Annotated in this window: 48 protein-coding genes and 2 pseudogenes (1 of these 50 cut by a window edge); 22 read left to right on the forward strand and 28 right to left on the reverse strand. The window is 69.6% G+C overall.

Annotated features, from left to right (window positions below):
* Window positions 1-146: 146 nt before the first annotated feature.
* On the reverse strand, window positions 147-743 hold the full coding sequence (locus ACZ3I4_RS40360; protein ID WP_465387392.1) for a TetR family transcriptional regulator: 597 nt from the start codon (window positions 741-743) through the stop codon (window positions 147-149).
* Window positions 744-885: 142 nt separating this feature from the next.
* Between ACZ3I4_RS40360 and ACZ3I4_RS40365 the strand changes: the two genes are divergently transcribed.
* The 3 genes from ACZ3I4_RS40365 to ACZ3I4_RS40375 all read left to right on the forward strand — a co-directional run bounded on the left by ACZ3I4_RS40365 (window position 886) and on the right by ACZ3I4_RS40375 (window position 5,225).
* Entirely contained in the window at window positions 886-2,472 is a 1,587-nt protein-coding gene (locus tag ACZ3I4_RS40365) for an MDR family MFS transporter (RefSeq protein ID WP_465387393.1), read from the forward strand.
* Window positions 2,473-2,682: 210 nt separating this feature from the next.
* Window positions 2,683-4,293 carry a tetratricopeptide repeat-containing diguanylate cyclase gene (locus ACZ3I4_RS40370; protein WP_465387394.1) on the forward strand — a complete coding sequence of 537 codons (1,611 nt, stop codon included), beginning with the start codon at window positions 2,683-2,685 and terminating at the stop codon, window positions 4,291-4,293.
* A 113-nt stretch (window positions 4,294-4,406) separates the two neighbouring features.
* Window positions 4,407-5,225, forward strand: a complete 819-nt coding sequence (locus tag ACZ3I4_RS40375; RefSeq protein ID WP_465387395.1) for an SAM-dependent methyltransferase — start codon at window positions 4,407-4,409, stop codon at window positions 5,223-5,225.
* A gap of 829 nt (window positions 5,226-6,054) precedes the next feature.
* On the opposite strand, the gene ACZ3I4_RS40380 is transcribed toward ACZ3I4_RS40375, so the two are convergent.
* Entirely contained in the window at window positions 6,055-6,306 is a 252-nt protein-coding gene (locus tag ACZ3I4_RS40380; protein WP_465387396.1) for a hypothetical protein, read from the reverse strand.
* 266 nt (window positions 6,307-6,572) lie between these two features.
* On the opposite strand from ACZ3I4_RS40380, the gene ACZ3I4_RS40385 reads away from it, so the two are divergent.
* On the forward strand, window positions 6,573-6,809 hold the full coding sequence (locus ACZ3I4_RS40385; RefSeq protein WP_465387487.1) for a DUF397 domain-containing protein: 237 nt from the start codon (window positions 6,573-6,575) through the stop codon (window positions 6,807-6,809).
* A 370-nt stretch (window positions 6,810-7,179) separates the two neighbouring features.
* Here the strand turns inward: ACZ3I4_RS40385 and ACZ3I4_RS40390 are convergent, their stop codons facing one another.
* Entirely contained in the window at window positions 7,180-8,073 is an 894-nt protein-coding gene (locus ACZ3I4_RS40390) for a helix-turn-helix domain-containing protein (RefSeq protein ID WP_465387397.1), read from the reverse strand.
* 1,215 nt (window positions 8,074-9,288) lie between these two features.
* Here ACZ3I4_RS40390 and ACZ3I4_RS40395 point away from each other — a divergent pair.
* Window positions 9,289-9,579 (forward strand): DUF3040 domain-containing protein, encoded by a 291-nt coding sequence (locus tag ACZ3I4_RS40395; RefSeq protein WP_465387398.1) that lies wholly within the window; start codon window positions 9,289-9,291, stop codon window positions 9,577-9,579.
* 6 nt (window positions 9,580-9,585) lie between these two features.
* On the opposite strand, the gene ACZ3I4_RS40400 is transcribed toward ACZ3I4_RS40395, so the two are convergent.
* A complete protein-coding gene (locus ACZ3I4_RS40400) occupies window positions 9,586-10,425 on the reverse strand; it encodes a phosphoribosylaminoimidazolesuccinocarboxamide synthase (RefSeq protein WP_465387399.1) in 840 nt (279 codons plus the stop codon).
* A gap of 206 nt (window positions 10,426-10,631) precedes the next feature.
* Between ACZ3I4_RS40400 and ACZ3I4_RS40405 the strand changes: the two genes are divergently transcribed.
* Complete coding sequence (locus ACZ3I4_RS40405; RefSeq protein WP_465387400.1) at window positions 10,632-11,714, forward strand: DNA cytosine methyltransferase; 1,083 nt, start codon at window positions 10,632-10,634, stop codon at window positions 11,712-11,714.
* A 4-nt stretch (window positions 11,715-11,718) separates the two neighbouring features.
* Here the strand turns inward: ACZ3I4_RS40405 and ACZ3I4_RS40410 are convergent, their stop codons facing one another.
* The 11 genes from ACZ3I4_RS40410 to ACZ3I4_RS40460 form a co-directional block, all read right to left on the reverse strand.
* A complete protein-coding gene (locus tag ACZ3I4_RS40410) occupies window positions 11,719-12,165 on the reverse strand; it encodes a very short patch repair endonuclease (RefSeq protein WP_465387401.1) in 447 nt (148 codons plus the stop codon).
* Entirely contained in the window at window positions 12,162-12,893 is a 732-nt protein-coding gene (locus ACZ3I4_RS40415) for a DUF6339 family protein (protein ID WP_465387402.1), read from the reverse strand. Before ACZ3I4_RS40415 ends, ACZ3I4_RS40410 begins: the two co-directional genes overlap by 4 nt.
* Entirely contained in the window at window positions 12,890-13,780 is an 891-nt protein-coding gene (locus tag ACZ3I4_RS40420; RefSeq protein ID WP_465387403.1) for a hypothetical protein, read from the reverse strand. The genes ACZ3I4_RS40415 and ACZ3I4_RS40420 overlap by 4 nt, the downstream gene beginning before the upstream one ends.
* Window positions 13,770-15,647 (reverse strand): hypothetical protein, encoded by a 1,878-nt coding sequence (locus ACZ3I4_RS40425; protein WP_465387404.1) that lies wholly within the window; start codon window positions 15,645-15,647, stop codon window positions 13,770-13,772. Before ACZ3I4_RS40425 ends, ACZ3I4_RS40420 begins: the two co-directional genes overlap by 11 nt.
* The gene (locus ACZ3I4_RS40430; RefSeq protein WP_465387405.1) at window positions 15,644-16,630 is read right to left on the reverse strand and encodes a PD-(D/E)XK motif protein; all 987 of its coding nucleotides are present in this window, start codon (window positions 16,628-16,630) and stop codon (window positions 15,644-15,646) included. The genes ACZ3I4_RS40425 and ACZ3I4_RS40430 overlap by 4 nt, the downstream gene beginning before the upstream one ends.
* Window positions 16,627-19,191, reverse strand: a complete 2,565-nt coding sequence (locus ACZ3I4_RS40435; protein ID WP_465387406.1) for a Z1 domain-containing protein — start codon at window positions 19,189-19,191, stop codon at window positions 16,627-16,629. The genes ACZ3I4_RS40430 and ACZ3I4_RS40435 overlap by 4 nt, the downstream gene beginning before the upstream one ends.
* A 270-nt stretch (window positions 19,192-19,461) precedes the next feature.
* Window positions 19,462-20,532, reverse strand: a complete 1,071-nt coding sequence (locus ACZ3I4_RS40440) for an outer membrane protein assembly factor BamB family protein (RefSeq protein WP_465387407.1) — start codon at window positions 20,530-20,532, stop codon at window positions 19,462-19,464.
* A 158-nt stretch (window positions 20,533-20,690) separates the two neighbouring features.
* On the reverse strand, window positions 20,691-21,311 hold the full coding sequence (locus ACZ3I4_RS40445) for a DUF305 domain-containing protein (RefSeq protein WP_465387408.1): 621 nt from the start codon (window positions 21,309-21,311) through the stop codon (window positions 20,691-20,693).
* Window positions 21,296-22,111 (reverse strand): lytic polysaccharide monooxygenase, encoded by an 816-nt coding sequence (locus ACZ3I4_RS40450; RefSeq protein WP_465387409.1) that lies wholly within the window; start codon window positions 22,109-22,111, stop codon window positions 21,296-21,298. The genes ACZ3I4_RS40445 and ACZ3I4_RS40450 overlap by 16 nt, the downstream gene beginning before the upstream one ends.
* Before the next feature lie 92 nt (window positions 22,112-22,203).
* The gene (locus ACZ3I4_RS40455; protein WP_465387410.1) at window positions 22,204-23,505 is read right to left on the reverse strand and encodes a HAMP domain-containing protein; all 1,302 of its coding nucleotides are present in this window, start codon (window positions 23,503-23,505) and stop codon (window positions 22,204-22,206) included.
* On the reverse strand, window positions 23,502-24,188 hold the full coding sequence (locus ACZ3I4_RS40460) for a response regulator transcription factor (protein WP_465387411.1): 687 nt from the start codon (window positions 24,186-24,188) through the stop codon (window positions 23,502-23,504). The genes ACZ3I4_RS40455 and ACZ3I4_RS40460 overlap by 4 nt, the downstream gene beginning before the upstream one ends.
* Window positions 24,189-24,224: 36 nt before the next feature.
* Here ACZ3I4_RS40460 and ACZ3I4_RS40465 point away from each other — a divergent pair, with 36 nt between their 5' ends.
* From ACZ3I4_RS40465 to ACZ3I4_RS40475, 3 genes are all read left to right on the forward strand, one after another.
* A complete protein-coding gene (locus tag ACZ3I4_RS40465; protein WP_465387412.1) occupies window positions 24,225-24,839 on the forward strand; it encodes a DNA mismatch repair protein MutL in 615 nt (204 codons plus the stop codon).
* A gap of 65 nt (window positions 24,840-24,904) precedes the next feature.
* Complete coding sequence (locus ACZ3I4_RS40470; RefSeq protein WP_465387413.1) at window positions 24,905-25,312, forward strand: phage holin family protein; 408 nt, start codon at window positions 24,905-24,907, stop codon at window positions 25,310-25,312.
* Complete coding sequence (locus ACZ3I4_RS40475) at window positions 25,312-25,785, forward strand: DUF3618 domain-containing protein (RefSeq protein ID WP_465387414.1); 474 nt, start codon at window positions 25,312-25,314, stop codon at window positions 25,783-25,785. Before ACZ3I4_RS40470 ends, ACZ3I4_RS40475 begins: the two co-directional genes overlap by 1 nt.
* Before the next feature lie 7 nt (window positions 25,786-25,792).
* Here ACZ3I4_RS40475 and ACZ3I4_RS40480 read toward each other — a convergent pair whose 3' ends face one another.
* The 4 genes from ACZ3I4_RS40480 to ACZ3I4_RS40495 all read right to left on the reverse strand — a co-directional run bounded on the left by ACZ3I4_RS40480 (window position 25,793) and on the right by ACZ3I4_RS40495 (window position 30,432).
* Complete coding sequence (locus ACZ3I4_RS40480; protein ID WP_465387415.1) at window positions 25,793-26,785, reverse strand: SGNH hydrolase domain-containing protein; 993 nt, start codon at window positions 26,783-26,785, stop codon at window positions 25,793-25,795.
* A complete protein-coding gene (locus ACZ3I4_RS40485; RefSeq protein WP_465387416.1) occupies window positions 26,772-27,998 on the reverse strand; it encodes an acyltransferase family protein in 1,227 nt (408 codons plus the stop codon). The genes ACZ3I4_RS40480 and ACZ3I4_RS40485 overlap by 14 nt, the downstream gene beginning before the upstream one ends.
* Before the next feature lie 74 nt (window positions 27,999-28,072).
* Window positions 28,073-28,489 (reverse strand): MerR family transcriptional regulator, encoded by a 417-nt coding sequence (locus ACZ3I4_RS40490; RefSeq protein WP_465387417.1) that lies wholly within the window; start codon window positions 28,487-28,489, stop codon window positions 28,073-28,075.
* 71 nt (window positions 28,490-28,560) lie between these two features.
* Complete coding sequence (locus ACZ3I4_RS40495; protein ID WP_465387418.1) at window positions 28,561-30,432, reverse strand: discoidin domain-containing protein; 1,872 nt, start codon at window positions 30,430-30,432, stop codon at window positions 28,561-28,563.
* Between the two features lie 101 nt (window positions 30,433-30,533).
* Between ACZ3I4_RS40495 and ACZ3I4_RS40500 the strand changes: the two genes are divergently transcribed.
* Complete coding sequence (locus ACZ3I4_RS40500) at window positions 30,534-31,535, forward strand: LacI family DNA-binding transcriptional regulator (RefSeq protein WP_465387419.1); 1,002 nt, start codon at window positions 30,534-30,536, stop codon at window positions 31,533-31,535.
* On the opposite strand, the gene ACZ3I4_RS40505 is transcribed toward ACZ3I4_RS40500, so the two are convergent.
* Window positions 31,489-33,351, reverse strand: a complete 1,863-nt coding sequence (locus ACZ3I4_RS40505; RefSeq protein WP_465387420.1) for a DUF389 domain-containing protein — start codon at window positions 33,349-33,351, stop codon at window positions 31,489-31,491. The genes ACZ3I4_RS40500 and ACZ3I4_RS40505 overlap by 47 nt on opposite strands.
* Before the next feature lie 104 nt (window positions 33,352-33,455).
* Window positions 33,456-34,703, reverse strand: a complete 1,248-nt coding sequence (locus tag ACZ3I4_RS40510) for a hypothetical protein (protein ID WP_465387421.1) — start codon at window positions 34,701-34,703, stop codon at window positions 33,456-33,458.
* A gap of 132 nt (window positions 34,704-34,835) precedes the next feature.
* On the opposite strand from ACZ3I4_RS40510, the gene ACZ3I4_RS40515 reads away from it, so the two are divergent.
* The 4 genes and pseudogenes from ACZ3I4_RS40515 to ACZ3I4_RS40530 all read left to right on the forward strand — a co-directional run.
* Window positions 34,836-35,966 (forward strand): sensor histidine kinase, encoded by a 1,131-nt coding sequence (locus tag ACZ3I4_RS40515; RefSeq protein WP_465387422.1) that lies wholly within the window; start codon window positions 34,836-34,838, stop codon window positions 35,964-35,966.
* 32 nt (window positions 35,967-35,998) lie between these two features.
* On the forward strand, window positions 35,999-36,646 hold the full coding sequence (locus ACZ3I4_RS40520) for a response regulator (protein ID WP_465387488.1): 648 nt from the start codon (window positions 35,999-36,001) through the stop codon (window positions 36,644-36,646).
* 171 nt (window positions 36,647-36,817) lie between these two features.
* A pseudogene (locus ACZ3I4_RS40525) lies at window positions 36,818-38,268 on the forward strand (PAS domain-containing protein); the annotation flags it as partial.
* 411 nt (window positions 38,269-38,679) lie between these two features.
* Window positions 38,680-39,876: pseudogene (locus tag ACZ3I4_RS40530) on the forward strand (putative bifunctional diguanylate cyclase/phosphodiesterase); the annotation flags it as partial.
* A gap of 69 nt (window positions 39,877-39,945) precedes the next feature.
* Here ACZ3I4_RS40530 and ACZ3I4_RS40535 read toward each other — a convergent pair.
* Window positions 39,946-40,413, reverse strand: a complete 468-nt coding sequence (locus tag ACZ3I4_RS40535) for an STAS domain-containing protein (protein WP_465387489.1) — start codon at window positions 40,411-40,413, stop codon at window positions 39,946-39,948.
* A gap of 65 nt (window positions 40,414-40,478) precedes the next feature.
* Here ACZ3I4_RS40535 and ACZ3I4_RS40540 point away from each other — a divergent pair, with 65 nt between their 5' ends.
* Together ACZ3I4_RS40540 and ACZ3I4_RS40545 are read left to right on the forward strand one after the other, a co-directional pair.
* On the forward strand, window positions 40,479-42,584 hold the full coding sequence (locus tag ACZ3I4_RS40540) for a PhoX family protein (RefSeq protein WP_465387423.1): 2,106 nt from the start codon (window positions 40,479-40,481) through the stop codon (window positions 42,582-42,584).
* A 157-nt stretch (window positions 42,585-42,741) separates the two neighbouring features.
* The gene (locus ACZ3I4_RS40545) at window positions 42,742-44,832 is read left to right on the forward strand and encodes a PhoX family protein (RefSeq protein WP_465387424.1); all 2,091 of its coding nucleotides are present in this window, start codon (window positions 42,742-42,744) and stop codon (window positions 44,830-44,832) included.
* Window positions 44,833-44,836: 4 nt separating this feature from the next.
* Here ACZ3I4_RS40545 and ACZ3I4_RS40550 read toward each other — a convergent pair whose 3' ends face one another.
* A complete protein-coding gene (locus ACZ3I4_RS40550; RefSeq protein WP_465387425.1) occupies window positions 44,837-45,043 on the reverse strand; it encodes a tautomerase family protein in 207 nt (68 codons plus the stop codon).
* 112 nt (window positions 45,044-45,155) lie between these two features.
* Between ACZ3I4_RS40550 and ACZ3I4_RS40555 the strand changes: the two genes are divergently transcribed.
* The gene (locus ACZ3I4_RS40555; protein WP_465387426.1) at window positions 45,156-45,998 is read left to right on the forward strand and encodes a helix-turn-helix transcriptional regulator; all 843 of its coding nucleotides are present in this window, start codon (window positions 45,156-45,158) and stop codon (window positions 45,996-45,998) included.
* Between the two features lie 202 nt (window positions 45,999-46,200).
* On the opposite strand, the gene ACZ3I4_RS40560 is transcribed toward ACZ3I4_RS40555, so the two are convergent.
* From ACZ3I4_RS40560 to ACZ3I4_RS40575, 4 genes are all read right to left on the reverse strand, one after another.
* Window positions 46,201-47,040 carry a class I SAM-dependent methyltransferase gene (locus tag ACZ3I4_RS40560; protein WP_465387427.1) on the reverse strand — a complete coding sequence of 280 codons (840 nt, stop codon included), beginning with the start codon at window positions 47,038-47,040 and terminating at the stop codon, window positions 46,201-46,203.
* Between the two features lie 82 nt (window positions 47,041-47,122).
* Complete coding sequence (locus ACZ3I4_RS40565; protein ID WP_465387428.1) at window positions 47,123-48,292, reverse strand: aminotransferase class V-fold PLP-dependent enzyme; 1,170 nt, start codon at window positions 48,290-48,292, stop codon at window positions 47,123-47,125.
* Window positions 48,292-49,599 carry a pyridoxal-phosphate dependent enzyme gene (locus ACZ3I4_RS40570; RefSeq protein WP_465387429.1) on the reverse strand — a complete coding sequence of 436 codons (1,308 nt, stop codon included), beginning with the start codon at window positions 49,597-49,599 and terminating at the stop codon, window positions 48,292-48,294. The genes ACZ3I4_RS40565 and ACZ3I4_RS40570 overlap by 1 nt, the downstream gene beginning before the upstream one ends.
* The gene (locus tag ACZ3I4_RS40575; RefSeq protein WP_465387430.1) at window positions 49,596-51,047 is read right to left on the reverse strand and encodes a type III PLP-dependent enzyme domain-containing protein; all 1,452 of its coding nucleotides are present in this window, start codon (window positions 51,045-51,047) and stop codon (window positions 49,596-49,598) included. The genes ACZ3I4_RS40570 and ACZ3I4_RS40575 overlap by 4 nt, the downstream gene beginning before the upstream one ends.
* Before the next feature lie 418 nt (window positions 51,048-51,465).
* On the opposite strand from ACZ3I4_RS40575, the gene ACZ3I4_RS40580 reads away from it, so the two are divergent.
* A complete protein-coding gene (locus tag ACZ3I4_RS40580; protein ID WP_465387490.1) occupies window positions 51,466-51,789 on the forward strand; it encodes a helix-turn-helix transcriptional regulator in 324 nt (107 codons plus the stop codon).
* A gap of 5 nt (window positions 51,790-51,794) precedes the next feature.
* Entirely contained in the window at window positions 51,795-52,211 is a 417-nt protein-coding gene (locus ACZ3I4_RS40585; RefSeq protein WP_465387431.1) for a VOC family protein, read from the forward strand.
* A 27-nt stretch (window positions 52,212-52,238) separates the two neighbouring features.
* On the opposite strand, the gene ACZ3I4_RS40590 is transcribed toward ACZ3I4_RS40585, so the two are convergent.
* Entirely contained in the window at window positions 52,239-53,843 is a 1,605-nt protein-coding gene (locus ACZ3I4_RS40590; RefSeq protein ID WP_465387491.1) for a glucuronyl esterase domain-containing protein, read from the reverse strand.
* A gap of 288 nt (window positions 53,844-54,131) precedes the next feature.
* On the opposite strand from ACZ3I4_RS40590, the gene ACZ3I4_RS40595 reads away from it, so the two are divergent.
* The 3 genes from ACZ3I4_RS40595 to efeU form a co-directional block, all read left to right on the forward strand.
* On the forward strand, window positions 54,132-54,815 hold the full coding sequence (locus ACZ3I4_RS40595) for a metalloregulator ArsR/SmtB family transcription factor (RefSeq protein WP_465387432.1): 684 nt from the start codon (window positions 54,132-54,134) through the stop codon (window positions 54,813-54,815).
* Window positions 54,812-55,936: a chromate efflux transporter gene (gene chrA, locus ACZ3I4_RS40600; RefSeq protein WP_465387433.1), complete on the forward strand. Its 1,125-nt coding sequence runs from the start codon at window positions 54,812-54,814 to the stop codon at window positions 55,934-55,936. The genes ACZ3I4_RS40595 and chrA overlap by 4 nt, the downstream gene beginning before the upstream one ends.
* Before the next feature lie 170 nt (window positions 55,937-56,106).
* Window positions 56,107-56,792, forward strand: partial view of an iron uptake transporter permease EfeU gene (efeU, locus tag ACZ3I4_RS40605; protein ID WP_465387434.1) — the 5' portion only. The gene runs 154 nt beyond the window's last position; only the first 686 of its 840 coding nucleotides appear in the window; the start codon lies at window positions 56,107-56,109; its stop codon lies off the right edge, out of view.

The following is a 56,792-nucleotide window of genomic DNA, read 5'->3' on the forward strand; positions in this document are numbered from 1 at the left end:
CCCCTAAACTCGCCCGGGCGCCGTGCGACTCCGCCAATTTGTTGGCGGGATACCCGGGGTGCTTCCTTCCCCCACCCCATAATCGCAACCGCCGCGACTCCGGGCCCCCACCCGGAGTCGCGCCGTTTCCGTGTCCAGGACAAAACCTAGGCGAACCCGCGGCCGGCCTCGGCCAGGGTCTCGCTGACCAGGTCCCACAGATTCGTGCCCGGCGGCTTGTCGAGCCAGATGTGCAGCGCGACCCGCAGCGACGCGAGAAACGCGGCCGAGGTCATCTTTACCCGTACGCTGCCCGGGTCGTCCCCGGAGCGGGCGGCGATCTCGGCCGAGAGGTCGCGCTCGAGCGCCGCGAACGTCTGCACCTGCGCCGACACGAGCGCGGGCTGGGCGCGTACGAGACGGCTCTGCGCGACCCAGTGCGGGTCGAGATCGCCCAGTTTGAGATAGAACTGCCGAGCCGCGGCGGTGAGCGCCGCCCACGTCGTCTCGTCCGCCGGACGCGCCCGCACCTGCTCGATCAGCATGCTGATGCGCTGGTGCTCGCCGTACAGCAGCGCCTCTTCCTTGCTGCCGAAGTAGTTCGAGAACGTACGCCGCGAGACGCCGGCCTCGTCGGCGACCGCCTCGACCGTGACCCGGTCGAAGCCGTGCTCGATGGCCAGCCGCATCGCCGCGGCGTGCAGGGCCTGCCGGGTCGCGGCCTTCTTACGCTCGCGCAGCCCGGGCTCGGCGGTCGTGCTCATGAGTCTTCGGCGACTGTCGTGCTCATGACATGAGGGTACCGAGGTGTGATTCCCTTCTCAATGAGAAAACTTGCGCAATAGGCAAGCTTTCTAGATAGTTGTATGAAGCAATCACTTCCTCTGTCAGAGAGGCGGCTGCGCGATGAGCGCCACCACCGTCGGCACCCGCCCGGGCGCCATGTCCCACCGCCAGATCATGGAGGCGCTTTCCGGCCTCCTGCTGGTGCTGTTCGTCGCGATGGCCAGCTCGACCATCGTCTCCACCGCACTGCCCAAGATCATCGGCGCTCTCGAGGGCAGCCAGACCCAGTACACCTGGGTCGTCACCGCGACCCTGCTGACCGCCACCGCCTCCACCCCCATCTGGGGCAAGCTGGCCGACCTCTACAGCAAGAAGCTGCTGGTCCAGATCGCGATCGTGGTGTTCGTCCTCGGCTCCGTCGTGGCCGGCTTCGCGCAGACGGCCGGCCAGCTGATCGCCGCCCGCGCGTTCCAGGGCCTCGGCATGGGCGGCGTGCAGGCGCTGGTGCAGGTGGCGATCGCCGCGATGATCCCGCCCCGCGAGCGCGGGCGCTACAACGGCTACCTCGGCGGCGTCATGGCCCTGGCCACGGTCGGCGGCCCGCTGCTGGGCGGTCTGATCGTCGACACCGACTGGCTCGGCTGGCGCTGGTGCTTCTTCATCGGCGCGCCGATCGCCGCCGTCGCCCTGGTCGTCCTGCAGAAGACGCTCAACCTCGAGGTCATCCGCCGGGCCAACGTGAAGATCGACTACCTCGGCGCCGGACTGATCGCCGCGGGCGTCAGCATCCTGCTCGTCTGGGTCTCGTTCGTCGACAGCAACTTCGGCTGGATCTCGTGGCAGACCGGCGCCATGGTCGGCGCGGGCCTGGTGCTGCTGGCCGCGGCCATCTGGGTCGAGACCCGGGTCGCCGAGCCGGTCGTTCCGCTCGAGATCGTGAAGCAGCGCGGCACCGCCCTCTCGATCATCGCGAGCCTCTCGGTCGGCATGGCGATGTTCGGCGGCGCGGTCTTCCTCGGGCAGTACTTCCAGATCGGGCGTGGCTACAGCCCGACCGAGGCCGGCCTGCTCACGATCCCGATGATGGCCGGCATCCTGGTCTCGTCGACGGTCTCCGGCCGCATGATCACCAAGAGCGGCCGCATCAAGCCGTACATCGTCACCGGAACGATCGTGCTGGTCGTCGGTTTCGCCATGCTCTCCTTCCTCGACCACGAGACCCCGCTCTGGTACGTCGGTGTGGCGATGGCCCTGGTCGGTGCGGGCGTGGGCATGTCGATGCAGAACCTGGTGCTCTCGGTGCAGAACACGGTCTCGCTCAAGGACATCGGCGCCGCCAGCTCGACGGTGGCCTTCTTCCGGTCGCTCGGCGGCACGATCGGCGTCTCGGTGCTCGGCGCGGTGCTGGCCCGCCGGGTCAGCGGCCAGATCACCCACGACCTGGCCAGCGCCGGTGTGCCGGCCGGCAGCACGAGCGGCGGCAGCACGCTCAACCTGGCCGCCCTGCCCGACTCGATCCAGCACATCGTGCGGGCCGCCTACGGCGACGCGACCGGGCACATCTTCCTGATCAGCGCGGCGGTCGCGGTGGTCGGCGTGGTGGCCGCGCTGCTCATGCGGCCGACCACGCTCCGCTCGACCGTCGACGTGACGCCGGCCGGCCAGCCGATTAACGAAGAGGCGCAGGTGCCCGCACTTTCCCGCTGACAACGATTCTCCGGCCCCGCTCGCCTTTGGCGGGCGCCGCCGTGTTACGCCCGTAACCTTCTGTGGCGACATTGCTCACGTCTGTTACCATAGGATCCCTGGTTCACCGAGCGCTAACCTCTGGAAGCAGAGCGCTGATCATGGCGGAATTCCTCAACCGCCGGGCCGCGCTGTCGATCAGTGGCCCAGAAGCGAAAGGGGGTTGGCCACGTGGATCACGACCGGGAAGTGCTCGACGCTGAGAGGTTGCACGCTGCCCTCCTCGAGCTGGAAGACGAGATCCACTGGGATGCCGACCCCACCTTCGAACTGGCCCAGCGCTACGAGCGTCAGGCTCGCCTGCTCGGTGACGAGCTGCTCGTGGCCCGGGCCCGGCTCTGCCAGATCAACATGCGGATGCGCGCCGGCGATGTCGCCGACGCCGCGCAGCGCATGTGGCAGATCCACCAGTGGGCCGTCGACCACGGCGCCCAGCAGCTGACCGCCCGCATCCACCTGATCTGGGCCGCCGTCCACCGCCACCTGGGCGATGCCGCGCAGAGCCTCGACCACGCGGTCCGCAGCGTCGAGCTGCTCGACGACACCGCCACCGGGTTCATGCAGATCTGGCACCGCGCCAAGCTGGCCGACTCGCTGGCCTTCGCCGGCTCGATGGAACCCGCCCGCGAGCGGTTCGCCCAGGCCGAGCGTCTCACGGTCGAGCTCAACCGGCCCTTCCTGCTGCTCTACGTGCTCAACAACTACGCCTACTCGGAGCACGCGGCCGGCAACTTCGCCCTGGCCGCCCAGGTCGCCATCCGGCTGCGGGCGCTCGCCGAGAAGCACGGCTTCGAGCTCGACGCCACGGTGCTCGACACCATCGGCGCGATCGAGATGAGCAACGGGCACTACGCCGAGGCCGAGCGGACCATGCAGGCCTCCATCGAGAAATACCGGTCGATGCGCCGGCACGACGCCGACGCGATGCCCGAATATCTGCTCAACCTGGCCCGGGCGCAGCGCGCGCTCGGGGCGTACGAGCGGGCCCAGGCCAGCCTGGACGAGTCGCGCCGGCTCTGCGCCGACCGCGAGCTCGGCCACTTCCTCGTGCAGACCCACCAGGAGCAGGCCGAGTTGCACGCCGCCCGGGGCGAGTTCGCCGAGGCGTACGAGGCTCACAAGGTCTTCTTCGCGGCCTTCAACCGTCTGCAGTCCAGCCAGCGTGAGGCGCAGGCCCGCACCCGGCAGGCGCTGTTCGAGACGGCCGAGGCCCGGCAGGAGGCGGAGCGTTTCCGCGAGCAGGCCCGGCGCGACCCGCTGACCGGCCTGCGCAACCGTCGCTACCTCGACGAACAGCTCCCTCGACTGATCGACACCGACTCCGACCTCACCGTCGCCATCGTCGACCTCGACCACTTCAAGCGGATCAACGACCAGCTCTCGCACGACGTCGGCGACCAGGTGCTGGTGCAGGTGGCCAAGCTCCTCGAGACGGAACTGGCGGTCGTCTCCCCCGAGGGGTTCGTCGCCCGGATGGGTGGCGAGGAGTTCCTGATGGTGCTGCCCGGCTGCCCCTCGTCGCGGGCCGGCCACGAGGTCGACGGCATCCGTCAGGCCGTGCGCGGCTACGACTGGGACGGCCTCACCCGCGGGCTGCCGGTCACCATCAGCATCGGTGTGGCCGGAACGAGCGAGGCCGAATCCCGTACGCAGGCCGCCCTGCTGTCCACAGCCGACCGCAACCTGTACGCCGCGAAGCACGGCGGCCGCGACCGGGTGATCTGCGGAGTGCCCGGTCCGGATCGGGCACGTTCGTACCGAGATCGGGCCTCCGCGGCCTGAGCTGCGCCTTTACCCCGGCCGAGGTCACTCGCGAATTTCGTCGTCCGCGACCGCTACGCTTTATCGACTGACGGACAGTCGGCCTGTGCGGGGTCGGGCGAGGAGGCGGACGCGTGGACGAGTTCCCCCGGGCAGCCGAGGTCGCGCCGCCCGGCGTCAACATCAACGTGCCGCACTCGGCCCGCATCTACGACTACTGGCTCGGCGGCAAGGACAACTTCGCCGTCGACCGGGCCGTCGGCGAGGCAATGATCAAGGCGATTCCGAGCATGCGCTACATGGCCGCCGAGAACCGGAAGTTCGTCCACCGGGCGGCCCACGACCTGGTGCAAAAGGAAGGGATCCGGCAGTTCCTCGACATCGGCACCGGCATCCCCACCCGGCCCAACCTGCACGAGATCGCGCAGCGGATAGCGCCCGAGGCCCGCGTGGTCTATGTGGACAACGACCCGATCGTGCTGGTCCACGCGCGCGCCCTCATGATCAGCACGGAACAGGGCCGCAGCGAGTACATCTCGGCCGACATCCGCGACCCCGAGTCGATCCTGCAGGACAAGGCCCTCCGCAGCACCCTCAACTTCGACGAGCCGGTCGGCCTGACGATGATCGCCATCCTGATGCTGATCGCCGACGACCAGGACCCGTGGTCCAAGGTCGCCGCCCTGCGCGACGCCATGCCGTCGGGCAGCCTGCTCGCGATCACGCACCCGACGGCGGACTTCGCCCCCGACCAGGTCGACGAGGCGGTCGCGGCGGCCACCGACGCCGGCATGACCTTGGTGGCCCGTCCCCGGTCCGACGTGGAACGCTTCTTCGGCGACTGGGAGATGCTGGAGCCCGGTCTGGTGCCGGTCTCGAGCTGGCGTCCCGACAAGCCGGTGGAAAATCCCGAGGCGACCTATTACTGGGCGGGCGTCGCCCGAAAGCCCTGACCTGTTTCACCCCAGCTTCTGCACGCCTTCACACCGCGACGCGGCACGGTCCGACTTCACGCCGCGACGCCCTGGCGGTCCAACTCACGGCGTGACGCGTGCGACCTGGCTCCACGAAACGCTGCGGCTCGCGGTCTGACTCCACGACGCGACGCCTTGTTGTCCGACATCACCGCGCGACGCCCGACGGCCCGGCATCTGCACGTTCAGCTCGTCCAACCGACTTCCCGGCACCGCGCGACGCCCGACGGCCCGGCTTACCGCGCGACGCCCGACGGCCTGGCTTTACCGGGAGGTCTGGCGGTCGGTCTTCATGGGCAGCCCTGCTTGGTTCCGGTCCTGGTCAGGCCCATCCCGGCGCGGGCCTTGCCGGGCCTTACGTCGCTGGTCGCGCGCGTCGTGCCGGGGGACGCGGGAACATCCCGGCGGGCGCGCTATGGCCCGGTGTCGAGACTGGGTCGCGCTGCTGGCCGCGATCGGCCATTACTGCGGTTGTTCGCGGCCACGCCCCGTACGGGATGAATCTGATCCGAAGTATCCGACGATGATCCGAAAGCGACAAATGCCAAACCGGTCGGGCCGCCCAACACGGGGGAATCGGACGACCCGACCGGAGCCTAGGCACTACCAGGGTTTAGAACCCACCCGGCGTGGAATGCACGGCCATACCAGTGACCGTCCACCTGCCGTGCCGGTGACCGTCCACATTGCGGCGACGGTCAGTAATTGCTGCGCGCTCGCGAACAATCACGGTGGGCAACCCGCAATACCGCCGCACATCTTTACTCAAAGTGATCATCGCTGATGTCCCGTCAGCGCTCGGCCGCGATCAATTTCGGGCATCGGGGCCCTCCTCGTCGGGCATCGGCCGGTCGTTGACCGAACGGGCGTTCGGGCGGGACAGCGCGTGCCGGGCACTCCCGAATCGGTGCGAAACACCCTGAGCCCGGGTCGTCGCGGCGGTTACGTCGTCGGTCAACGGGTCGTCCCGGCAAAGGGGCGCCGGGTTGCCCATCCGCAACTCCACCGCGAACGTATCCCCCTGGTCGAAGTGCTCCGGACCAATGTTGGGAACGGTCATCTCGTCACCTCTCGCTCGGACGCCCCCGCCAGGGAGCCTCGCGTCGAGGCCGCGAACACCGTTTCCGCGACCGGTCAGTCACTAAAAGATGTCACCCTAAGTGACACCCACGAGTTTCGTACGTGCGTTATCATGCTCACAATCCCGTGAGTACGCAAGGCCAGATGCACGTGCATTTGCACCAGCTGTAAGCCGACAGTTGCGCACAGGGAGATCATTTGACTCCGGACGATCCCCGACCGGAGGAGAAGCAAGGGAGCATCAACATGCAGTACGCGGTCAACGGCATCCCCGCCGGCCAGTTGGAAGGTGTCACCTGGCAGAAGAGCCGGCGCAGCAACCCCAGCGGCAACTGCGTCGAGGCTGCCCTCCTGCCCAACGGCGAGGTCGCCATGCGCAACTCCCGTGACCCCGAGGGTCCGGCGCTCATCTACACGCGCGCCGAGATCGACGCGTTCCTCGGCGGCGTTCGCGACGGCGACTTCGACAACCTGCTCGGCTGAGCACCCAGCCGGCCCAACCAGAGCGGCGCTGGCCGACAGCGGCCGGCCGCCTCGGGCGCGACGTGCCCATGTCCGCGTCCAGTCCGAGGCTTTTGAGCCATCCGTCCGATCGCGACAGCCACTTGACAGGCGGCGAGACGATGAGGTGGCCGGGTAACGCGACGCTTCGGGCCGCGTACCCCGCAAAGAAATGGGCCTGCCTAGCGGTTCAAGCCAGGCAGGACCCGGGACGGTAATGCGGTTTCGTCCACGGTCGTCGGCAGCGGGCGTGGACGAGCCCTTACCAGCACCCGCCTGTTGCGCAATGCGGACAGGAGAGTGCGCCGAGCGTACCGCCCGTCGGGGCGCGGCTCCATAGAGTCGCGGAAGATCAGGCCGGTCGGCCCACTTCGTGCAGAAGTTTGCCCAAAATCTCCGGCGTGTGGTTCGGCGGCTCGGCGTCGATGCAGACCCGCTCCATCGCCATCGCGTACTGGTCGACGTCCTCGCGCTTGTCCAGATAGATCGCGCTGGTGAGCTGTTCGACGTAGACCACGTCGGGGAGCTCGGGCTCCGGGAAGCGCAGGATCGCGAACGGGCCGCCCGCGGCGGCGTGACCACCGGCGTGGAACGGGATGATCTGCAGCCGTACGTTGGGCTTCTTGGCCGCCTCGATGAGGAACTCGATCTGAGCCTTCATGATGTCGACGCCGCCGATCGGCCGGCGCAGCACCGCCTCGTCAATGACTGCCCACAGCTGCGGTCCCTCGGGACGGTCGAGAATGGCCTGCCGCTGGCGGCGCAACTCGACGCGCTTGTCCATCTCTTCGGGCGTGACGCCGGCATGGCCGAGCATGATGACCGCCCGGGCGTAGTCGGGCGTCTGCAGCAGACCGGGCACGAACTGGATCTCGTACGTCCGGATCAGCGTCGCCGCCGCCTCGAGCCCCAGATAGGACTGGAACCAGCCCGGCATCACATCGCTGAACTGCTGCCACCAGCCCGGGTTGTTGGCCTGGCGGGCCAGCACGAGCAAGGCCTCGCGCTCGTTCGGCTGATTCACGCCGTAAAGGGTCAGGAGGTCGCTGACATCGCGCTCCTTGAAACTGACCCGGCCGAGCTCCATCCGGCTGATTTTCGAGCCCGAGGCCCGAATCTCCCAGCCCGCATCCTCACGGGAAATGCCCCGAGCCTCACGCAGCCTGCGGAGCTGGGTCCCGAGCAGAATGCGCAGAACGGTGGGGCCACCGGTCGGCGCCTCCTCCTGCTGCGTACCCGCGCTCACCTGGCTCCTCGTCGTCGCTCTCTAGGGGCTGCCGGCCGCAGTCCCACAGCATCCTAAGGGGGAGATCGTCCTCAGTGAAACAGAACGAACGCCTGACCGGGCGTCTGCCCGCTGCGGATGCACGTGCATCCGGCCTTGCGAACGCCTTAGTACGCGAGCATGATAGCTGACAGACACGCACCGCCTGCTGACACAGCGTGGTGGAAAGTTCGGCTTCTCGGCCGACACGCAAGCCTCGGTGGCGTTCCCCCGCCACCCGGACGACCGAGTCCCGAGATCTTGGAGGGTCATCTCGATGTCCACGGCACCGACGTCCGCCCCGACCACTGCCCCGCCCCAACGCGACCCGGCGGACGTAGCGCCCGCCGACAGCTACCACCCGTCCGACCGCGTCTGGGTCTACCGCGACGGCTGGCGTGCCGGAGTAATCGAAGCAGCTTCCCCCCGCGCAGTCACTGTCACTTACCGCCCCGGCGCCCACCTCGGCACCGGGGTCGACACGTTTACCGCCCCCTACGTGACCGCTCGCTCGGGTGAGGACCCGGCCGTCGACCGGCGTCACCTCGGCCGCGGCGTCTACACGCCCTCAGGGCTTCCGGTTCGGGGTTCCGCGGCATGACCGGCGCGGTCACCGTCGCGGCCGTTGTGGGCCTTCTGAGCCTGTTGGCCGGCGTTGCCCTGGGGTGGCACCTGCGGCGCACGAACGATTGGTGCCCCTCCTGCGGCGACCAGATGGGTTGCGCCGCCTGCGGCGGAGAGACGACGTGGCACGAGGGCGCGGCCACCGCGCGCACTGCGCCCTGACGGTCGTCCAGCCGTCGGCCCGGGATTATCCCGGGCCTTTGTCGTTTTTTACTCCGCTTTGACGGAACCCTTCTGCAATGCCGCCGCTCCCCTAAGTGACTTCAGAGAATAGGCACCGTGGGTGCAATATTCGACGCACATTGATGCCGTTTCTCCGACCCTCTACTTTGGCCACTCTTCGTGTATGAGAGGAGGCCTTCCGCGGGTGCGACGTCGCCGAAAGAGGGACACTCGCCCGGAGGACTCTGCCTGCCTCTTGTCGAGATAAATCGGTACAAGACTTACTTGGGTAGTTTGCCGGTGGGCGCCAATAAGTTGGAGCTTGCCCTTAGGTGCCGTTGCGGGTTATCCCTCCGCAATGGTGGGTATTCAGGCTCGCGTCGAGCGGTCCGGCAGGCGGAGGTGGCTCTTGTGCTCGATCCCCAGGAGAAGGCTGCGTTCGACGGCCTGGTCACCCACCTGCGCACCGTCGACCCGAGGTTCTGCCGACGTGTCGACAGGTTGAGCAGGCCCAAGCCACACCTCTACACAGCAGCGGCGGTAGCCCTGTGGCTGCTCGCGCCGCTGTGCATCGTCTTCGGCGGCTGGACGGGCCTCCTGTTCGCGGTCATCTGTTCCGCGTACGGGTTCCGCCTCTACCGCAAGCGCAACGGCCGGACCCCTCAGCCCGAGTGGTGGGTGGCGCGCCGGCGGGTCCCCTGACTCAACTCACCGCCAGGTTTCGCCGGTCAGCCGCTCGTAGACCTCGACGTACCGGTTGCGGGTGGCCTCGACGACCTCATCCGGAATCTCGGGCCCCGGCGCCGTACGGTCCCAGTCGGTCAGCGACGACGACCAGTCCCGCAGGAACTGCTTGTCGAGATAGCGCGGCGTGCCACCCGGCTTCCATTCGTCGGCCGCCCAGAATCGCGACGAATCCGGCGTCAGCAGTTCGTCCCCGAGCTTCAACGTCCCATCCTGCGCGAACCCGAGCTCAATCTTCGTGTCCGCGATGATGATGCCCTTGGCCTTGGCCACTTCCTGCCCACGCCGATAAACCTCAAGCGTGACCCGCTTCAACTCCGCCGCGAGCTCCCCGCCCTCCTTCGCGACGACATCGGCGTAGGTCATGAACTCGTCATGCCCCTCACCCGGAGGCACCTTGGTAGTCGGCGTGAAGATGGGCTCCGGCAGCTCCGAGGCTTCGATCAGCCCCGCCGGCAGCTCAACCCCGGAAACGGCCCCGTCGCGCTCATATTCTTTGAGCCCCGACCCGGCCAGATAACCCCGGGCGATGCACTCCACCATGACCATCTCGAGCCGCTCACACCGAACCGCCCGGCCGGCCCACTCCTGCGGCACATCGGTGCTCGACACGATGTGGTTGGGGGCGACGTCGCTCAGCTGCTCGAACCACCAGAGCGAAAGCTGGGTCAGAATCTTGCCCTTGTCCGGGATGGGCGTGGGAAGCACCACGTCATAGATCGAGACCCGGTCCGACGCGACAAGCAGGATGTCCCGCCCGTCCGCGTAAACCTCACGAACCTTCCCCGAGTGCAACAGCTCCACGTGCTCCCCCAACCTCATGCCACGTCAACCGGGTTCACGCTATCCGACTGGATTGCCCGGGCGGCACGCTGCATGAGGCGCGGCACAACCGGTGCAAGGTGGGGCGGAGACGCTCGAACGCATGTTTGGGCGTGACGCTGCGTCCTTTCGGCGACATGCCGGCTACCAGGGACGACGAGCCTGCTGCGGCCGGCTAATGTATCGCCATGGCGCGGACCTTCCAAGTTGTCGATCTCTTCGCGGGATGCGGCGGCATCACGTCGGGATTCCACCGAACCGGTCGATACCAGACAGTCGGCGCCGTCGAGATCGACACGGCCGCGGCGACCACATATGCCGAGAACTTCGGCAAGGAGATCGTCCACCACGGAAGCATCACGGACTGGGCGGTCGACGAACGGGCCGCCTCAGCCGATGTCATCGTTGGTGGACCGCCGTGCCAGGGCTTCTCCAACCTCGGCGCCAAACGGGCCGACGACCCTCGCAATCAGCTATGGCGCGAATACATGCGTGTGCTCGAGACGATCCAGCCCATGGCGTTCGTCATCGAGAACGTCGACCGTTTTCTGAAAAGCGACGAGTTCGCCCAACTTCACGACGAATCGGAGGGCGGCCGGCTCAAGCAGTACGTGCTCAAGCCGGCATTGGTCAACGCCGCGCATTTCGGCGCCGCTCAGCTCCGACGCCGCGCCATCGTGATCGGCACCCATCGTGATCTCGAGAAGCCGATCGACGTTCCCCTCGGTGATCTGGACCGCGACGAGTGGACGACGGTGGAGGACCGCCTCGCCGACATCGAGCCGCATGTCGACCCGGGTCATCAAACCTTTCCGGACGGGTTCGTCTCACACCTCGGAGTGCGCGTGCCCGGCGCGTTCCGGAGCAGCGAACTGCACGTGACGCGGGACTATCGGCGATTGTCGCTGGACCGGTTCGAGTGGATTCCGCCGGGAGGAAATCGCTTCGACCTTCCCGAGCATTTGAAAAGCCCGTGCTGGATCAAGCACACCACCGGCTCGGGCGATGTCATGGGTCGACTCCACTGGGACCGGCCCTCGGTCACCATTCGGACCGAGTTCTTCAAGCCGGAGAAGGGGCGGTATTTGCACCCCGAGCAGCCTCGTGCCATCACTCACTACGAGGCAGCACGGCTGCAGGGTTTCGACCGCGACTTCCGGTGGTGCGGCACCAAGATCGACATTGCGCGCCAGATCGGCAACGCGGTGCCGGTCGAGCTGGCCGAGGCGCTCGGATCGCACCTCGCTCAGAGCCTCGACGAGCGCCTTTGACGAGTCAGCCGGGGCCACGCACCACCGTCGCGATGCGGTTGGCGGCCTCGATCGGGTCCTCGTGCTCCCAGATCCGCACGACCCGCCAACCCAGGGCGGTCAGGTGTTCGGTGGTAGCCCTGTCGCGCTCCTGATTCTTGGTCAGCTTCTGCGCCCACCATGCTGAGTTGGCGCTGGGACTGGTCGCGTGAATCGGGCACACATGCCAGAAACAGCCGTCGACGAAGACGGCCACCCGCCTCTTGGTGAATGCGATGTCGCTGGTGCGCCGGGGCATGCCGGGGATCGGCAGGTTCACCCGGAATCGAAGGCCCATGGCGTACAGGAGGCGACGGATCGCCACCTCGGGTTGGGTGTCCCGCCGCCGCTGCCGGCTCATCCGACCGGAAACGCCTTCCGAACTGGGAATCGGACGTAACTTCTCCGGCATGGCGGACACCGTACCCGTCATCTGACGCCGGAACCCGCTCCGAGTCGATGGACACTCTCGGCGCAAAGCTCCCGACACAATTCGCCCAACTGCGCGGTGGTGAGCGCCCTCGCATCGACGAACGCCAGATACCGACGGAGCCGCTTTGTCACGTCACGGATGATCTCCCGGCGTCCCACGGAAGGCGGAACGGCGACCACAGCCGCCGCGATCGCCGTCGCCAGACGCGAGTCACCGCCGATGATCCGTCGTTCCAGGAGCTGATTGAGGTCGCTCTCGGTGAGAGCGGCCAGCACTTCGCTGTGGCCGGCGAAGACCACCGCCTGCCACCAGAGTCGAGCCCAGGTGTGCCTCGTGAGGTCGCTCGCGATCCACCGTTCCTTGTTGTCGACGCCGAAGCGCCATTTGGTGACCTCCGGCAGGGCGACCAACGAGGTGAAAGACCACAGGCCCCGATTGCCCGCGTCGGCCCAACTCAAGTCCATGTGTTCGCGGAGGATCGGCGCCACGGCACGGTCGAAGGCGACCCGGGCCTCCGCGTTCGCCGCGGCGGGACAGCCCCATTGCTGGGCCGTGTCCGTGACCGCGCTGATCATCGTTTGGACCTGCCGCCGGGATACTCGTGCTCCGACCGGGGCCCAGAGCTGGTCGGGATGAGCTGTCTCACCGGCCGGTTCACGACCGGCTTCCAACTCGGCGAACAACGAAATCGCCACCACATCGGGGATGTGCGGCCAAAGGATCGTCATTGGAACGTGCGTCCCCTTCCCAACTCGCGAACGGCGCCTGCGAGTCGTGTGCGGAAGCCCGGAATGTCCTGGGCGGCCGTGGGAGCGGCCATGTCGAGCCCCGATGCGTCGATCATCCGGCTCAGCACGTCGCCGACAGTGTCCGACGGCCACTCCTCGCGCTCCGCCAACTCCTCCCGCACGCCGGCTGCGATCTCCAGCAGCAGCATGGCGACACCGGACTCGAGTTCGTCCAACAGCGCCTGCTGACGCTTGTCCTTCGCCCCGCGGGCAACGGCAGCGCTCAACTCCCGGTCGCGCGTGTTGACCAGCACGCGGAACACCCCGTAGAAGGGCGCGAGAAGCTCGGTGCTGCTTTCGAGGTGCCAACTCGCGGTGGGTGACAGCCTCGTCCCGGCGAAGTCCAACTCGTGCACCGGGAACATGGAGGATCTGCTTTCCAGCACCACCTGCTGGATGTGGTCCACCAGAACGGATCCGGGAACGGCCGCCACGCCGGGACGCTGAACCGCCGGCCGCCGAGCCAGACAGAGGGCGCTGCGCAGTGTCAACGTCCCGGAGATACGTTCGCCGCTCAGTTGAGCGTCGATCACTGCGACACCGTCGGCCCCGAAGGTCACCGGCATTCCGGCGTCGGTCATACCGGTCGAGGAACTCGTCCAGGAGCACGAGACGACCACATCAGTGGGATTGATTCCGGTCTCGTGAAGCAGCCGATTCAGGTCGATCCGAACACGTCGGGCCAGCCGGAGGTCGGTGCCCGGGTCCCAGCCGTCGATCTCGTCCGGCAGAGCGAGCCAACCGTCACCGTCGGACTCGATGAGCCACGGTTCCCAGGTCACCGTGTCGGGGAGCGGAACCAGGTAAGGCTTGACATCAGCCGGCATCGTTCACCACCTGGCTGACCTTGAATCGCACAACCGCGTCGGGAACGTGCGTGGCGAACACGTACCAGTCGGTTGCCGTGCCCGCGGAGAGCTGGATGGCCGGTCCGTTGATCACGGCTCCGTCAGCGATGGACTGCCATTGCAGGACCTGAGGCACCGATGCTCCGGCCGGGGGATCGCCTTCCTTGCCGCCGCCCTCGACGACGACCTCCGCCTCCGCCGTGACGACACGCTGTGAGTTCGATGCCGGCACATGCACCGTGACGACGAGGAACGGCCGGTCGTCGTGGAAGCGAAGCATCGGTGAGCCCGACAGTCGCGGGGCGCCGCCTCGTTTCCCGCGCCCGCTTGTCCCGCCCGCGCCGCCGAATCCTCCGCCGCCTGTGCCGCCACCACCACCGCCGTTCTTCGTGGTCCCTGAGCCGCCGCCCCCGCCGTCGGACTGAGGGCTCCGAGCGGGGACCAGGTTGGCCAGACGCGAAGCGAATTGACCGAGCCCCTGACCGCCTGCTCCCCCTGCCTGTGCCCCGAGTCCGAACCGCTCGTCGATCTGCTTCAGCACGAAGCCGCGCGCGCCCTGAACGACTCCTCTCGCCGCGCCGGTCAGGCCCTTGACGACCCAGTCGTCGTGCGTCGGCGGCTCCGAGGATGCGAAGAGTTGATCCGCGTCCTCGGAAGCCCGGAACACGCCGCCGTACCCGAACCTGGCGTCCGGATGGGGCGATCCCGGCAGATAGTCCACGACCAATTCGGCTACCCGCATGCGAGCGACGTGGTTGCACGGCCCCTCGAAGGGACGAGCGGAGGTCACGATGAGTCGGGAACTCACGCTGTCGGCCGGGCAGATCGACAAAGAGAGAGCGCCGGCGTTCTTGGGGTTGACCGTTCGGGTGTACGCCGTACCTCGACCTGCTCGGATGGCCTGTAGTGCCTCGACGAACGGCTCCAAGTCCTCGAACGTCTCCGGGGCAGGCACCTGGACCCGGGATCCGTCCACGCCGACGAAGAACCGCATGTGCAGGCCGTTTGCGTCGGGAACCATCTTCGGCCACAAATTCCACAGCACGGCTGAGGTCAGGTAGGTCGCGGCCTCCTGCGGACTGCGTTCACGCGCGTCCTGGTCGGTGCCGGTGACGCCCAGATCCGCGTCGAGCACGACGATGTCGGTGCCGGTGCGCCCGTCGGCGAACCCCGGGAGGCCAAGGGAACGGGAGAGGGCGTGAGCGTCCGGGCCGAGCAGCGGATCCGGTACGTCGTCGCCTCCGACCATGCCCCACCAGTGGCGACCCGTGAAGCGACGATCACCACCGTAATAGCTGTGTCCGAGGGCCGCGCCCATCAGCCTGTGCGGCGAGGGTCCGCCGGTGTTGGTCTCGACGAGGATGGCGCCGGCACGGCTGATCCGATAGAAGATCCCTTTGCCGAAGCCATAGGTACCGCCACCGAATTCGTGGTCGCTCGGCTCGCCGACGTTCCGGAGGAACTGCACGAAGTCGGCTGTTTCGTCGTCTCCCGCCTTGACGCCCGCGCGAAGCGGACCACCGAGTCCCACCGTGTTCCGGTCGGAGATGATCAAAGCCACCGCTCCAGGACGGAGCGCCCGGTCGAGGTCGACGTTGGACGCCTCGGCCGGACCGGGCAGCAGCACACGGCGCCAGGAGTCGGCCTCCTCCGCCCGCATCACCCGTACGTCGATCTCGAAGTCGACCACCGAGTCCGGCAGATGGGCGTCCCAGCTGTTCTGCGCCGCCTCACGCACGAGGACGGCAAGGGGATCCAGTGACGGTCGGCCGAGTTGTTTGACGATTCCCTCGGCGGCCGCCGAACCTTCCGGCGCGAACGGTTGCGACCACCAACGAACGGTCATCGAACCATCTCCGAGGCGATGTCGCTCAACGATGCGCCCTGCGCGTGCGGGAGCAGCGCGGCCAACTCGACTTCGTATCGCACGTCGGTGATGCCCTCGGGGATCGCGCCGTCCGGAAGGGTCGAGGCGACGATGCGGGGGACCGATTCATCCACCCGAACGCGCAACACCTCTTCGACGGCGAACGTATCGGGATCCGGCCTCTGCGGATCGGCCTGCCAGTTGGCGGCCGCGAGTCGCGAACGGAACACTTGCCGGGATGCGCCCTGTTTCTCGATCTGGGTCACCAACTCACCCACCGAGAGGCCGTCGGGGTCTTCGACCACACGCAGAAGAACGAGATCAAGCGTCCGGCCGTCGTGGGTGTCGAGCTGACCGAGCCCGTGAATGTTGATCGTTTCGGCGTCGGCTCCGAGCGCCTTCACCTCGATGCAGCCGCCGGGGGCCTCGAAGTCGTGCGGCTCCTTGAGCGGACCACGCCACTCCTCGACCGGGAATCGCCGATCCGCCTCGAGCAGCTCGCTCAGGACGGCGAGCTCCCCGAACAAGCCGATCTTGGCCGCACGCGACATCTCCCGAACCAGGAGGTTGCGGAACAGCTTTCGCCAGCGGGCGACGATCCGAACAGCGGTCGAGGCCGGCCTGTCGGCGTTGTCGACCTCCCGCAACACATCCCGCAGCACCTCGTCGAACTCGCCGTACAGATCGGGCTCGAGGCAGGAGACGTCGACGTAGTCGACCTGGGCGCCGCCGAAGGAGAGCCGGCGCAGTGCCGTGCCGAGGACGGCGGGACGATCGTCGACCGGGATCCCTTCACCCAGCGACGGAACGAGCAGGTGGCGCACTCCGGCACGATCGAGGGCGGCCCGGCAGGGTTCTCCGTCGAACGAGACCTCGAGCGGGAACGACTCGAACTCCTTCGTGATGGGCACACTGAGCACCGCCCAGGCCCGTTCGAGCTCGGTCGGCTCGAAACCGGTCATGCGATTTCCTCGGTGTCGACGTCCAGCACCTCGTCGAGGTTCACGCTCTCGACGTCGGAGAGGTCGACGGCCACGTGGCTCGCCTGAACGGTCTTGGTCGTCACGTCACCGGGGAAGGTGATGCCCATCCCGACAACGGGGGCCACGGCGTCGAGGGCCTGCCGCTTGTTCGTCGTCGCCTTTGCCACCTTCGCGGGATCCGGCTCGCTGAGCTGATCGATCAGATAGACGACGAGGAGTCCACGGTCGTGATTGATCGGGTCACGGTTTCTGACGCCGACCAACTCGCCCTCGCTCATCGCCCGGGCCTCGGCGACGGTGAGGTTGAGGTCCAGAGCCCGGTCCTGCTTGCTCATGAGGGTCTTGATGTCGGCGCGTTCCGACTTCGTATCAGGAAGGAGCCGGGAACGAACCGCGTACTTGACATCGAGTCCGCCGAGCTGGACGTCCTCGCCCTCACCGATGACCACGGCGACCGACCAGCTCGTCAGGCTCGGCTTGTCGTCCGAAAGCCGGCCGTCGATGTATTTGATCATCATCTTCCGGTCCAGGTCCGAGGAGTCCTCGTGAACCTGGTACTGCTCGAGGAAATTCTTGACCACCGAGACCGGCACGTCCCGTACGAGCCGGCAGGTCGTGAGCGAGGAATCGGTGTCGAGCCGCCCGTGCAACACCGCATCCTGCACGAGGGCCTCGGCCGCTTGGCGGTTCCGGTCGAGCCACTCGCTGTCGCGGTGCCGGAAGTAACGCGTTTGGAGACGCCGACCGGCGTACGAGATGTAGGCCGGCTGTGCCCCACCCATCTTCGCGGTGATCCGAAGCGCCGGATGTGTTCGGATTCGGACGGCCACCTGGGTCGGCGTGAGGTTCTCCCGCTGGTAACGATCAATGTCGTCGCGCATCTCGTACTCAACGGTGGCGAGGTGCCGGAACGAGTCTGACAGGCTCGGCGTCATCCAGATCCGCGGAAGGTCTTCGTATCCGGTCCGGTAGCCGAACCAGCGCCCCATCTGCAGCAGAGTGTCGTACGCGGTCGCGCCTCGGATGAAGAAGCTGACGACGAGCCCCTCCAGCGTCAGCCCACGGGACAACGTGTTGCCGCCGACCGCGATCGCCACCACCGAGGGCTCCGAATAATCCAGGCGGTCCTGGCTGCGGTAGTTGTCCAGGACGATCTTGGTGTCGCTGATGACGTCGGCCAAGTGGGTTGCGACTTCGTCGAAGGAATTCTGGGTGCGTCCGAAGTCCTCGGCGGGCACCTTGGCCGATTCCTGCTCCCAGAGCTTGCGCCACGGATCCAGATGGCCCGAGACGAGGGCGGCCAAGGCCTTCTTACGCAGGTACTCCAGAGGATCTCGGTAACTCTCGTGCACGGCGATCTTCACGGAGGTGTGGATCAACATGGTGCTGTGGCCGATGTCCCGGCGGGCCCGGCGAGCCGCCGTCGCGAGCCAGAACCAATGGACCGCGGCGACGAGTTCGTCGGTCATCGTCGGCGTGAACCCGTCGGCCGACTCCTTACCGCCGGGGCGGAGGAGGGGAACGTCGTCCTCCGGAACCGTACGGACCATGTCGTAGCCGTCCGGCGGGCCGTCGCCCTCCTCCCCGCTCTCCCACTCGACGGCGTAGCGGCCGAAGATCTTTTCGGGACCGAAGTACCCCTCCGGGCGCGGCAGGTTGAGGATGAACGACTTGGGATAGAGATCGTCCGGCGTTGTCGGGTCGATGAAGACGTTGGCGAACGGCGTCGCGGTGTAGCCGACGTAGGTGCATTTCGGCATGAGAGCCAGCAGTTTGCGGATCAGCGGGTTGATCCGGCCGGTCGCCACGGAGGCCTGGTCCGCCTCGTCGTCGATCACCAGGACGGGCGCCGATTCGAGTGCCTTGCGTCCCGTCGACGTGTCCAGCCAGTTCACGAGCTTCTTGAGAACCGCGGCGTTCTTCTTGACGACCAGAAGCAGGGGCTTGTCGGGATTGAGCACCGCTCCCGCGTTCTCGGGCGGAATCGTGAAGTCCCGACTCTCGGTGGTCTTCGTGACCCATCGATCCGGATTCAGGTCCTTGAGGTATTCGTCGAGCCGCACCTGCGTCTGCCGCCGAAGTCCGTTGTGAATGCCCGAGAGCACGATGACGAGCCGGTATTGCACGTCGGCCAGCTTGGCCACGACCGCGGTGAAGTTCGTGGTCTTGCCGCTCTGCACGTACCCGACAACGAGGCCCTTGGAGTCCCACTTCGTCTTGTCGGGTCGCGGTGTGTGCGCCACCACGGTGCTCGACGCTCTGTCGACAGATTCGATGCGCTCGGCCGGCCATTCCTCGTCGATGAACCGAGTCCTCAGCGCGTGCCAGAACCGGTCCGCTTCGACGGGTCCGCTGTACCAGTCCTCGGAGCCGGCCGTGATGATGGCAGGACCGCCGGACTGCACCTTCTCCTTGTCGGCCAGGAATTGCTTCGAGAACTTCTCGACAAGGTCGTCGTCCAGCGATCCGGCGAAGCTGTCGACAGCCGCCTCGAGACCATGTCTCCTGGCCCAATCGGCGAAGACCTTGTACAGGTTCACTCGTTGCTCCTCTGATCGCACCCAGGGTGCAACTTAGCTGAGCACGCCCGAGACGGAACCCAGCTTCGGTGGATCGGTCGTCCCACTCTTGTCTCCGAACGTCCAGATCGGGATAGGACGAACAGCTCCGAAACAGCTCGTGTATGCGGCTTCGTCGTCGCCGTCACCGGTCGGCCCGGACGCCCGAAACACTGCCCCTGCCGTGAGACGCGGCAGGGGCAGATCAGGCCTGTGGAAGAGGTCCGAACTGCTGAACCCCGACCGCGGTCATCAACGCGGTGAATAGGCCGCCAACTTGTTGTCCTGCACGGAATAGAGCCACCCGCCGGTGACCACGGAAGAGCCACCGAGGCTGCGGTTCACCACCGCTCCCGACGACGCCGACAGGATCGGGCCGCCGGTATAGAGGAGGCCGCCGGCTCGTACGGGCTGTCGGGGAACCGTCGGCAGTGTGCGGGTCCACACGACGCGGCCGTCGCGGATGTCGAGGGCTGAGACCGTGCGATTTGCCGCTCGGTAGATTCGGCGGCCGTCTGTGGCCAGCAATTTGCTCTGCTGACCGGGGCCGATCCACAGCACGGCTCCCGAAGCGGCGTCGATGAGGCGTAGCGCGGTTTCGTCGGTCACGAGGAACCGCGTGGGGGTGGCGCTTTCGGCGTACAGGGAAACGGGTTTGGTCCAGATGACGGCGCCGGACGTGACCGACACCGCCGATGTTGAGCGGCCCTTGGTCAGCAGGATTCGGCCGGCCGATGAGGCGCTCGAGCTTTCGTAGCCGCGTTTACGCCACACCTCGCGCCCGTCGGAAGCGCGATAAGCCGCGGTGACGGCCTCGTCGGACTCCGATTCGCCTGAGACGACCACCATTCCGCGGTCGACGACGAAAGAGCTCACCGGCGGGTCCAGGTCGTGCCGCCACTTCACTCGGCCGGAGGCCAGATCGAGGCCCACCAGGCGTCCGTCGGGGTCGCTGGCCGAGTTGCAGCCGCCGCTGCCGAGGATGAGCACGCCGCCGGACACGGCCATGGACGGGGTCAGCGAGTCGCCGGGATCGTCCCAGTTGAAGGTCCAGGCGAGGCGCCCGGTCACCGCCTTGTACGACGAAATGCCCCTTTCGTCGGTGGCGATGACCGAGCCGCCGGCCACCACCGGAGCCGACGGGCCGCCGCACGAGGGTTGCTCCCTTCGCAGGGCGACCGACCATCGCCGGGCGAGTTTGCCGACCGTGCCGGCGTTGATTTTCGACTCGCCCGGGTTGTAGTAGCTGTCTTCGGCGTCGTAGCCCGCGTGTTCCCAGGCCGGGCCGGCCGCCTGCGCGGGGGCGGGGACACCAAGAGCCACGATCAAGACCGAGGCCACCGTACGCGCACCAAAGCGCCTCAAAAGCCCGAAGGGCTCGCAAAATAGGTCATACACTCCATCAGCACAGCACATCGCCGCGGGAGAATGCCGAAAAGGGCGGCCCCGCCAGGCCGCCCTTTCGGTGTGGGGATGAAGGTTCAGCCGTTCATCAGCTTGAGCATCTGCTGGATCTCGCCCTGGCGGGACTGCCGCACCCGCTCGGCGAACTTCTTGGTCTCCTCGTTCTTGCCGCCGGTCTTCTCGATCTTCGTCATCTCCATCGCCTGGTGCTGGTGGGCGAGGAAGAGGTTGAGGAACGCGGTGTCGAACGAGGCCGCCTTCACCGTGGTCAGCGCCTTGATCTCGGCCGCCCCGGTGCCGGGCAGGCCGCCGTGGTCGGCGTGCAGGCTGGGCGCCTTGTCGGCCTCGGTGTCCTTGCCCCAGCCGGTCAGCCACGACTGGATCATGGCGAGCTCGTCCTTCTCGGTGGCCTGAATGGCTTGGGCCATGACCTTGAGCTCGGGGTTCTTCGCCCGCTTCACGGCGGTCGAGGTCATCTCGAGTCCCTGCTTCTGGTGGAAGGCCATCATCTGCAGGAACATCACGTCGGTGTCGTTGAAATCGTCACCGGCCTTGATCTCGGCGACGGTCTCGGCCGCGACCGTGGCGGGACCGGTCGGCGCCGGTTCAGCCGAGTCGCGGGCCGTGCCGCAGGCTCCGAGCAGGAACGGTGCGACCAGGGCGGCGGCGATCAGGCGGCGCTTCACAGCGGCAGCCACAGCGCGAGGGTGTAGACCGACGGCTCCCAGCTGTTGATCGACGAGTGCGACTGGCGGCACTGGTACTTCGCGCCGTTGAAGGTGACCACGTCACCGGTCTTGTAGGCCGTGCCCGCAGCCCAGGCGCCACCCGCGGCGGGCGGGGCGGCGGTGGGCTTGGTCGGCGCGGCGGTCGGCGCAGCAGTCGGCGCCTTGGTCGGCGCGGCAGTCGGCGCGGTCGTGGGCGCCTTGGTCGGCGCGGCGGTCGGCGGAGTCGTGGGCTGGGTCGGCGTGTTGCCGCCACCGCCACCGCCGACGTTCAGGTCGACGCAGTTGTAGAAGGCGTTGCCGGTGTCGGCGATGTTCCACACGGCCAGCACCTTCTGGCGGCCCGGGAACTTGCTCAGGTTGATCGTGTGGTTGACCACCGCGGCCGGCTGCGCGCCGCCGTCGTCGATCGAGGCGACCCGCGTCCCGCCGATGAAGTACTCCCAGGTCGAGGTGCGGTGGCGCGCCGTGAGGACCCAGCTGAACTCCACCGAGGACCCGACCGACTTGGCCGGCCAGTTGCGCGACTCGTCGGCCAGCACCGAGAACCCGGCCACCCCGCCGTCACACGACTTCAGCCCCTTGGGGCCCTCGACGCTCTGCGGCTCGAACTGGATCTGCCCGCAGTTGGCAACGGCGCCCGACGCGCACAGCGCCTGGCGGCTCGGCGGGGACGACACGTATCCGTGGGCCGACGCCGGTGAGACGACTCCCAAGGTTGTGCCCGCGGTCATTCCGAGAGCTACCAGGGGGTAGGCGATCTTCCTGCGCATGTCGGCTCACTCCGTACTGTCTCGTTGCGGCAGTTACGGCGGGGACGCTATGGGCAGGTTCCATAACAGAGCCTTAAAGGCCCCAAAAACAATCATGAAACCGTGCGCCGGCTCCTTCGCGGCCGGGCCGGCGACTGCAGATAGATCCCGACCCGCGCGCCACCCAGCGGGCTGCGGGCGATCACCATCTCGCCGCCCGCCTGTTCGGCCGCGCGACGCACGATGTCGAGGCCCAGCCCGGTCGAGCCGGCCCCGCTGACGCCGCGCTGCACGGCCTTGGCCGGGTCGGCGATGCCGGGGCCGGCGTCGTCGACGAGCAGGCCCGCGGGCGAGACGCTGACCCGGAAAGCAGCCCGGTCGGGGGTGTGCGAAAAGACGTTGCCGAGCATCGCGTCGACGACCCCGATCAGCTCGCTGCGCGGGATCGGCAGCATCACCGGCTCCTCGCCGCCCACGACCTGCCACGGCCGTTCCTGGTCCTCGGCCAGCACCGACCAGAACGCGAGCCGGTCGGCCAGCACCTCAACCAGGTCGGTCTGCTCCTTGCCGCGCGCCGCCACCCCGAGCCGGGCGCCCTTGATGATCGCCTCGAGCTCCTCGTCGAGCAGGTCACAGGCCTGCCGCATCCGTTCGCCGATCGGGCCGGGCGGCATCGCCTCGGCGTCCAGCCGCAGCGCGGTCAGCGGGGTGCGCAGCCGGTGGGACAGGTCGGCCGCCAGCTCGCGTTCGCGTTCGAGCAGGCTGCTCAGGTCGTCGGCCATCGTGTTGAACGCGCTCGCGGCGTCCCGCAGCTCGCGCGGACCCTGCGGCTCGACCCTGGTCTCGAGGTCGCCCGCGCCCAGCCGCCGGGCCGAGCCGGCCAACTCCCGGGTGGCCCGCACGAGCTTGCTGCCCAGCCGGTCGGCGAACAGCGTCGAGCCGAGCACGAGCACAATCGCGAGGCCGCCGAGCACGAACCAGGCCGTCCACACCCCGCGGGTCAGTTCGTCGTCGGGCACGAAGACCTCGACCACTACCGTACGGCCGTCGGTGAGCACGGTCGGCTGCAGATAGACCATGCCGCCGTCGACCGGGGCCAGGGCCGACCGGCGGTCCTGCGAGGCGATCGCGATCTGGCCGCCCGCGGTGTGCGAGATCCCGATCGCGGCGACGTCGGGCAGGTGCACGGCGAGCCGGCCCTCACTGCCCGCGGTCGTGCTGGCCACCGCGTTGGTCAGCAGGGTCGGGTCGGCGTCGACGCCAAGCACCGTGACCAGCGACGTGGCCTGCTGACGGGCGTCGCTGACCGCCCGGTCGTGCGCGATCTGGCGGGTCGCCACGGCCAGCGGCACGAGGAACGCGAGCGCGACCATCGACGTGATCGCGAGGGCCAGCCGGTTGAGGGCCCACCTCATCGGGGATCGACCATCATGACCCCGACCCCGCGCACAGTGTGCAGGAAGCGGGGCTGGGCGGCGGTCTCGCCGAGCTTGCGGCGCAGCCACGAGATGTGCACGTCGATGGTCTGTTCCTCGCCGATCCGGGCCTGGTTCCAGACCTCGTTCATCAGCTCGCGCCGACTGATCACCTGGCCGACCCGCTCGGCCAGATAGGCCAGCACGTCGAACTCGCGCCGGGTCAGCTGCAGCGGCTCGCCTCGCAGCTCGGCCCGGCGCTGACGGGGACTGATCACCAGCTCGCCCACGGTGATCGCGGTCGGCGCCTCGTTGGTCGTGGCGCGGGAGCGGCGCAGCACGGCCGAGATGCGGGCCAGGATGTGCCCGCCCGAGAACGGCTTGGTCACATAGTCGTCGGCGCCCGCGCTGAGCAGGCTGATGATGTCGGCCTCGGAGCGTCGCGCGGTGGCCACGATGACCGGCACGTCCGACACCGAACGCATCATCCGCAGCGCGTCCGTGCCGTCGATGTCGGGCAGCCCAAGATCGAGGATGACCAGGTCCGGACGCTCGTCGGTGACGATCTTGAGAGCCTCGGCGGCCCGGCCGACCGGTCGCACAACGTGACCGGCGTCGGTCAGCGCGCGGGACAGCGCCGCCGTGATGATGCGGTCGTCCTCGACCAGCAGGATCATCGCCATGGCGTACACCATAGGGGCAGATGAGACGATGTCCTCGTGCGATCTTCCCGGTGGACGCCGATCGCGGGGTGGCTGGCCGCCACCGCGACGAGCATCGTGCTGGCCTCGGTAGCTCTGCTGCCGGTGCTGCGCACCAACGCGCCCGAGGACAGGGCGCTGGCTCAGCTGCCCGCCTCCGACGCCAGCGACTTCCCCGCGCCGTTACCCAAAGTGACGACTCCGGCACCAGCGAGCACTACGCCTTCGCCGGGCCGGGGCACGGCCACCAAGCCGCGGCCGACCGGGACGCGGACAACGACCACCACCACCACGCCACCACGACCGACGACCACCGCCCCCAAGCCGCCCGCCACCACGACCCCGCCGACCACGACCGAGGACGGCTGGACGGTCACCACCGCCGCCGACGGCAAGCGCACGTACGTGCGGTCGTTCCGGGTCGAGGGCGGGCAGGCGGTGATCCGGATGACCTCGGACGGGGTGGTCTCGCTGGTGACGGCGACCCCGGCCGATGGGTGGCAGGTCCAGAAAGTTCAGGACACACCGGACAACCTGGCCGTCTACTTCAACGAGACCGGCCACAGCTTCATCATCCACGCCACCTGGCACAACGACCGGCCGTTCACCGAGGTGAGTGAGATCGGCTCATAGGCCGTTGAGCTGCGGTTATCCCCGTACGAGAGGGGTAAGTGAACTCCGACGAAGGGAGCTCACTGATGACGACGCACACCGAGCAGCAACCGGTCGGCCAGCTGGTCAACCAGTTGAGCGAGCAGGTTTCGACGCTGGTCCGGGACGAGTTGACGCTGGCCCGGCTGGAGATGGTCGAGAAGGGCAAACGCGCGGGCGCCGGCGCCGGGCTGCTGGGCGGGGCCGGCGTGATCGCCCTGTACGGGCTGGGCGCGCTGTTCGTGACGATCGGGGCGCTGCTGGCGCTGGTCATGCCCGTGTGGGCGGCCGCGCTGATCGTGACCGTCGTGCTTTTCGCCGTCGCCGGGATCGCCGCGCTGATCGGCAAGAAGCAGGTCAAGCAGGCGGTGCCGCCGGAGCCGCTCGAGGCCATGGAGAGCGGCAAGCGTGACGTGGCCGCCGTGAAGTCGGCGTTCCAGGAGGGACGGCACTGATGAGTGAGACCAGATCGCGCGACGAAGTGCGCGAGGACATCGCCGAGACCCGGGCCGAGCTCGCCGAGACGGCCGCCGCCCTGGCCGCCAAGACGGACGTGAAAGCCCAGGTCAAGAACGCGGTGGCCGAAAAGAAGCAGACCGCCGCCGAAAAGGCCACCCAGGTCAAGGACGTTGCCGCGGAGAAGGCCGCCCAGGTCAAGGACGTTGCCGCCGAAAAGGCCACCCAGGTCAAGGAGGCCACCGCCGTCAAGACGCAGGCGGCGGCGGACAGCCTGGCGCACGTCAAGCAGTCGACGGCCGAGACCGCTTCCCGGGTGGCCGAGCACGCGGCGGACACGAAGGACCAGTTCGTCGGGCGCACGAACGCCCACGGGACTGTCCGGGAGCGCCGCCCGATGCCGCTGGCCCTCGCCGCCGTGCTGGCGGCTGCGGCGGCGGCAACACTGCTCTGGCGTCGCCGCCGCCGCTGAGAAAGCTCTAGGGAACGGCGTTCGAGGGGAAGTGCGACAGCAGCGCTTCCTCGAGAACGCCGTTCATCATCCGGGCGTACGTCCCGGTCAGATGGAAACGATTGCGATAGACGGTGACGTTGCCGATCACCGGTGTGCACGTCGCCGAGCACAGCCAAGGCAGCACCGGGACGTATCCCGCTCCGGACGCCTCGGCCGCGGACTGATCGGCGGCGTTCCACGTCCGCGCGGTGGCCACTTTGCGCGTGGTGAAGCAGGCCGTGACGTCGGCCTGGTGCGCGGCGAGACATTCCGGCGCGCTCTGGTCGAGCACCGGGGTGTCGCCCAGCACCACCACGTTGTCCGCCGATTTCCGCAGCGTACGCAGGGTTCGGGCGAGCCGGTCACGCCATTCGCCGGGCGAGATCAGCCGCCCGTCGGCGCCCTTCTGCGAGAAGCTCTCGTTGGTCACGACGACCAGTTCGGGGCGGGCCGCGGCGATCTGCCCGGCCACGAAGTCGCGGAACCGGTCGCACTCGCCGAAGACGCGCTGCTCCCGCTGGTTCCAGATGGTCATCGACAGGGACGGGCAGCCCGGCTTGCCATAGAACTGCAGCCGCCAGTGCCGCCGATCCGCGATCTCGGTCATCGCCGGCAACCACATCCCGGCGTGCGAGTCGCCGTAGAGCACCACGTCGGTCGCACTGGCCCGGTCGCCGAAGACGCACGCCTCCACCCGGTCGGCCTCCGGCCCGGCCTCGCACTTGTCGTTGTCGAAACCGACGTCCTCGGCGCTGGTGGCCAGCGACGGTGTGAGGTCGGCGGGCAGCCGGCGCAGGCTCGGCGCCTTGGCCACAGCCACCAGCACCTCGTCCAGGGCGATCTTGGGTGCGGGCGGCTGCTCGGGGACGCGCGGGGGTGGCGGCACGGCGGCGGCGCACCCGGCCAGCACCGACAGCACCGACAGCACGGCCACCAGCAGCGCCGGCCGGAACGTATGGGTCAGCTCAGGGCTGGGCATGCGCCGGCGCTCCTAGTCGGGGTCGGTATTCGGCGCTCCGGCCGGTGTCGGCCGCGGGCGAGGTCGACGTCTTCCACCTGGCGACCGCGAGCGGCGCCACGATCAGCCAGGCGGCCAGGGACAGGGTCAGCACCTGCGAGCGCCGCAGCCGGCGGTTGCGCCGGATCGGGTTCTCCAGGCCGAAGTACGTCGCCGCGGCGAGCCCGAGCGATCCGAGCACCAGCAGCGCGCGGACCAGTGCGGAGAGCGGTTCCCCGTACGTCTGCTGGGCGATGACCAGCACCGGCCAGTGCCACAGGTAGAACGAGTACGACAGCCGGCCCAGCCAGACCAGTGGCCACCGGCCGAGCACCGAATCCCCGCGACCGGCCAGCACCAGCACCGTCGCGATCACCGGCAGCGCCGCGGCGTACCCGGGAAAGGGTGTGGCGCCGTCGAAGGTGAGGGCGGCGATCACGATGAGGGACAGCCCGACGCCGGCCATCGCGGTCGCGAGCCGGTGCGGGATCCGGTCGAGCCGGGTCGCGGCCAGGGCGAGCAGGCAGCCGGCGCCGAGTTCCCAGGCGCGGGTGGCGGGCGAGTAGTACGCCCAGGTGCCGCTCTGCCCGATCGCGTAGGCCAGGGAGGCGGCCACGGCGGCGGCGAGCCAATATCCGATCGCCCACCGGAAGCCGAGCCAGATCAGCAGCACGATCGCGGCCGGCCAGACGAAGTAGAACTGTTCCTCGACGGCGAGCGACCAGAAGTGCTGCAGCGGCGAGACCGCGCCCTGCGACGTCAGGTAGTCGGCGCCCTCGGTGGCGAAGCGGAAGTTCGACGCGAACAGCGCCGACCAGGCGACTTCCTCGGAGATCTCGTCGCCGCGCAGGAAGCCGAGCCGGTTGTAGCTGACGAGCAACGTCGTGACCAGCACCAGCGCGGCCGCGGGCAGGATTCGCCGGGCCCGGCGGGCGTAGAAGTCGACCAGCGACACGGTTCCGGTCGCCCGGATCTCCCGCAGCATCAGCGAGGTGATCAGGAACCCGGAGATGACGAAGAAGACGTCAACGCCGACGTAGCCGCCGGCGACGCCGGGCACGCCCGCGTGAAAGAGGACGACCAGCAGGACCGCGACGGCGCGCAGTCCCTCGATGTCGGGCCGGAACCGCATGGCTTCCCGGCCGGCCGTGGGGGCCGCCGGGTGCCGTACGCCGGCAGTTGTCGTCTCGGTCATCGGCGCTCACGCTAAAGCCGCCTAAACCCGACAAAGTGCCATTTCCCGGTAAAAGCGCCCGACAAGGCACGGTTTCATGCGATCGCCGACGCCACCGGGATCCGTGTGCTAGCCGTCGCGGGCTGAACGGGCTCCACTACGCAGCAACTCTCGGGGCTGGTCGATAGCTCGATCACGGCGTCCAGGCGGTCGCGGGTGCGGGTCAGCTCGGCGATCTGGGCGTCGATCCGGTCGCGCTCCGCGGCCAGCCGGGCCCGCGACTCCGGGGTGCTGACGTTGGCATCGACGCACGGCAGCAGGTCGGCGATGGTGCGGCTGGTCAGCCCGGCCGCGTACAGGGTCTGGATGAGCCGCACCCGGTCGACCGCGGCCCCGGCGTAGTGCCGCTGACCGCTCCCGCTGCGCTCGGCGGTGAGAAGGCCCTGCTCCTCGTAGTAGCGCAGCGCTCGCACGCTCACGCCGGCCCGGTCGGCCAGCTCGCCGATACGCATGAAGACCTCCGTGACACTTGCCGCTGACGTCAACGTCAGATTCAGCGTAGCCCAGCGGGAACGCGACCCACCTAGCGATAGGCGCGGACGTCCGCGATCGACCACCAGCTGTCCGCGGCGGCGGTCAGGGTTATCCGGACGTAACGGGCACGATGCAACGACGCCGTCACGAACTGCCCGCTGCGAGAAGAGCCGACGGTGAACCACCGGGATCCGTCGAGCGAGGCGGTGACCGTGTATCCGCGCGGGTAATCGCCCAGGTCGGCGCCCGTGTCGAAGATGACCCGCCGCACCGGCTGGACCCGGCCCAGATCGACCTGCAGATACTGGCCCGGCGCCTGACCGGCGCCGGTGGTCCAGCGCGTGGTCGCGTCGTCGTCGACGGCCAGGGCCGCGTCCGCCGGCGGGTTCGCGGTGGCGGTCCAGCCCGTCGGGGCGATCGGCCGGTCGTCCGAGTGTCCACGCCAGACGAACGTGGCCAGCGCGCCGCCGGGCAGGGTGTATTCGAAGGTCCGGCCGCCGTACTGCACCGCGAACGCCTGCGGGTTGTCGTTCTCGTTGTGCGCGACCAGCACAGTGCTGCCGTCCGGGTTGACGAACACGACGTCGGTCACGCGGCCGTTCCAGCCGGTCGTGCCGAACGAGGTGCCGGCCACCCGTACGGCGCCCGGCCGCACGAATCGGGCGACGTGCCCGAGCGTGTAGAACTCGGCGTTGCGGGTGACCGTGCCGTCCGACGCGACGGTCAGCACGCCGGTGCACGTGCCGCAGCCCCCGTTGTGCGGGCCGTTGTTCTCGTCCAGGGCCAGGTTCCAATTGATCACCGTCTTGGCCCAGTTCCGGGTGTTGCCGATGATCAGGTTGCGGGCGTGCCACTTGAGCGTGTCCGAGAACGTGTCGGCCGGATTGCCCGACTGGCTGCCCGAGCACTCGGTGAAGTAGATGTCCTTGTTCGGGAACTCGTTGTGCAGCGCCGTCATCGCGCTCGGGTCGCCGTAGTAGCAGTGGTAGGCCGTCCCCTCGACCCAGCGGGCCGCCTCGGTGGAGAGCAGCTCCTGCGGGTAGTGGTTGATGTCGTTCACCGAGTCCGGCGGGGTATTGGCGGCGTCGTTCGGGTGCTCCGCCCAGTTGTGGTCGTACCCGAGGATCTTGGTGCGCTCCCCGGCGGCGCGCAGCATCGGGCCGAGCCGCTCGATCACCTTGGCGGCCTGCCACGAGGGCAGATCCATGCCGGGATAACCCGCGGGCGCCCGGTTCTGCGGCTCGTTCTGCAGGGTCAGCGTGTCGATCGGGACGCCTTCCCGCCGGTACGACTGCACGAACTTGACCAGATAGGCGGCGTACGCCCGATAGATCGCCGGAGAATCGATCAGCCGGCCCCCGGCCAGCGACCCGTTCGTCTTCATCCAGGCCGGCGGGCTCCACGGCGTGCCCATGACGCGCAGCTCGGGGTTGAGCCGGCGGGCCTGACGCAGCAGCGGCAGGATCCGGGCGCGGTCGTGGCCGACGCTGAAATGCCTGAGGGCGTAGTCGGTCTGCCCGGCGGGCACGTCGTCGTACGTGTAGGCCGGTCCGTCGACGAAGTCGGAGGCGCCGATGGGCTGGCGCAGATAGCTCAGCTTGTTGTCCCGGAACAGCGACTCCATCGCCGCGTTGCGGGCGCTCGGCGACAGCCGGTAGAGCACCGAGGCCGACGAGTCGGTGATCGAGGCGCCGAAGCCGGCGATGGTCTGGAAGCGGCGGTTCGGGTCGACCACCACGGTCGGCGCCTCCGACGCGGCCCGGCCGAACGCGACCGTGCCCTTGTCGGCCATCCGTTGCGTGCCGTCGGGCGTGGTGATCCAGACATGGGCGGTCGGTCTTGTTTCATGAGCCACGGCCGGCCCGGGCGCGGCCAGAACGGCTGCACCCAGCGCCACCAGCGCGGTTCCGAAGCGAGTCACGGGCGTCTCCCCATGTAACAAACTGAAACCTGTTCGGAATGTTTCTGATACGCACAGGGAACCCTTCCACCTCGAAGCTTGTCAATGTTTATGCTTCGGTGATGAAACACGGACCGACCGTCCGCGATATCGCCTCCCACGCGGGCGTGTCGATCGCGACGGTCTCGCGGGTGCTCAACGATCAGGAGCACGTCTCGCCCGGCACCCGCGAGCTGGTGCAGCAGGCCATCGACGAGCTGGGCGGCCGGGGTCCGCGCCGCCGACCGGCCCGCACCGGCGCGGTGTTCGTGCGCTGCCCGTACCTGCTGACCGACTACTTCGGACTGATCGTCTCGTCGATCGCCGAGACGCTCGACCTGCACGGCCGCCAGCTCGTCCTCAACGCCGGCGAGGCCGCCCAGCACTCCCCGGTGCTGGCGACGCTGGCCGGTCGGCCCGGCATCGGCGGCGCGATCGTGGTGCTGCCGCCCGAGCCCGGCGAGGAACTGATCGCCCTGCAGTCGGCCGGCTTCCCGTTCGTCATCGTCGACCCCCGCGAGACCGTCCCGCGCGACATCGCCGCCGTGTCCGCGGCCCACTTCGCCGGCTCCCGCAGCCTCACGGCCCACCTGACCGAACTCGGTCACCGCCGGATCGGGCTGCTGGCCGGGCCGGACAACTGGCTGGCCGGCGCGGCCCGCCGCGCGGGCCACGTCTCGGCTCTGGCCGACGCCGGGATGCTGCTGGATCCGCGGCTGGCCGTGGCGGGCCATCCCACCGTCCAGTTCGGATTTGAGGCGGCCCGGCATCTGCTCTCGGCCCACGACCGGCCGACCGCGCTGGTCGCCTTCAACGACAAGGTCGCCTCGGGCGCGATGGCCGCGGCCGACCAGCTGGGCCTGCGCGTGCCCGAGGACCTCTCGATCGGTGGCTTCGACGACATCGACCTGGCCCAGGCGACCCGCCCGGCGCTGACCACCGTGCGCCAGCCGCTGGCCGAGATGGGCCGCATCGCCGTGGGCCTGCTGATCCGGCTGCTCGACCATCACCGGCTGGACGCCCTGCACGTCGAGCTGGCTACGGAGCTGATAGTCCGCGACTCGACCGGTCCGGTGGGTCGCTGATCGCACCCCACTGGGCCCGGGGCAGCTCGGGCCGGGCCTGCTCCTGACCGAGGGGCGTCATCGACACCCGCGGGAGCGTGACGATGGCCGGATCGACCTCGACGGCCTGCACCACCGAGCCCCGGCCCTCGCTCTTGACGAGCACCATCGCGTACTCGGGAAGGTCCTGGAAGACGCGGGGCTCGACCACGTATTCGTAGACCCGCTCGGACGAACTCGCGTTGCTCCAGTTGGTGCCGTTGGCGGTCGACTCGGTCTGGCTCCAGTTGCGCGTCTTGCTCCAGTTCGTGCTGGTGTAACGGCGCAGGCCGTGCCGGGAGGCGCGCTCCCCCTTGGCGCCGCCCTTGGTCTCGGACTCGCCCACCGTGTCCGCGGTCGTGTGCGTTTCCTCGCCGCCGAGCGAGCGGGTCAGCCGGCTCAGCACGAACTTGTGCCCCCGGCCCACGAACTCGGCCGCCTGCGCCGCCTCCTGGTGGTTGCCCAGCCGCATCAGCGCGACCTCGCCGCCGCCGATGGTCTGCAGTGTCTCGGCCCGCAGGTGCTGGAAGAACAGCACGAGCCGGAGGCCGCGCCGCTCACACAGGGTGCTCAGCCGCTCGAGGGCCCGGTGGTCGATCTCGTCGGCGCCGAGCAGCAGCAGCGAGCCGATCGGGGCCGCCTCGCGGCGCACCTGGTGGCCCAGCCACTGCACCATCAGATCCTTGAGCAGCTCCTGCTGGGCCCGCCCGCCGCCACCCTCGGCGACCAGGCAGGTGAGGTCGGCCGGCGCGGTGGTGGCGGGTGCGCTGCCCATCTCGGCCAGCGGGTGCAGGAAGGCTTCGACGCGGCGGACCCGGGCTTCGTCGGGCCGGAGAGCAATCAGGCCGTCGGTCTCGGCCGGGGTCAGGGCCGCGGAGGGGGAACCGGACAGGGCCCGGAGCGCGGCCACCAGCCTCCCCATCGTCAACGAGGGGGCGAGGACCGTGGCGATCTGGTTGAGGAGCAGGGCATCCTGGGAACGCTCGGCCCGATTTCCCCCGCCCGGCACATCGCCGTACATGGCCTCCACGAGCCCGTCCACCAGCTCGGCCGGCTCCAGCCCGGCCACGAGATCGAACTCGGCCAGCTGGGCGGGCAGCACCACTTCGCGCACGGACCGGCCGGTGGTCTCGGCCAGTCGCATCAGCTCGCCCGGCAAGGCTTCGCCCGTGAGGTCGGCCAGCACCATGCGGCCCCGGGTGGCCAGCAGCGATCCGCCGAAGACGGTCAGAACCGCTTCCCACCCGTACGTCGTCCCGCCCACGATGTCGATCCGGCGGGTGCCCGGCGACGGGGCGGCGGCCGACCACTCCGGCATCTCGTCGACCCGGTTCTGCTGCTGCTGGTCGTGCCACTGGCGCCGGCTGTCCCAGGAGGAGTGCTCCACCGCGTACGAGCTCTGGGCCTGCTCCTCGGCCTCCGAGATGGACTTGCGGGCCAGCGCGGGCATGACGCCGGCCAGGATCGCCCCCGCCACACCGGCCAGGAAGGACAGACCGGTCATGAACAGCACGAGTGCCCGCGCGCCGTCGTTGTCGCGGGTCAGGACACCGCCGCAGCAACCGATCAGCACGGCCAGGCCGACTCCGGCGCCGAGCGAGATCAGGATGCGCTTGACCCGCCCGCGCAGCGCCCGGTCGAGCCGGCCCTGCAGCTCGGGATCGACGGCGGCCCGCTGCGGCGGCGGCTCGGCGAACGCCTGCCGGAACAGGTTGCGGTCATTGAAGATCCACCCGAGACGCTCGCCCGCGGTGGCGAGCTTGGACAGCGGATTCGAGGCGGGATCGGGGCTCGTCATCGCGGCGGACTCCGGGGCGTGGGAGGTATTCCCCAGACCGTACCGCCCTCGACCCGGCCCGGCTCGGAGCCGCCACTCCGAGCCGGGCACCCCCAGAACAAAGATCAAGCGACGACCGGAGCTCCCGTACGACGGAGGGCGGCGGCGATCAACCCGAAGCCCGCGACCAGGACCAGCGGTCCGGCCACCCCGATCGGGCCGAGCCCGAGCAGGAAGAACCCGGCGAATCCGGCCCCGACGACGACCGGCACCCACCAGCGGACCAGCCCATCGACCGCCGCCCCGGCCGCCACCAGGATCAGCCCCAGGAAGGTCAGCACCATCCCCGGCAGCACCCACCCGAGCGAGAAGGTGGCATAGCCGCCGGTCAGCTCCTGGGCCCGATCGGCCACCGCGTCACCCAGGGCCTGCCGCGCGGCCAGGTCGAGGCAGTCGCCGAACATCAGCGCGCTGAAATTGATCAGGCCGAGCACCGCCAGGCCGGACACCACCCGGGTGAACCGGCCGCCGCGCGACGCCACCGCGAGCACCGCCGGCACGAACAGCACCCAGGCCAGATGCAGGAAGAACGCGCTGGCTTGCCAGAGCACCGGGTGGTCGAGTTCCGGGGCGGGCGGCACCGTCGCCATGCCGACCGCGAAGGAGAGCGGCGCCGCGACCAGACAGACGATTCCCGCCGTACGCCGGAACGCCCCGAAACGGTCCGGCTCCTCTTCCCCGGACGAGGAGGCGGGGCCGATGCTCAGGACCCGGCGTGCGGCCAGTACGCCCGCCACCACCAGCACGGTCGGCCCGGTCAGGTTCAGCGGCACCGGCGAGATCGCGAAGAGCAGGTAGAGCACCGCCCCGGTCAGGAACAGCCCCGCCATCCACCAGTTGATCACCCGCGCCCTCCACAGGGCGATCGGTGTGACCAGCAGCGCGACCGCCCAACCGGCGATCCCGGGAATCTGCCACCCCCACACCGCCCACGTCATCGCGCCCATCCGGTCGTCGTACGCGGTCAGCTGCGCGTCCGTGAGCCCGGGCTGCTGTTCCAGGCTGAGCAGCCCGAAGTCGGCCGCCATCAGCGCCGAGAACGTCACCAGCCCGAACACCGTCGCCACCCAGGCCACCACGGCGAGCGCGAAGCCCCGCCTGCGCACCAGGGCCAGCAACCCCAGAAGGGCGGGCACATAGAGCACCCACGCCCAGTGCAGCAGCAGCGAGTGCCACTGCGTCGCCTCCGGGTGCTGCCGATAGATCCCGTAGCCCTGGGCCTCGCCGAGCGCCGGATCTATGCCGGTCGACACCGCCAGCGCGATCGGTGCCAGCACCAGGCCGGCCGCCGTTGCCTTACGCCACATAGTCATGACCGGGAAAGTTAGGGAACAGGGGCCGCCCGGTAACCCGTACGCGGAATGAGCTCGTCTCCCCCGCGCGGCGGAGACCCCGTCATCCTCGAGGCGGGTTCCGCGCGCGCCCGCGGCCCCTAGATTCAGCTCATGCGGTTGCGACCCACCGACCTGGCGCTGACCGGCGGTTTCGTGTTGTTCGCGCTGGCCGAGGAGTTCCTGATCGCCATGCCGGGCCGGTGGTGGCCGATCGTGCTCGCCGTCTCGGCCGGCCTGGTGCTGGTGCGCCGGTTCGTGCCGCTGCTCGCCCTGGCGCCGCACATCGTCGAGCCGCTGCCGTTCTTCTACCGCCCGGCCGTGATCGCCGGCGAGCAGACGGTCAACTTCCGGCTCTGGCAGCTGGTCGGCGCGATGATCATCATCTACACGGCCGGCCGGTACGTGCCACCGTCGCGCGAGAGCCGTCGCGGGCTGATCGGCGCCGGGCTGATCGCGCTCACCTTCGTCGCCTACCTGATCAGTGACCCCGGCGATCCGATGGCTGCGTTGTTCTTCCCGATCGCGCCGTACGTGCTCGGGGTCGCGCTGTCGGTGCAGGCCCGGCGCAGCGCCGACGCGGCCTCGGCCCGGGCCGCCATCCGCGAGCAGCACGCCCGCGAGGCGGTCATGGAGGAGCGGGTGCGCATCGCCCGCGAGCTGCACGACATGGTGGCGCACAGCGTGACCGTGATGGTGATCCAGGCCGGGGTGGTGCGACGGCGGCTGGACGCGGGTCTGCCGGTCGACCGGGAGCTGCTGCAGAGCATCGAGTCGTCCGGCCGGGACGCGGTCGGCGAGCTGCGCCGTACGCTCGGCCTGTTGCGCGGCGAAGGGGCCGACAGCGCGCAGCCCCCGGTCGGGCTCGACCGGCTCGACGACCTGGTCGCGCAGGTCCGCGAGGCCGGGCTGCCGGTCACCGTACGCCGAGAGGGTGACCCGGTGCCGGTGCCGCCGGCAATCGACGTGTCGGCGTACCGGATCGTGCAGGAGGCCCTGACCAACGTGTTGCGCCACGCCGGACCGGCCCGGGCCACGGTCACCGTCGGCTTCCACGACGACGGGCTGCGCCTGCGGGTGGTCAACGACGGCCGGAAGGCGTCCGTGAGCGGCGGCGGCCAGGGGCTGATCGGCATGCGGGAACGGGCGGCCCTGTTCGGCGGCGAGCTGACGGCCGGCCCGCGCGAGGACGGCGGCTTCGCCATGAGCGCCCGGCTCCCCCTGCCGGTGGCGGCGACCGCGTGACCATCTCCGTCGTGATCGCCGACGACCAGCGGATGGTCCGGGCCGGTCTGCGCATGGTGATCGAGACCGAGCCCGACATCGCCGTGGTGGGCGAGGCCGGCGACGGGGTCGAGGCGGTCGCGCTGGCCCGCCGCGTCCGGCCCGACGTCGTGCTGATGGACATCGCCATGCCCCGGCAGGACGGCCTGGCCGCCACCAGCACGCTGCTGGGCTCGCCGCATCCGCCGCGGGTGATCATGCTGACGACCTTCGACACCGACGAGAACCTCTATCGGGCGCTGCGGGCCGGGGCGAGCGGGTTCCTGCTCAAGGTGTCGTCGCCGGAACACCTGATCACCGCGATCCGGGTCGTCGCGGCGGGCGAGGCGCTGCTCGACCCGGCCATCACGACCCGGGTCATCTCCGCCTTCGCCGGGCAGCCCGGGCCGCGGCCACCGGCCGAGCTGGGCGAGCTGACCCCGCGCGAGGCCGAGGTGCTGCGGCTGGTGGCCCGGGGGCTGTCGAACGCCGAGATCGCGGCCGAGCTGACGGTCGGCGACGCCACGGTCAAGACCCACGTGGCCCGTGTGCTGATGAAGCTCGGGCTGCGCGACCGGGTGCAGGCGGTCGTTTTCGCGTACGAGTCCGGGCTCGTCCGGGCCGGAGAAAATGGCCGGACCGCCCCACGGTGGCCCGCGTGAACCGGGAAAATCGACCGGGTGAGCGTCGAATCTGCCCCGAACGGGATCGGCTGGTCCGGGGACGGCGACGCCGGTACCCGACAAAACACTCAGGATGCCGCCACGGTGACCGATCAATACAGAGTGCAGGCTGAAGCTTCGACCACGGCCGGCGCGCTCGGAGCCACGTCGATCCCCTTCGTCGAGGTCGACCGCGCCGGGGTCCTCCGCGAGTGGAACCCGGCCGCCGAGCGTCTCTTCGGCTGGTCCCGCGACGAGGCCGTGGGCCGCATGCTCGCCGACACGCTCGTCCCGGAACACCTTCGCGCCGCGCACACCGCCGCCTTCGCCCGCCGGCTGGTGAGCGACGACTTCTGGCCCGGACTGCGCGTCAAGGTGCCGGCCCGCCACCGGGACGGCTCCGAGCGCCAGATCATGCTGACCATCGACGCGCTGCCCGACGGGTTCTGCGCGTTCCTGTCCGACGAGACCGACCACGATCACGCCCAGCAGGACCTGCAGCGCAGCACCACCCTGGTCAACGCGATCCTCGAGCACACGTCGGCGATGATCTCGGCCAAGGACCTCGACGGGCGGTACCTGTTCGTCAACGCCGAGTACGAGCGCGTGTTCGAGGTGACCGCGGCCGACCTGGTGGGTCACCGGGACGCCGAGGTGATGCCCGAGGCCGTGGCCGGGCCGGGCGCCGGCACGACGAGCAGGCGGTCGAGCGCGGCGACGCGGTCACGGCCCTCGAGGAACTGCCGTTCGGCGACGAGATCCGGCAGTACGTGGTGACCCGGTTCCCGCTCACCGACCCGGACGGCTCGGTCTACGGCGTCTGCTCGATCGGCATCGACGACACCGACCGGCGGCGCGCCGAGGCGGCCCTGGGCGAGACCGAGCGGCGGTTCCGGTCGACCGTCAACAACGTGCCGGGCATGCTGTTCCAGTTCCGGATCGGCCTCGACGGCGCCCGGTCGTTCACCTTCGTCTCCGAGGGCGCCGGCGAGATCTGCGGTTACGAGCCGCACGAGCTCGTGGCCGACGCCGACCTGATCATCGACCTGGTGGCCGACGAGGACCGGACGGCGTACGAGGCCTCGGTCTCCGACTCCATGGTCACGCTCGAACCGTGGCGCTGGGAGGGCAGCCTGCTGCTGCGCAACGGCGAGCGGCGCTGGCTGCACGGGGTGGGCCGGCCGTTCCGCCTCGGCGACGGCAGCACGGTCTGGGACGGCATGCTGCTCGACCGCACGGTCGAACGGTGCACCCAGCTGGCCCTGGAGGCCGGTCGCCGCGACCTCGACGACCTGACCCGCCGCCTGGCCGTCTACCGCTTCACCGCGATCGCCGGCCCGACCGGCGACCCGCTGCTGACCGCGTCCTTCGGCGACCCCGGGCCGGTCCTGGGCGACGGCGACCCCGCGGGTGATCTGCTCGGGGCGTTCCGGGCGGCGCTCGACCCGGCCGATCACGCCCGGCTGGACGAGGCCGTCCGAGCGGCTCTGCGCGGCGAGCCGGCCGAACTCGAGTGCGAACCGCGCGGGACCGCCGTACGGCGTCTCTGGCTGCGGCTGCGCCCGAGCGAGGTGGGCGGCCGGTGGGTGGTCGAGGGCTCCTGCTTCGACCTGGCCCGGGTATGACCGACGTGCCCCTGGCCCGGACGGCCGTGCGGCTCCCGCGGAAGCTGGGCGAGATGGGGATCCCGGCGGACGTCCTGCCCGACACCACCTCGTTCTCCGAGGTGGTGCGGATGCTGGACGCCGACCCGCTGCTGCCCGGCGTCCTGGTCGCGTCGGCCGAGGGCCACCAGTTGCTCAGCCGGGCCCGGGCCGGGCAGGTCGACGCCGGCCGCGACGGACCCGGCTCGGCCCCTGACCGTCCTGGGCGCGGACGGCCCCGGCACCCTCACGCTGCCCTCGGACACGGACCTCGACCTCGCCGTGCAGGCGGCGCTGGCCCGCCCCGGCGACGCCCGGGACGAGCCGGTCGCGGTGCGCTGGCCCGACGGCCGCCTCGGGATCGCGCCGGTGGTCGGACTGCTCACCGCCATGGCCGGCCGATACGCCCGGCTCGCCCGGGCCGACCAGCTGACCGGCCTGCCCAACCGCGCGGCCGCGCTGTCGGCGGGACGGGAGCGGCTGGAGGACGGCCTGCTGACCGCGGTGCTGCACCTCGGACTGGACCGCTTCTCCGAGGCCAACGACATGCTCGGCACCCAGGGCGCCGACGTGCTGCTGCAGCGGGTCGCGGCCCGCCTGCGCGCCGCCTGCCGGGCCGAGGATCTGATCGCCCGGCTGGAGGGCGACCAGTTCGTGGTGCTGCTGGCCGTGCCCGGGCCGGCCGAGGGGCTGACCACCGTCGCGCGCCGCCTGACCGACACGCTGCGCGGGCCGTACACGGTCAACGGCATTCCGGTCAGTGTCGAGACCAGCGTCGGGGTGTCGCTCATCGACCATCGCGACCTGGCCGTCTTGCTACGGCGGGCCGCCGACGCGCTGCGGAGCGCCAAACGGGACCGTACGGGCGTCGTGGTCTGGACCGCCGAGGACGCCACCACGCACCGCGCCGACCTGCGGCAGCTCACCGAACTGCGTACCGGAATCCGGGCCGGCCACCTGCGGCTGCACTATCAGCCGCTCTACAGCGCCGGCCCGCGTCAGATCCACGGCGCCGAGGCGCTGGTGCGCTGGCAGCACCCGCAGCGGGGGATGCTGCCGCCCGGCGTCTTCCTGCCCGACGCCGAGCGCTCCGACGTGATCCTCGAGCTGACCGACTGGGTGATCGCCGAGGCGGTGCATCAGACGGCGCTCTGGCATCGCGCGGGTCACGACGTGCCGGTGTCGGTAAACCTGTCGGCCGCCTACCTGGCCCAGGAACGGGCCGTGCCGACGATCCTCACCCTGCTCGGCCTCGAACGGCTGCCCGCCCGGCTGCTCACCGTCGAGATCACCGAGACCGCCGTGCTGACCCGGCCCGATCAGGCGGCGGCCCGGCTGGCGGCGATCCGCGCGGCCGGGATCCGGGTGGCGATCGACGACTTCGGCACCGGCTACACGTCGCTGGGACTGCTTCCCGAGCTGCCGATCGACGAGCTGAAGATCGACCGGTCGTTCGTGATGCGGATGCACGACTCACCCGCGCGGGCCACCATCATCGACTCGGTGATCGCCATCGCCCGATCGCTCGACCTGACGGTCGTGGCCGAGGGCGTGGAGGACGAGCCGACCGCGGCCGCGCTGGCCGCCGCCGGAGCCGACTCCTCCAGGGCTATCACCTGGATCGGCCGCAGCCCGCCGACCAGCTCGAAGCGAAGTTCACACCAGTTCGGGCGGGGTGACGGCGGACAGCCACACGGGCGCGTAGAGGGTGTCGCTTTCGCGGCGCGGACAGAGCCCGGTCGCCTCGAGCAGCATGCGTACGTGCCCCCGGGCGTTGGTGACCTCGTAACCGTGGCCGCCGCGCAACGCGTGCGTATAGCCGGTGAGCAGCACCTCGACACACTCGCTGCCGAGCTCCTCGACCCGGGCCATGTCGAGCACCACCCGCCCCTGCCGCGCCCGCGAGAAGGCGTCCCGCAGCGCCCGCCGCAGCTCCCGGTGCGCCGACCGGTCGAAAACCCCGCCCAGCAGAAGGTACGTGGTCTTTCCGGCCCGGTCGGTGTCGCGCTCGATGGAGAAGTCCATGAGCCCGGTGTACCTGTCGCAGGTGGACGGCGGCCGAATCCGACACGGCGGGCGGGGAACATCCGGCCGCGTTCGCGTCGGCGTTAAGGCTGCGTTCATCTCGGGGCGAGGGCCTCGCCAACCTGCTCTCCTAGCGTGCGGGCAACCCTGAAATGAGGAGAAGCATGCCTGAGCTCTCTCGCCGCCTGTTACCGCTGCTCGGACACAGCGGCGGTTCCCGCGACGCGATGACCTGCCTTTACCGCTGCGGCAACGCCTGCGATCACCCTGCTCCCAACGAGTCGGACAACGCATACCTGGGCGATGTCGTCAACGCCTCGATGAGCCGGCGTGGGGTGATGCGCGCCGGTGCCGCCGGCGCCCTGGTTCTCGGTCTGAGCGGCGCCTCGGCGGCTGCGGCGGTCCCGGCCGCCGCCGCTGTGCCCGGCGCCCCGCTCGGCGGCAAGGCTCCGGCCCCGGCCGGCGGCAAGGCGGGCAAGCTGACCTTCAAGGCCATCCCGCCCAACACGCTCGACAACTTCGTCGTGCCCAACGGCTACGACTCGTCGGTCGTAATCCGCTGGGGCGACCCGGTGGTGGCGGGCGCGCCCGAGTTCAACCTGGGCAAGCAGACCGCCAAGAGCCAGTCGCTGCAGTTCGGCTACAACAACGACTTCGTCGGCGTGCTCCCGATCGAGGACAACCGCGCGCTGCTCGTGGTCAACCACGAGTACACCAACGAGGAGCTGATGTTCCCGGGCTTCACCAGCCTGGACGCGCTCTCCGTGGAGCAGGTCGAGGTCGCGATGGCCGCGCACGGCATGTCCGTGGTCGAGATCGAGCGGGTCGGCCGCACCGGCGAGTGGCGCCCGGTCGAGTCCCGCCGCCTGCGCTACAACCGGCGGGTCACCGCGCTCCAGACGGTGTTCAAGCTGACCGGCCCGGCCGCCGGCACGGCACCGCTGCGGACGGCGGCCGACCCCAAGGGCCAGTGGGTCGTCGGCACGCTCAACAACTGCGCCGGCGGCGTCACCCCGTGGGGCACGGTCCTGTCCGGCGAGGAGAACTTCAACCAGTACTTCGTCGGCGGTGACGCGGTCGCCGAGGCCGACAAGCCCAAGCTCAACCGGTACGGCATCTCGACCACCGCGCGCTACCCGAGCGGCTCGCGCAAGTGGGAGCGGGCGCAGGAGCGTTTCGACCTGGCCAAGCACCCCCACGAGGCGAACCGCTTCGGCTGGATCGTCGAGATCGACCCGTTCGACCCGGACGCCCCGCCGCGCAAGCACACCGCGATGGGCCGCTTCAAGCACGAGGGCGCCAACGTCATCGTGGCCCGGAGCGGGCACGTCGTCGCGTACATGGGTGACGACGAGCGCTTCGACTACCTCTACAAGTTCGTGTCCGACAAGAAGCTCGTGAAGGGCAACTCGCCGGCCGCGCGCAAGCACAACCTGAGCATCCTCGAGTCGGGCACGCTCTATGTCGCCCAGGTCACCGGGGACAGCCCGGCGGCCGAGATCGACGGCACCGGCAAGCTGCCCTCCGACGGCGCATTCGACGGCACCGGCAAGTGGATCAAGCTGGTCTCCGGCAACCGGTCCTTCGTGCCCGGCATGACCGCGGCCGACGTGCTGACCTGGACCCGGCTGGCCGGCGACGCGGTCAAGGCGACCAAGATGGACCGTCCCGAGGACGTCCAGCCCTCCCTCCGTACGGGGAAGATCTATGCGGCCATGACCAACAACACGAACCGGGCCGTCGGCGCCAACCCGGGCGTGGACGAGGCCAACCCGCGGCCGGCCAACAAGCACGGCCACATCTTCGAGATCACCGAGGACAAGGGCGACCACACCGGCGAGTCCTTCACCTGGACGCTGCCGATCGTGTGCGGCGACCCGGCCGCCGCCGACACCTACTTCGGCGGGTACGACAAGACGGCCGTCTCGCCGATCTCCTGCCCCGACAACGTCGCCTTCGACAGCGCCGGCAACCTGTGGATCTCGACCGACGGCAACGCGCTGGGCACCAACGACGGCCTGTTCGCCACGCCGATCGAGGGTTCGGAGCGCGGCCACCTCAAGCAGTTCCTGACCGTCCCGCGCGGCGCCGAGACCTGCGGCCCGTTCATCACCTCGGACGACCGGTCGGTGTTCGTCGCGGTGCAGCACCCGGGTGAGATCTCCGGTGCGACCGTCGACAAGCCGGCCTCGACCTGGCCCGACGGCGACTACGCCAAGCCGGCCGTCGTCGTCACGTGGCGGCTCGACGGCCGTCCGGTCGGCAGCTGATCGCCGGGGCGGCCGCCTTCCGGTGCGGCCGCCCCGCTACGGCTCCTCGACGAAACGTCCGGAACCTCACGGTTGGCACAACGAGCATTCACCGCGATCTATCACCTCCGCGTGCATCTGTGTTTACCTGAGGTTCACTTTCGTCGAGGAGGCAACGATGCCAGATCCGGTCCGGCGACCGTTACCCCTGCTGGGACACAGCGGCGGCCCACGGGACGCGATGACCTGCCTGTATCGCTGCGGCAACGCCTGCGATCACCCGGTGCCCAACCAATCGGACAATCCTTATTTCGGCGACATCGTCAACGCGGCGGTGAGCCGTCGCGGGGTGATGCGCGCGGGCGCCCTCGTTCTCGGGCTGGGCGGCACGGCCGCGGCCACGGCGGTCCCGGCCGCCGCCGCATCCACGCCGGCCCCGCCCGCGGCCGAACCCGCCGCGCCCGCTTCCCCGGCGGCGAAGGCGGGCGAGCTCACGTTCAAGCCGATCCCGCCCAACACCCTCGACACGTTCATCGTGCCCAACGGCTACGACTCCGCGGTGGTGATCCGCTGGGGCGATCCGATCATCCCCGGCGCCCCCGCGTTCGACCCCGACCGCCAGACCGCGCAGCGGCAGGTCCGGCAGTTCGGCTTCAACAACGACTTCCTCGGCATCGTCCCGCTCGGCCGCGACCGGGCCCTGCTCGTCGCCAACCACGAATACACCAACGAGGAGCTGATGTTCCCGGGCTTCACCACGCTCGAGGCGATGACCGTCGGCCAGATCGAGGTGGCGATGGCGGCCCACGGCATGTCGGTGGTGGAGCTGGAACGGGCCGGCGGCACCGGGCAGTGGCGGCAGGCCAGGGGCGGGCGGCTGCCGTACAACCGGCGCCTCACGATGCTGGCCACCCCGTTCCGCCTGGACGGGCCGGTCGCCGGGTCGCCCCTGGTGCGTACGGCGGCCGACCCGCGCGGCGTCAGCGTGATCGGCACGCTCAACAACTGCGCCGGCGGCGTGACCCCGTGGGGAACCGTGCTCTCGGGTGAGGAGAACTTCAACCAGTACTTCGTCGGCGGTGACCAGGCGCCCGCGGATCTCAAACCTCGGCTGGCCCGGTACGGCATCACGACCACCACCCGCTATCCGACCCCGTCGCGGCGCTGGGAGCGGGCGCAGGAACGCTTCGACCTGGCCAAGCACCCCAACGAGGCGCACCGGTTCGGCTGGATCGTCGAGGTCGACCCGCTCTCGCCGGACGAGCCGCCGCGCAAGCACACGGCGATGGGCCGCTTCAAGCACGAGGGCGCCAACGTCATCGTGGCCAAGGACGGCCGGGTCGCCGCGTACATGGGTGACGACGAGCGCTTCGACTACCTCTACAAGTTCGTGTCGGACAAGAAGTACCGGCCCGGCGATCGGCGGCACAACCTGACCCTGCTCGAGTCGGGCACGCTCTATGTCGCCCAGTTCACCGGGGACAGCCCAGCGGCCGAGATCGACGGCACCGGCAAGCTGCCCAGCGACGGCGCGTTCGACGGCACCGGCAAGTGGATCAAACTGGTGTCCGGGGACCGGTCGTACGTGCCCGGCATGACGGCGGTCGAGGTGCTGACCTTCGCCCGGCTGGCCGGCGACGCGGTCCAGGCGACCAAGATGGACCGTCCCGAAGATGTGCAGCCCTCACTGCGTACGGGAAAGATCTATGCCGCTCTGACCAACAACACCAACCGGGGCGTGGGCACGAACGCCGGGCCCGACGAGGTGAACCCGCGCCGCCAGAACCGGCACGGCCAGATCCTCGAGATCGTCGAGGACCGCGGCGATCACACGGGCGAGAGCTTCACCTGGTCGCTCCCGATCGTGTGCGGCGACCCGGCCGACCCGAACACCTACTTCGCCGGATACGACAAGTCGGCCGTGTCACCGATCTCGTGCCCCGACAACGTCGCCTTCGACAGCGCCGGCAACCTGTGGATCGCCACCGACGGCAACGCGCTGGACAGCAACGACGGCCTCTTCGCGACGCCGATCGAGGGTCCCTCGCGTGGCCATCTGAGGCAGTTCCTGACGGTTCCGCCGGGCGCCGAAACGTGTGGTCCGTTCATCACGTCGGACGACCGCTCGGTGTTCGTGGCCGTGCAGCACCCCGGCGAGATCACCGGAGCCACGATGGACAAGCCGGCCTCGACCTGGCCCGACGGCGACTACGCCAAGCCGTCGGTCGTGGTGACCTGGCGACTCGACGGGGGGCCGATCGGCAGCTGACCCGCTATTCGCCGTTGAGCATGGCGGCGGTCAGGACGTGGCCCGCCACGCCCCAGCCGCCGTTCACCACCTCGTCGACGAGGACGACCGTGGTGGCCCGGGCCCGCTCGCCGTAGAGCTCGGCGTACAGGTCCGTGGTGGTCTCAATGATCTTCTGCTTCTGTGCGGCGTCGAGCGTTCCGGCCGGCACCTTGAAGTTCGCGAACGGCATGTCGTCTCCTTGAAGCAGTGGATGAATGAACCCACTGTGCGACGGGATGCGGAAATCAGGCAGAGGTTGGCATCCCCTGCCTGAGCGGGCCGGGCGGCGGCAGACTGGGCTGGTGAACCTTTCCGAGCTGGGCGCCTTCCTGCGATCGCGGCGTGACCGGATCCGCCCGGCCGACGTGGGACTGCCCAGCGGTCCCCGCCGCCGGGTGCCCGGGCTGCGCCGCGACGAGGTGGCGCAGCTGGCCGGGGCCTCGGTCGAGTACTACATCGAGCTGGAACGCGGCGCCGGGTCGCAGCCGTCCGAGCAGATGCTGGCCGCGCTGGCCCGGGCGCTGCGGCTCACCGGGGACGAACGCGACCACCTGTTCCATCTGGCCGGCCGGGCGCCGATCCGGAGCGGAGCGGCCTCGCATGTCCATCCGGGCATGGCCGACCTGCTGAGCCGCCTCACCGGCACACCGGCTCAGGTGATCACCGACCTGCACGTGACGCTGCTGCAGAATCCGCTGGCGGTGGCCCTGCTGGGTTCCCACGAGGGGCATCGCGGGCCGGACGCCAGCTTCGTGCACCGATGGTTCACCGATCCCGGGGCGCGGCAGCTCTATCCGGAAGCGGACCACCCCACGCAGTCCCGGGCGTTCGTGGCCGACCTGCGGGCCGCGGCGGCCCGTCGCGACCATCGGGATTCCGACGTACGGACGTTGGTGTCGACGCTGCTCGAGAGGTCACCCGAGTTCGCCCAGCTGTGGGCCGACCACGACGTGGCGTTCCGGCGCGACGACCGCAAGCGGATCATCCATCCGGCGCTGGGCGTGCTCGAGGTCAACTGCCTGACGTTGTTCAGCGAGGACGGCCGTCAGCGGCTGCTCTGGTTCACCCCGGCGCTCGGCACCGACAGCGCCGAGCGGCTGGCGCTGCTGGCCGTGATCGGCACCCAGAGCTTCCCCGTGGGCTAGCGTGCCTCGGCTCCGCGCGATCGGCACCAGATCCTCCCGGTGGGCCGGCGTGCCTCGCCTCCGCCCGATCGGCATCCAGCCCTTTCCGGCGCGCCGGCATGCCTCGCCTCCGCCTGACCGGCATCCGACCCTTTCCGGCGCGCCGGCATGCCTCGCCTCCGCCTGACCGGACCGACCAGCGCTTCGGGAGTTCACCCCACTTCTACGAGACGGCGGCCATCGCGGCGTGCCGGCCGTCGCGCCAGAGGATGCCCGCCTCGCGGAAGCCGGCGGCACGCGCGGCAGCGAGGTGCCACGACACCGTGCCGGCGAAGTTGGCCGGCGAGCGGTGCCGGAAGACTTCGGCGCGGGCAGCCATGAGCTGCTCGAACCCCGGCGCCTCGCCGACCTCGCCCCACCACTGCGCCCACGCCAGCTCGGCCGCGGCTTCGCCGGGGGCAGGGTCGAGGGCGCTCATCACCGAGGGCAGCCCGTCGTCGGGGATCATGTCGGCCACCACCAGCAGGCCGCCGGGGGCCATGGCCCGGTGGCAGCGCCGGTAGAGGGAACGGATCTGCTCCGGCCGCAGGTAATGCACTGTCATCACGGCCGTGATCAGGTCATAGCCGCCGCCGTCTCCGGCCGGGCGCGAAGCACAGGCTTGAGGCGCGGCCCCGGCCGGCAATGCAGCATCCGCTTGAGGTGCAGCCCCGGCCGACAGTGCGGCATCGGCCCGGACCGGGGCGTCGGCCGGGAGGGCGTCGCTCAGGTCGGCGTCCAGCACCGAGACGGACGGCGGCACCCCGTCGCGGGCCAGGGCCAGCAGCACCGGATCAATGTCGATCATCGTGACCGAAGCTCCCGGCCAGCGGGCGGCCATCCGCTCGGCCAGCACCCCGGGGCCACCGCCCAGGTCGAGGATCCGACGGGGCGCGCGGCCCAGCACCGCGTCGGCCGCGACGGCGACGGCCGACTCCAGGGCGGACAGCCCGGGAACGAACCCGGTCATCATCTCGTCCCAGGCGGTGCGCCGGTGGGCGGAGTCCAGCGCGGTCGACGGCATGCGGCCCATCCTCGAAGCTGAAGGAAACGACAACCATTTCTAACAGCCGAGGCCGCCGGAGGTCGCGAGGACCCCCGGCGTGTCAGTCGAGCGAGGCCAGGACGGCGAGCAGCCGGTCCACCTCCTCGGGGGTGTTGTAGACGTGCAGGCTCACCCGTACGGAGGAACTCTTTTCGCCCTCGGAGCCCTGGCAGTGACTGTCGGCCCGCACGAGCAGCCCGTCGGAGGCCAGGATGAAACCGAGGTCGTTGGAGCCGATCCCGCAATGCCGGAAGGTCACGATGCCGTGCCGGCGCTGCACGGTCGAGCCGGCCGCGAGACTGCTCTGACAGCCCAGCACCTCATAGCTGCGCAGGGCGGACAACCCGGCGGTGAGCCGTCCGCCCAGCGCGACGACGTAGGCCGAGATCCGCGAGAGCCCCACGGAACTCAGCCAGTCCATCGCCGCGGCCAGGCTGACGATCCCGGCCGTGTTCGGTGACCCGTCCCACCCGGCCGGCGCGAACACCGGACCCCGCTTGTTGGCCGCCCACACCGCCCCGATGCCGGGCAGCGCCATCGCCTTGTGCCCGGAGAAGACGATGAAGTCGACGTCCAGGGCGGCGGCGGAGATCGGCATGTGCCCGAAGCTCTGCGCCGCGTCCAGGCAGATCGGTATGTCCGGTCCGGCCGCCGCACGCAGCCGATGCACGTTCATGTCGTTGCCGTAGACGTGGTGCACGTGGGTGGCCGCGATGAAGCGGGTACGCGGCCCGATCGGCAGCCGCGCCACGTCGTAGTCGTGCGCGTCGTCGTACGGCATCGGCCGCACGACCACCCGGACCCCTTGCCGTTCCAGCAGCGCGACGGCATCCAGCCACGGCACGAGGTTGGCGCTGTGATCCGCGAACGGCACGATGATCTCGTCCCCGTCTGAGAGGAACGGCACAAGCCAGTCCAGAGCGACCGTACGAAGCCCCGCCGTGGTTCCGCCGACGAAGTGGACACCCGATTCGCCGGGAGCGCCGAGGAAGCGCCGAACCCGGTCGCGCGTGGCCTCGATGCGGGCGGTGGTCCGGTTCGCCCACGGATAAGTGCCCCGCGCCGCATTGGCATTTTCGCTGGTCAGATACGACATCACGGCGTCCAGCACGGCCTGCGGCTTCTGCGAGGTGGCCGCTGAATCCAGATAGGCCACCTCAGGACGACCCATCAGAAGCGGAAATTGCGACCGTACGCCCACCGGCCGGTCGGTCTCCAGGGTCAGCGTCATCAGTCACGCACCAGCCGGACGCCCGCGTCCCGCCACGCGATGATCCCGCCGGCCAGCGATCGCACCTCCGGGTGCCCCATCCGGCGCAGCAGCGCGGCGTAGCGGGCCGATTTCTCGCCGACCGGGCACACCAGCAGCACCGGCTGCCGGCGTCCGAACGGCAGTCCACCGTGGAGCAGTTCGGCGAACAACTCGTCCACGATGTTGATCGAGCCGTCGATGTGCAGAGCCCGGTACGCGTGCGGGTTGCGCAGGTCGACGACCAGTCCCGGCCAGCGCGACGCCTCCGCGACCTCGACCGTCGGCGCCGACGCGATCTCGTCGGCGCTCAGCGAGCGGACGTCGGAGGCCCGCGGCGGCCGTCCGAACAACGCGGGACGGCGGTCACGCAGATAGCTCAGATAGCTCTCCACCCGGTCACACACGATGAAGACGGCCGTCTTGCGCGAGGTCAGCGTCGCGTCGAGCGCGCGCAGATGGCGTACGGCTCCCTGATAGGCGCCGCCCCCGGTCGGCCCGGCCGGCGTTCCGCAGCGGCGCACCAGCGTGAGCAGCCCGTCGATGGCGTCGTCGGAGGTGATCGTCTCGAGGGTGTCGTAGACGCCGGGGTCGAACAGACCCACCTCGTGCACCTCGTCGATCGTCCGGATGCCCGGGATGAAGTCACTCTTGGCCGCGACCAGACCGATCACCCGTACGTCGGGATCGTGCTGGCGCAGCGCGCGGGCCACCCCGGTCGACGAGCCGGCCGTGCCCACGCAGGCGACGAAGTAGTCGGGTGCGCGGCCGTCCAGATCCTTGACGATCTCGGGTCCGGTGCCGTGCAGGTGCGCCTCGACGTTCCGCCCGTTGAAGTACTGGTCGGTGTGCACGTAGCCGTGGCCGTTCGCGCTGAGGGTGCGGTGCATGCGCGACAGCGGGTCCTCGGTGTCGGTCGGGTCGAGGCATTCGGCCTGGCCCGGCAGCTCGTCGATCTCGGCGCCGAGCAGCAGCAGAAGGTCCTTGATCTCGGGGACCTTCATCCGGTTGGTCACGCTCTTGAACCGCAGGCCGTGCATCCCGGCGATCAGGGCCAGCGCCTTGGCCGTGTTGCCGCTGGACAGCTCGACCACGGTGTCCCCGCGTTCGACGGCGCGGGCTACCAGCGGGCGGATCATCTGCAGGGCGGCACGGTCCTTGAGGGAGCCGAACGGGTTGAGCAGCTCCATCTTGGCGTACAGGTCGATGTTGACCAGGCCGTGCACCGCCGGGTCGATGCGCACCAGCGGCGTGTTGCCGATCGCCTCGGTCATGTCGTCGAATCTCATACCGCCTCCGTGCGCTCGTGGACGGGCCAGTACTGCTCGTCGAGGCACCAGTTCCAGCGGCCGCCGTCGCGATAGAGGGCGACCTTGCGGCCGATCGGCTGGTGCAGGGCGCGGGTGGCGCTGAAGTCCATGAAGTAGCCGGCCGTGTTGACGAAGGCCAGCAGGTCGCCGGGCCGGGGCCGGGCGGACAGGGTCACCTTGCGACGGGTGATCAGATCGGACTCCAGGCAGAGGTTGCCGAGCAGGAAGACCTCGGCCGGTCCGGACCGCTCGTCCCCGCCCACGAGCACCGGATCCATCAGCACCCCGTGCTCCTCGAGGCTCACATCACGGGCGTTCATTTCCAGCCGTACGAGGGTGTCCCCGTCGAGCGAACGCACCTCGAGCACCCGGGCCAGCACGAGCCCGCACTGGTCGAGCAGCGCCCGCCCCGGCTCGATGTCGAGGTCGATCATGCTGTCGAGCAGCAGTTCCCCGAGCGGCCGGCGCTGTTCGGGCGCGTTGGCGGAGAGCAGCTGATCGAGGTAGCCGGGCCCCGAGTCCGGCCGGTACGCCGGATAGAGCCCGAGCGCCCCGCGCAGGGTGCCCGCCTCGTTGCGCAGCCCGTACCCGTGCCCGTTCCAGGTCATCGGCGCCCGCTGTCCGAGCACCGCCTGGGCCAGCTCGGAGGTGTACCGCTCCCACTGCCCGGCCTCGGCCAGATAGTTGACGCCGAACCCGCCGCCGATGTCGACCGACCACACCGGCACGCCCCGGCGGCGGCACTCGTCCAGCGCGGCCAGGCAGCCCTCCAGCGCGACCGCCTTCTCGGGCAGGCCGATGGTGTCGAGGTGGTAGGAGACCCCGGACAGCTCCAGCTGGTCGGCGTGCTTGTCGAGCCGGTCGAGCACCTCACCCAGCAGTTCGAACGGCACCCCGAACCGGCTGCGGCGGCTGATCAGGCGCACTCCCTGCGAGGCGAACCCGGCCAGGCGCACCAGCACCCGTACGGGGGGAAGGCGGTTGACGGCGATCAGGGCGGCGAGCTCACTCAGCTCGTCGAGCGAGTCGGCGTTGACCAGAACGCCGGTGCGCGCGGCCAGCCACAGGAACTCCCGGTTCTTGGGCCCGGTCGCGATGATCCGGCTCGGCGTGAACCCGGCGCCGAACGCGTGCTGCAGCTCGGCCAGCGAGGCGACATCGACACCGGCGTCGGTCACGGCCAGCTGCCGCAGCAGCGCCGCGGAACGGTTCGCCTTGTGGGCAAAATAGATGTTGCCGCGAAGCCGATGCCGGCGATAGACCGCCCGGAAAGACTCCACATTGGCGGCGAGTGCGCCCGGCAGAACAACGTTGAGTGGTGAGCCGAGTCCGTCGGCCAGCTGTCGCAGGAGCGCGTCCTCGGCGAGAACCGATTGGATGACCGGTTCGATTCTGGGGGTCAGCTCGAGTGGACGTAATTCGGTCACAGTACGACTCCCCGGATGGCCGTTTGAGCAGGTCAGTGCGGGCTTTGTCGAAAATCTCGTCGCTGAGACGTTTCCACAACGTAACCGATGCGCGGACCACTCGCCAAGGGGGGTCAATACATTCGGTGATTCCTCCGACACGGATTCGCATGTCAATAGCTCTGTCGTTGATTCGGCACCCGTCTAACTGTCGTCGCTTGTGCATGTGTGCATTCATTCACGCTTTCCCGCGTTTACCGCGACCGCCTCGAGGACACCCTCGCCTCGTCCGGCAACGCCCTGCGGCTCGTGTTCGTAGCATGGTGATGTGAGTCGAGAGCAAGAGGAACTCAACCGGCGGCTGCTCCGGGCCCGGGACGCTCTCGACCGGGGCTACGCCGGGCCGCTTGACGTCCGGACCGTCGCGGCCGTGGCCCATATGTCGCCGGCGCATTTCAGTCGGTGTTTCCGGGCGGTGTTCGGGGAGACGCCCCATCGGTATCTGCAACGGCGGCGGATCGAGCGGGCGATGTTTCTGTTGCGGGAAACCGGGCGCAGCGTCACCGAGATCTGCTCGGAGGTGGGCTTCGGCAGCCTCGGGACGTTCAGCCGGACATTCCGGGAGATCGTCGGCGAGACGCCGTCGGAGTATCGCGGGGCGCACGGCGTCTTTCCCATGCCGCACTGCGTTCAGCGCAGCCAGATCCGGCCGCGATCGAGCAGTTTTGGAGAAGCGGGCATGGTCGCGGCCTCTCTAGCCTGACCACCATGATGACGAAGCTGAACGTCACCTCGATCTTCGTTCTCGACAAGGACGAGGCGCTCGAGTTCTATGTCGGCCTGCTCGGGCTGGAGAAGGGCAACGATGTCCAGCAGGGCTCCTACCGCTGGCTGACCGTCCGGGTCCCGGGTGGAGGCACCGAGATTTCGCTCGAGGAGCCGGGGCCGCCGCTGCACGACGAGGCGACGGCCGGGCAACTGCGTGAACTGGTCGCCAAGGGTGCGCTGAACGGGCTGGTCCTCAATACCGACGACGTCCGGGGGTTGTACGAAAGCCTCAAGGCGCGGGGCTTCACCGACTTCACCCAGGAACCGGCCGACCATTTCTACGGCACCGACATGGGGCTTCGGGATCCGTCGGGCAACGCGATCCGGATTTTGCAGCAGGGGAACGCCGCCGCCTGAATCGTGCGCGGCGGCGGCGTTCGCCGGTCAGGAACTGGCGCAGGACGGGGTCAGGGTGCCGGGGGAACCGGTGGCCTGGAAACCGAACTCGACGTAATTGCCCGCGGGGATCTGGGCGTTGTGGGTGACGTTCGTGAACTGCAGGGCCCCCGTTGTGCCGGTGCGGTTTGCGTTCCACGCATTGGTGACCGTGGCGCCGGCGGGAAGGGTCAGGCCTACGGTCCAGCCGTTGGTCGCGGTGGCGCCGGCGGTCACCCGGATGGTGGCGACGAAGCCTCCGGTCCAGGCGTTGACGGCGGCCGCGGCGGTGCAACCGGCCCCGGTGGGCGGCGGCGTGGTGGGTGGCGGCGTTGTCGGTGGCGGCGTTGTCGGTGGCGGCGTTGTCGGGGGCGGAGTCGTAGGTGGCGGAGTCGTAGGTGGCGGAGTCGTAGGTGGCGGAGTCGTGGGGTCGGCTGTTGGGGTGCCGCCGCCCAGGGTGGGAGTCGACCAGTCGACCCAGTCGGACAGGCGGCCCTGGGCCCGGGACGAGATGCGGATCGCGCCGGGATCGTTGCCGGTTCTCAGCAAGTGTTTGCGGATGTTCTGCTGCAGCGGGGTCCGCCACTCGGCCCGGTTCGCGCAGTGGGTGCCGTCCGAGACATCCGACCAGTACGAGATGTTGTCGCGCGCGCCCAGCGCCTGGTAGACCTCGGCGGCGCCCAGCGCGGCCACGCTCGCCGAGCGCGGGCCCAGGTTGGCGATGTGCGGGTTGTCCATGATGAACAGCCCACGCGGGGCGACCATCGCGGCGATCTCGTGCGTGTCGATCGGGAGGCGCTGGGGACTGCCGGTGAACGAGCCGAACGCGTCGCCGAACCACGGCTGTTCCCCGTACGCGGAAGCAAGGCTCTGAGCACCCTCGCCGGGGACGCCGCGGAGGATCGGCGCGCCGCCGGTGCCCGACTCGATCGGCATGGTGAGGGCGATCCGCTGATCGAACGCGCCGATCACGAACGCGCCCTTGCCGAACCGCGAGCAGCCGGTGACGCCGGTCGCGTCGGCCCGCAGCACGTTGCCGCCGGACTGCTCGAGCACGTCGATGATCCGGCTGACGCCCCACGACCAGGCCATCAGCAGCCCGGTCGGGCTGGTCGCGCCGTAGACGCTGTAGAACGCGCCCTGCTTGTTGTTGCGCGGCGTTCCTTCCTTGCCGACCGCGTACGGGTCGTAATTGATCACCGCTGCGCCGGCCGCCTTGATCGCGGCGGTGTCGGCGCCGAACCCGCCCAGCACCACGACGGCGGGGAACGGGCCGGTGCCGCTGGGCAGTTCGACGCGGGCCGAGAAGCTCGCGCTGCGGCCCTGATGCGAGACGTTCACGGTGATCGAACTGCTCGAGACCGTGCCGGTGACCGTCTGCGGTTTGGCGGGCTTCTCGCCGTACACGAACTTCTCGGACAGGCGTTTGATCTCCTCGCGGCGGCAGGTCCACTCGGAGCGGGTGGTGATGCGGGTGCCGTCGAGCTTCTTGAACGGGTCGGGAAGTTTGGCGTTGGTGGGCAGCGCGCCGGCGTCGGGGAGGGTGGGGACGGCGCAGCCGGCGCCCTCGTCCTCGACGCCGGGGGCCGCCCGGGCGGGGATGGCGGCAGTCATGACCGCGGCGCCGATCGTCAGTGCCGCGGCGAGGGTGGCGACCGCCGTGGGGATGCGGGGACGGGTGGTCACGGGGCTTCTCCTTCCGGCCGACTGTGCTTGGGAGCGCTCCCGAACCGCAGTCTGCGACCGTCAATCGAAAGCTGTCAATACTTATCGGAAACTTCCGGAGCCTGCCGACGACGGAAGCGTCGACGACAGCCGTTCGGCCTGCGACTTCTGGCGTCCGAAACTCTCGGCTCTCCGGCAGCGGATTTCCATCAACCTCATTTGATGTACTGTGCCGGCATGGAGCCCGAGGTGTTTCGAGCCGCGGGTCATCCGCTGCGGTGGCGGCTGTTGACCGCCCTGGGCGAGGGTGACCTGCGAGTTCAGGAGTTGACGGCCCGGGTGCGGCAGCCGCAGAACCTGGTCTCGTACCACCTGGGGCAGCTCCGCAAGTCGTCCCTTGTGGAGTCCCGGCGCAGCGCGGCCGACGGACGCGACTCGTACTACCGGCTCGATCTCGCACGGTGCGGGGAACTGCTGGCCGAGGCCGGTGGGTCACTGCATCCGGGATTACGGTGGGTGTCACCGACGCCGCCACCCCTACCCGGCGTGCGAGTGCTGTTTCTCTGTACGGGCAACAGCTCTCGCTCCCAGATGGCCGAGGCGCTCGCCCGGCGGGCCGGGATCGAGGCGGACAGCGCGGGAAGCCATCCCAAGGCGATCCACCCCGGGGCCGTCGAAGTGATGGCCGCTCGCGGGCTTGACCTGTCCGGCGCCCGGTCCAAGCATCTCGACGAGTTCGCCGGCCGGAGCTTCGATCGCGTCATCACGCTGTGCGACAAGGTGCGTGAGGTCTGCCCCGACTATCCGGGCGCGCTGCACTGGAGCATCCCCGACCCCTCCCGCGAGCCGTCACTGTTCGGAGCGGTCGCCGACGAACTCGACGAGCGCATCGGATTCCTGCTCCACACGCTGCGTTCATGACCGACGCCGGGCTGGCCACCGTGCTGCGCGAGTGGGGCCGGATCGGGCTGATCGGGTTCGGGGGGCCGCCCGCTCACATCGCGTTGCTGCGCAAACTCTGCGTCGACGACCGGAAGTGGCTGGACGCACAGGAGTTCGAGGACGCCATCGCCGCGTGCAACCTGCTGCCCGGTCCCGCGTCGACCCAGTTGGCGATCTTCACTGCCTGGCGCGTACGGGGAAGGCCCGGCGCCGTGGTGGGCGGGCTCGCCTTCATCCTGCCCGGCCTGATCGCGATCCTGGTCCTGGCCATGCTGTTCCTGGGAAATCCGCCGCTCTGGGTCAAGGCCGCCGGGGCGGGCGCGGGAGCCGCCGTGGCCGCGGTGGCCGTGCAGGCCGGTTGGAGCCTCGTCCCGCCCGGCTGGCGGCGTGCGCCCAACCGGCGCCGCTGGGCCGCCTACCTGCTGCTCGGCGCGGTGGGAGCGGCCACGATCGGGCCCTGGCTGGTGCTGCTGCTGATCGCCTGCGGCGTGGTCGAGGCCCTGTTCCAGCGGGTGCCCGTAACCCGGCCGCCGTTGAGCGCGATTCCGCTGATCGCCTCGGCCGGTCTGGCCGGCAGCGTCGCCTGGGTGGCCCTCAAGGTGGGCGCCCTCTCGTACGGGGGCGGCTTCGTCATCATTCCCCTGATGCGCGCGGACGCCGTCGACAACTACCACTGGATGACGGACGCCCAGTTCCTCAACGCGGTGGCCCTGGGCCAGATCACGCCGGGCCCGGTGGTGCACACGGTCGCGGTCGTCGGGTACGCCGCGGCCGGTCTCGCCGGCGGCCTGCTCGCGGCGGCGGTGGCTTTCGCTCCGTCGTTCACCTTCATCCTGCTGGGCGCTCACCGGTTCGACCGCCTGCGCTCCAGCCGGCAGGTCCGGGCGTTCCTGGACGGCGCCGCGCCGGCCGCGATGGGCGCCATCCTGGGTTCGGCGGTCCCGCTGGCCCTGGCGTTGACCGAGCTGTGGCAATACGCCGTGCTGGCCGGCGCCCTCGTCCTGATGCTCGTCCTGCGCCGCGGTCCGGTCCTGACCTTGCTGACCGCCGCCGCGGTGGGCGTGGCTGTGGTCCTGCTGGGCGGCCCGCTGCCCGGCTGAGCCCGGCCCGCCAGGGCCGGGTGAGCCCGCCCGCCCAGCCCGCCAGGGCCTCGTGAGCCCGCCCGCCGACGCGCCCACCCAGCCCGCCGACTGCGCCGAGTTGACTTCTACAACCGAATAAAAGAAGGTAAGCCTCAGTGTAGTTAGGGTTGGCTTACCTGGGGAGTTCGATGACGGCCATCTACCTGATCGGGCTTCGAGAGGGACTGGAGATCACGCTGGTGGTCTCCATCCTGGTCGCGTTTCTGGTCAAGTCCGATCGAAAGCCCCTGCTCAAGTGGGTCTGGGCCGGCGTCGCCGTCGCCGCCGTGCTCTCCGTCGGGTTCGCCGCGCTGCTGCAGTTCGGGGTGGCCCGGCTCTCCTTCACGCATCAGGAGCTGTTCGAGGCGATCGCCTCGATCGTCGCCGTCACCTTCGTGACCTGGATGATCTTCTGGATGCGGCGGATGGCCCGGCAGATGGGCTCCGAGCTGCGCGGCCGCCTGGAGTACGCGATTCAGGTCGGCCCCCTGGCCATCGTCGGGGTCGCCTTTCTCGCCGTCGTGCGGGAGGGGCTCGAGACCTCGATCCTCTTCTACGCCGCCGCCCAGGGCGCCTCGGACAGCGCCCGGCCGCTCATCGGCATCACGCTCGGCCTGCTCACCGCGGTCGTGCTCGGGTGGCTTCTCTACCTCAGTGCCCTGCGGATCAACCTGACCAAGTTCTTCACCTGGACCGGCGCGCTGCTCGTTCTCGTCGCGGCCGGGATCCTCAAATACGGGGTGCACGACCTCCAGGAGGCCGGCGCGCTCCCCGGGCTCAACACCACGGCGTTCGACATCAGCGCCGGCTGGCCACCGGGGGCCTGGTATGCCGA

This window comes from Actinoplanes sp. NPDC021490 (assembly GCF_055562135.1).

Bases quoted from the DNA above. Each gene is read 5' to 3' on its own strand.
- ACZ3I4_RS40360 (WP_465387392.1), bottom strand. From the start codon at position 743: ATGAGCACGACCGCCGAGCCCGGGCTGCGCGAGCGTAAGAAGGCCGCG.
- ACZ3I4_RS40365 (WP_465387393.1), top strand. From the start codon at position 886: ATGAGCGCCACCACCGTCGGCACCCGCCCGGGCGCCATGTCCCACCGC.
- ACZ3I4_RS40380 (WP_465387396.1), bottom strand. From the start codon at position 6,306: ATGACCGTTCCCAACATTGGTCCGGAGCACTTCGACCAGGGGGATACG.
- ACZ3I4_RS40385 (WP_465387487.1), top strand. From the start codon at position 6,573: ATGCAGTACGCGGTCAACGGCATCCCCGCCGGCCAGTTGGAAGGTGTC.
- ACZ3I4_RS40405 (WP_465387400.1), top strand. From the start codon at position 10,632: ATGGCGCGGACCTTCCAAGTTGTCGATCTCTTCGCGGGATGCGGCGGC.
- ACZ3I4_RS40410 (WP_465387401.1), bottom strand. From the start codon at position 12,165: ATGACGGGTACGGTGTCCGCCATGCCGGAGAAGTTACGTCCGATTCCC.
- ACZ3I4_RS40415 (WP_465387402.1), bottom strand. From the start codon at position 12,893: ATGACGATCCTTTGGCCGCACATCCCCGATGTGGTGGCGATTTCGTTG.
- ACZ3I4_RS40420 (WP_465387403.1), bottom strand. From the start codon at position 13,780: ATGCCGGCTGATGTCAAGCCTTACCTGGTTCCGCTCCCCGACACGGTG.
- ACZ3I4_RS40425 (WP_465387404.1), bottom strand. From the start codon at position 15,647: ATGACCGTTCGTTGGTGGTCGCAACCGTTCGCGCCGGAAGGTTCGGCG.
- ACZ3I4_RS40430 (WP_465387405.1), bottom strand. From the start codon at position 16,630: ATGACCGGTTTCGAGCCGACCGAGCTCGAACGGGCCTGGGCGGTGCTC.
- ACZ3I4_RS40450 (WP_465387409.1), bottom strand. From the start codon at position 22,111: ATGCGCAGGAAGATCGCCTACCCCCTGGTAGCTCTCGGAATGACCGCG.
- ACZ3I4_RS40455 (WP_465387410.1), bottom strand. From the start codon at position 23,505: ATGAGGTGGGCCCTCAACCGGCTGGCCCTCGCGATCACGTCGATGGTC.
- ACZ3I4_RS40460 (WP_465387411.1), bottom strand. From the start codon at position 24,188: ATGGCGATGATCCTGCTGGTCGAGGACGACCGCATCATCACGGCGGCG.
- ACZ3I4_RS40470 (WP_465387413.1), top strand. From the start codon at position 24,905: ATGACGACGCACACCGAGCAGCAACCGGTCGGCCAGCTGGTCAACCAG.
- ACZ3I4_RS40475 (WP_465387414.1), top strand. From the start codon at position 25,312: ATGAGTGAGACCAGATCGCGCGACGAAGTGCGCGAGGACATCGCCGAG.
- ACZ3I4_RS40480 (WP_465387415.1), bottom strand. From the start codon at position 26,785: ATGCCCAGCCCTGAGCTGACCCATACGTTCCGGCCGGCGCTGCTGGTG.
- ACZ3I4_RS40485 (WP_465387416.1), bottom strand. From the start codon at position 27,998: ATGACCGAGACGACAACTGCCGGCGTACGGCACCCGGCGGCCCCCACG.
- ACZ3I4_RS40490 (WP_465387417.1), bottom strand. From the start codon at position 28,489: ATGCGTATCGGCGAGCTGGCCGACCGGGCCGGCGTGAGCGTGCGAGCG.
- ACZ3I4_RS40500 (WP_465387419.1), top strand. From the start codon at position 30,534: ATGAAACACGGACCGACCGTCCGCGATATCGCCTCCCACGCGGGCGTG.
- ACZ3I4_RS40505 (WP_465387420.1), bottom strand. From the start codon at position 33,351: ATGACGAGCCCCGATCCCGCCTCGAATCCGCTGTCCAAGCTCGCCACC.
- ACZ3I4_RS40510 (WP_465387421.1), bottom strand. From the start codon at position 34,703: ATGACTATGTGGCGTAAGGCAACGGCGGCCGGCCTGGTGCTGGCACCG.
- ACZ3I4_RS40515 (WP_465387422.1), top strand. From the start codon at position 34,836: ATGCGGTTGCGACCCACCGACCTGGCGCTGACCGGCGGTTTCGTGTTG.
- ACZ3I4_RS40520 (WP_465387488.1), top strand. From the start codon at position 35,999: ATGGTCCGGGCCGGTCTGCGCATGGTGATCGAGACCGAGCCCGACATC.
- ACZ3I4_RS40535 (WP_465387489.1), bottom strand. From the start codon at position 40,413: ATGAACGCAGCCTTAACGCCGACGCGAACGCGGCCGGATGTTCCCCGC.
- ACZ3I4_RS40540 (WP_465387423.1), top strand. From the start codon at position 40,479: ATGCCTGAGCTCTCTCGCCGCCTGTTACCGCTGCTCGGACACAGCGGC.
- ACZ3I4_RS40545 (WP_465387424.1), top strand. From the start codon at position 42,742: ATGCCAGATCCGGTCCGGCGACCGTTACCCCTGCTGGGACACAGCGGC.
- ACZ3I4_RS40550 (WP_465387425.1), bottom strand. From the start codon at position 45,043: ATGCCGTTCGCGAACTTCAAGGTGCCGGCCGGAACGCTCGACGCCGCA.
- ACZ3I4_RS40560 (WP_465387427.1), bottom strand. From the start codon at position 47,040: ATGCCGTCGACCGCGCTGGACTCCGCCCACCGGCGCACCGCCTGGGAC.
- ACZ3I4_RS40565 (WP_465387428.1), bottom strand. From the start codon at position 48,292: ATGACGCTGACCCTGGAGACCGACCGGCCGGTGGGCGTACGGTCGCAA.
- ACZ3I4_RS40570 (WP_465387429.1), bottom strand. From the start codon at position 49,599: ATGAGATTCGACGACATGACCGAGGCGATCGGCAACACGCCGCTGGTG.
- ACZ3I4_RS40580 (WP_465387490.1), top strand. From the start codon at position 51,466: ATGTCGCCGGCGCATTTCAGTCGGTGTTTCCGGGCGGTGTTCGGGGAG.
- ACZ3I4_RS40585 (WP_465387431.1), top strand. From the start codon at position 51,795: ATGATGACGAAGCTGAACGTCACCTCGATCTTCGTTCTCGACAAGGAC.
- ACZ3I4_RS40590 (WP_465387491.1), bottom strand. From the start codon at position 53,843: ATGACTGCCGCCATCCCCGCCCGGGCGGCCCCCGGCGTCGAGGACGAG.
- ACZ3I4_RS40595 (WP_465387432.1), top strand. From the start codon at position 54,132: ATGGAGCCCGAGGTGTTTCGAGCCGCGGGTCATCCGCTGCGGTGGCGG.
- chrA (WP_465387433.1), top strand. From the start codon at position 54,812: ATGACCGACGCCGGGCTGGCCACCGTGCTGCGCGAGTGGGGCCGGATC.